At 39.0% G+C, this 57,671-nt stretch carries 54 protein-coding genes, 2 tRNA genes and 3 pseudogenes (1 of these 59 running past the window's edge); 29 read left to right on the top strand and 30 right to left on the bottom strand.

The features are described from left to right. Both H5090_RS11680 and H5090_RS20885 read right to left on the bottom strand, forming a co-directional pair. On the bottom strand, nucleotides 1–1,036 hold the 5' portion of the coding sequence (locus H5090_RS11680) for a SulP family inorganic anion transporter (RefSeq protein WP_182695775.1). The gene continues 455 nt to the left of window position 1, outside the view; only the first 1,036 of its 1,491 coding nucleotides appear in the window; its start codon is at nucleotides 1,034–1,036; its stop codon lies off the left edge, out of view. A 270-nt stretch (nucleotides 1,037–1,306) separates the two neighbouring features. Next, a complete protein-coding gene (locus H5090_RS20885; protein ID WP_310735799.1) occupies nucleotides 1,307–1,675 on the bottom strand; it encodes an NrtR DNA-binding winged helix domain-containing protein in 369 nt (122 codons plus the stop codon). Nucleotides 1,676–1,891: 216 nt separating this feature from the next. On the opposite strand from H5090_RS20885, the gene H5090_RS11670 reads away from it, so the two are divergent. After that, nucleotides 1,892–2,197, top strand: a complete 306-nt coding sequence (locus H5090_RS11670; protein WP_259395098.1) for a carbohydrate binding domain-containing protein — start codon at nucleotides 1,892–1,894, stop codon at nucleotides 2,195–2,197. 183 nt (nucleotides 2,198–2,380) lie between these two features. Here H5090_RS11670 and H5090_RS11665 read toward each other — a convergent pair whose 3' ends face one another. After that, a complete protein-coding gene (locus tag H5090_RS11665; protein ID WP_182695774.1) occupies nucleotides 2,381–3,334 on the bottom strand; it encodes an MBL fold metallo-hydrolase in 954 nt (317 codons plus the stop codon). Between the two features lie 266 nt (nucleotides 3,335–3,600). Further along, nucleotides 3,601–3,945: a DoxX family protein gene (locus H5090_RS11660; RefSeq protein WP_259395097.1), complete on the bottom strand. Its 345-nt coding sequence runs from the start codon at nucleotides 3,943–3,945 to the stop codon at nucleotides 3,601–3,603. 164 nt (nucleotides 3,946–4,109) lie between these two features. Here H5090_RS11660 and H5090_RS11655 point away from each other — a divergent pair, with 164 nt between their 5' ends. Beyond that, the gene (locus tag H5090_RS11655; protein WP_182695772.1) at nucleotides 4,110–4,997 is read left to right on the top strand and encodes a LysR family transcriptional regulator; all 888 of its coding nucleotides are present in this window, start codon (nucleotides 4,110–4,112) and stop codon (nucleotides 4,995–4,997) included. A gap of 27 nt (nucleotides 4,998–5,024) precedes the next feature. On the opposite strand, the pseudogene H5090_RS11650 reads toward H5090_RS11655, so the two are convergent. The 4 genes and pseudogenes from H5090_RS11650 to H5090_RS11635 form a co-directional block, all read right to left on the bottom strand. After that, a pseudogene (locus H5090_RS11650) lies at nucleotides 5,025–5,176 on the bottom strand (transaldolase family protein); the annotation flags it as partial. Nucleotides 5,177–5,212: 36 nt separating this feature from the next. Further along, nucleotides 5,213–6,230, bottom strand: a pseudogene (locus H5090_RS11645) (xylose isomerase); the annotation flags it as partial. Nucleotides 6,231–6,512: 282 nt separating this feature from the next. Further along, nucleotides 6,513–7,880, bottom strand: coding sequence for a TrkH family potassium uptake protein (locus H5090_RS11640; RefSeq protein WP_101163049.1), 1,368 nt, complete (start codon nucleotides 7,878–7,880; stop codon nucleotides 6,513–6,515). After that, the gene (locus H5090_RS11635; protein WP_154903776.1) at nucleotides 7,877–8,536 is read right to left on the bottom strand and encodes a TrkA family potassium uptake protein; all 660 of its coding nucleotides are present in this window, start codon (nucleotides 8,534–8,536) and stop codon (nucleotides 7,877–7,879) included. Before H5090_RS11635 ends, H5090_RS11640 begins: the two co-directional genes overlap by 4 nt. 182 nt (nucleotides 8,537–8,718) lie before the next feature. Between H5090_RS11635 and H5090_RS11630 the strand changes: the two genes are divergently transcribed. Next, nucleotides 8,719–10,023, top strand: coding sequence for a DUF4118 domain-containing protein (locus H5090_RS11630; RefSeq protein WP_182695771.1), 1,305 nt, complete (start codon nucleotides 8,719–8,721; stop codon nucleotides 10,021–10,023). Then, entirely contained in the window at nucleotides 10,016–10,684 is a 669-nt protein-coding gene (locus tag H5090_RS11625; protein ID WP_154903778.1) for a response regulator, read from the top strand. The genes H5090_RS11630 and H5090_RS11625 overlap by 8 nt, the downstream gene beginning before the upstream one ends. 47 nt (nucleotides 10,685–10,731) lie before the next feature. On the opposite strand, the pseudogene H5090_RS11620 reads toward H5090_RS11625, so the two are convergent. Continuing rightward, nucleotides 10,732–11,022: pseudogene (locus tag H5090_RS11620) on the bottom strand (MFS transporter); the annotation flags it as partial. 263 nt (nucleotides 11,023–11,285) lie between these two features. Between H5090_RS11620 and H5090_RS11615 the strand changes: the two are divergent. Then, a complete protein-coding gene (locus H5090_RS11615) occupies nucleotides 11,286–11,546 on the top strand; it encodes a carboxylesterase family protein (protein WP_182695770.1) in 261 nt (86 codons plus the stop codon). Beyond that, nucleotides 11,488–12,843: a carboxylesterase/lipase family protein gene (locus H5090_RS11610; RefSeq protein WP_182695769.1), complete on the top strand. Its 1,356-nt coding sequence runs from the start codon at nucleotides 11,488–11,490 to the stop codon at nucleotides 12,841–12,843. Before H5090_RS11615 ends, H5090_RS11610 begins: the two co-directional genes overlap by 59 nt. 762 nt (nucleotides 12,844–13,605) lie before the next feature. On the opposite strand, the gene pobA is transcribed toward H5090_RS11610, so the two are convergent. Next, a complete protein-coding gene (pobA, locus tag H5090_RS11605) occupies nucleotides 13,606–14,814 on the bottom strand; it encodes a 4-hydroxybenzoate 3-monooxygenase (protein WP_182695768.1) in 1,209 nt (402 codons plus the stop codon). Nucleotides 14,815–14,935: 121 nt separating this feature from the next. Between pobA and H5090_RS11600 the strand changes: the two genes are divergently transcribed. Next, nucleotides 14,936–15,808 carry a helix-turn-helix domain-containing protein gene (locus tag H5090_RS11600; protein ID WP_182695767.1) on the top strand — a complete coding sequence of 291 codons (873 nt, stop codon included), beginning with the start codon at nucleotides 14,936–14,938 and terminating at the stop codon, nucleotides 15,806–15,808. 5 nt (nucleotides 15,809–15,813) lie between these two features. Here H5090_RS11600 and H5090_RS11595 read toward each other — a convergent pair whose 3' ends face one another. Beyond that, nucleotides 15,814–16,953 (bottom strand): LysR family transcriptional regulator, encoded by a 1,140-nt coding sequence (locus H5090_RS11595; RefSeq protein WP_259395096.1) that lies wholly within the window; start codon nucleotides 16,951–16,953, stop codon nucleotides 15,814–15,816. 197 nt (nucleotides 16,954–17,150) lie between these two features. On the opposite strand from H5090_RS11595, the gene H5090_RS11590 reads away from it, so the two are divergent. The 9 genes from H5090_RS11590 to H5090_RS11550 are packed head-to-tail and all read left to right on the top strand — an operon-like array spanning nucleotide 17,151 to nucleotide 24,863. Next, nucleotides 17,151–17,840 (top strand): 4-carboxy-4-hydroxy-2-oxoadipate aldolase/oxaloacetate decarboxylase, encoded by a 690-nt coding sequence (locus H5090_RS11590; protein ID WP_182695766.1) that lies wholly within the window; start codon nucleotides 17,151–17,153, stop codon nucleotides 17,838–17,840. After that, nucleotides 17,841–18,914, top strand: coding sequence for a 4-oxalomesaconate tautomerase (locus H5090_RS11585; RefSeq protein WP_182681161.1), 1,074 nt, complete (start codon nucleotides 17,841–17,843; stop codon nucleotides 18,912–18,914). A 49-nt stretch (nucleotides 18,915–18,963) separates the two neighbouring features. Continuing rightward, the gene (locus H5090_RS11580; protein ID WP_182695765.1) at nucleotides 18,964–19,983 is read left to right on the top strand and encodes an amidohydrolase family protein; all 1,020 of its coding nucleotides are present in this window, start codon (nucleotides 18,964–18,966) and stop codon (nucleotides 19,981–19,983) included. Next, nucleotides 19,980–20,873, top strand: coding sequence for an amidohydrolase family protein (locus H5090_RS11575; protein WP_182695764.1), 894 nt, complete (start codon nucleotides 19,980–19,982; stop codon nucleotides 20,871–20,873). Before H5090_RS11580 ends, H5090_RS11575 begins: the two co-directional genes overlap by 4 nt. A gap of 9 nt (nucleotides 20,874–20,882) precedes the next feature. After that, nucleotides 20,883–21,272: a protocatechuate 4,5-dioxygenase subunit alpha gene (gene ligA, locus H5090_RS11570; RefSeq protein WP_154903787.1), complete on the top strand. Its 390-nt coding sequence runs from the start codon at nucleotides 20,883–20,885 to the stop codon at nucleotides 21,270–21,272. A 2-nt stretch (nucleotides 21,273–21,274) separates the two neighbouring features. Beyond that, complete coding sequence (locus H5090_RS11565) at nucleotides 21,275–22,114, top strand: class III extradiol dioxygenase subunit beta (RefSeq protein ID WP_154903788.1); 840 nt, start codon at nucleotides 21,275–21,277, stop codon at nucleotides 22,112–22,114. Between the two features lie 14 nt (nucleotides 22,115–22,128). Next, entirely contained in the window at nucleotides 22,129–23,073 is a 945-nt protein-coding gene (locus H5090_RS11560) for a Gfo/Idh/MocA family oxidoreductase (RefSeq protein ID WP_182695763.1), read from the top strand. 20 nt (nucleotides 23,074–23,093) lie between these two features. Further along, complete coding sequence (locus tag H5090_RS11555) at nucleotides 23,094–24,080, top strand: aldo/keto reductase (RefSeq protein ID WP_182695762.1); 987 nt, start codon at nucleotides 23,094–23,096, stop codon at nucleotides 24,078–24,080. Nucleotides 24,081–24,104: 24 nt separating this feature from the next. Beyond that, nucleotides 24,105–24,863, top strand: coding sequence for a sulfite exporter TauE/SafE family protein (locus tag H5090_RS11550; protein WP_182695761.1), 759 nt, complete (start codon nucleotides 24,105–24,107; stop codon nucleotides 24,861–24,863). A gap of 87 nt (nucleotides 24,864–24,950) precedes the next feature. On the opposite strand, the gene H5090_RS11545 is transcribed toward H5090_RS11550, so the two are convergent. The 6 genes from H5090_RS11545 to H5090_RS11520 are packed head-to-tail and all read right to left on the bottom strand — an operon-like array spanning nucleotide 24,951 to nucleotide 30,354. Beyond that, nucleotides 24,951–26,081, bottom strand: a complete 1,131-nt coding sequence (locus H5090_RS11545) for an FAD-dependent oxidoreductase (protein WP_182695760.1) — start codon at nucleotides 26,079–26,081, stop codon at nucleotides 24,951–24,953. 1 nt (nucleotide 26,082) lies between these two features. Further along, a complete protein-coding gene (locus H5090_RS11540; protein ID WP_182695759.1) occupies nucleotides 26,083–26,439 on the bottom strand; it encodes a Rieske (2Fe-2S) protein in 357 nt (118 codons plus the stop codon). A gap of 2 nt (nucleotides 26,440–26,441) precedes the next feature. Further along, entirely contained in the window at nucleotides 26,442–27,377 is a 936-nt protein-coding gene (locus tag H5090_RS11535; RefSeq protein ID WP_154902988.1) for a VOC family protein, read from the bottom strand. A 10-nt stretch (nucleotides 27,378–27,387) separates the two neighbouring features. After that, nucleotides 27,388–28,548 (bottom strand): S9 family peptidase, encoded by a 1,161-nt coding sequence (locus H5090_RS11530; RefSeq protein ID WP_182695758.1) that lies wholly within the window; start codon nucleotides 28,546–28,548, stop codon nucleotides 27,388–27,390. Nucleotides 28,549–28,583: 35 nt separating this feature from the next. After that, on the bottom strand, nucleotides 28,584–29,372 hold the full coding sequence (locus H5090_RS11525) for a cyclase family protein (RefSeq protein ID WP_182695757.1): 789 nt from the start codon (nucleotides 29,370–29,372) through the stop codon (nucleotides 28,584–28,586). Then, nucleotides 29,365–30,354: a fumarylacetoacetate hydrolase family protein gene (locus H5090_RS11520; RefSeq protein ID WP_182695756.1), complete on the bottom strand. Its 990-nt coding sequence runs from the start codon at nucleotides 30,352–30,354 to the stop codon at nucleotides 29,365–29,367. Before H5090_RS11520 ends, H5090_RS11525 begins: the two co-directional genes overlap by 8 nt. A 149-nt stretch (nucleotides 30,355–30,503) precedes the next feature. Between H5090_RS11520 and H5090_RS11515 the strand changes: the two genes are divergently transcribed. Then, nucleotides 30,504–31,412 (top strand): LysR family transcriptional regulator, encoded by a 909-nt coding sequence (locus tag H5090_RS11515; RefSeq protein WP_182695755.1) that lies wholly within the window; start codon nucleotides 30,504–30,506, stop codon nucleotides 31,410–31,412. Between the two features lie 43 nt (nucleotides 31,413–31,455). On the opposite strand, the gene H5090_RS11510 is transcribed toward H5090_RS11515, so the two are convergent. Both H5090_RS11510 and H5090_RS11505 read right to left on the bottom strand, forming a co-directional pair. Further along, a complete protein-coding gene (locus tag H5090_RS11510; RefSeq protein ID WP_182695754.1) occupies nucleotides 31,456–32,445 on the bottom strand; it encodes an MBL fold metallo-hydrolase in 990 nt (329 codons plus the stop codon). Nucleotides 32,446–32,458: 13 nt separating this feature from the next. Then, complete coding sequence (locus H5090_RS11505; RefSeq protein ID WP_154902994.1) at nucleotides 32,459–34,975, bottom strand: TonB-dependent receptor; 2,517 nt, start codon at nucleotides 34,973–34,975, stop codon at nucleotides 32,459–32,461. Between the two features lie 361 nt (nucleotides 34,976–35,336). Here H5090_RS11505 and H5090_RS11500 point away from each other — a divergent pair, with 361 nt between their 5' ends. Continuing rightward, nucleotides 35,337–36,539, top strand: coding sequence for an MFS transporter (locus H5090_RS11500; RefSeq protein ID WP_154902995.1), 1,203 nt, complete (start codon nucleotides 35,337–35,339; stop codon nucleotides 36,537–36,539). Nucleotides 36,540–36,558: 19 nt separating this feature from the next. On the opposite strand, the gene H5090_RS11495 is transcribed toward H5090_RS11500, so the two are convergent. Beyond that, nucleotides 36,559–37,452, bottom strand: a complete 894-nt coding sequence (locus tag H5090_RS11495) for a LysR family transcriptional regulator (RefSeq protein ID WP_182695753.1) — start codon at nucleotides 37,450–37,452, stop codon at nucleotides 36,559–36,561. Between the two features lie 98 nt (nucleotides 37,453–37,550). Here H5090_RS11495 and H5090_RS11490 point away from each other — a divergent pair, with 98 nt between their 5' ends. From H5090_RS11490 to H5090_RS11480, 3 genes are read left to right on the top strand one after another with little or no spacing between them, the layout of a single operon-like run. Beyond that, nucleotides 37,551–38,267: a CoA transferase subunit A gene (locus tag H5090_RS11490; protein ID WP_182695752.1), complete on the top strand. Its 717-nt coding sequence runs from the start codon at nucleotides 37,551–37,553 to the stop codon at nucleotides 38,265–38,267. 2 nt (nucleotides 38,268–38,269) lie between these two features. Then, on the top strand, nucleotides 38,270–38,941 hold the full coding sequence (locus H5090_RS11485; protein WP_182681176.1) for a 3-oxoacid CoA-transferase subunit B: 672 nt from the start codon (nucleotides 38,270–38,272) through the stop codon (nucleotides 38,939–38,941). Further along, nucleotides 38,938–40,128: an acetyl-CoA C-acetyltransferase gene (locus H5090_RS11480; protein WP_182695751.1), complete on the top strand. Its 1,191-nt coding sequence runs from the start codon at nucleotides 38,938–38,940 to the stop codon at nucleotides 40,126–40,128. Before H5090_RS11485 ends, H5090_RS11480 begins: the two co-directional genes overlap by 4 nt. Before the next feature lie 99 nt (nucleotides 40,129–40,227). Here the strand turns inward: H5090_RS11480 and H5090_RS11475 are convergent, their stop codons facing one another. Then, nucleotides 40,228–40,944 carry a GntR family transcriptional regulator gene (locus H5090_RS11475; protein ID WP_182695750.1) on the bottom strand — a complete coding sequence of 239 codons (717 nt, stop codon included), beginning with the start codon at nucleotides 40,942–40,944 and terminating at the stop codon, nucleotides 40,228–40,230. Between the two features lie 214 nt (nucleotides 40,945–41,158). Here H5090_RS11475 and H5090_RS11470 point away from each other — a divergent pair, with 214 nt between their 5' ends. Further along, on the top strand, nucleotides 41,159–42,250 hold the full coding sequence (locus H5090_RS11470; protein ID WP_058429818.1) for an aromatic ring-hydroxylating dioxygenase subunit alpha: 1,092 nt from the start codon (nucleotides 41,159–41,161) through the stop codon (nucleotides 42,248–42,250). Between the two features lie 14 nt (nucleotides 42,251–42,264). Continuing rightward, nucleotides 42,265–43,221, top strand: coding sequence for a PDR/VanB family oxidoreductase (locus H5090_RS11465; protein WP_182695749.1), 957 nt, complete (start codon nucleotides 42,265–42,267; stop codon nucleotides 43,219–43,221). Nucleotides 43,222–43,290: 69 nt separating this feature from the next. Here H5090_RS11465 and H5090_RS11460 read toward each other — a convergent pair whose 3' ends face one another. From H5090_RS11460 to H5090_RS11450, 3 genes are all read right to left on the bottom strand, one after another. Then, complete coding sequence (locus H5090_RS11460) at nucleotides 43,291–44,643, bottom strand: MFS transporter (RefSeq protein ID WP_371541811.1); 1,353 nt, start codon at nucleotides 44,641–44,643, stop codon at nucleotides 43,291–43,293. 244 nt (nucleotides 44,644–44,887) lie between these two features. Further along, complete coding sequence (locus H5090_RS11455; RefSeq protein ID WP_058429815.1) at nucleotides 44,888–45,940, bottom strand: aromatic ring-hydroxylating dioxygenase subunit alpha; 1,053 nt, start codon at nucleotides 45,938–45,940, stop codon at nucleotides 44,888–44,890. Nucleotides 45,941–45,976: 36 nt separating this feature from the next. Continuing rightward, nucleotides 45,977–46,924: a PDR/VanB family oxidoreductase gene (locus H5090_RS11450; protein WP_182695747.1), complete on the bottom strand. Its 948-nt coding sequence runs from the start codon at nucleotides 46,922–46,924 to the stop codon at nucleotides 45,977–45,979. A 190-nt stretch (nucleotides 46,925–47,114) separates the two neighbouring features. Here H5090_RS11450 and H5090_RS11445 point away from each other — a divergent pair, with 190 nt between their 5' ends. Further along, nucleotides 47,115–47,618, top strand: coding sequence for a MarR family winged helix-turn-helix transcriptional regulator (locus H5090_RS11445; RefSeq protein ID WP_220486909.1), 504 nt, complete (start codon nucleotides 47,115–47,117; stop codon nucleotides 47,616–47,618). A 512-nt stretch (nucleotides 47,619–48,130) separates the two neighbouring features. Here H5090_RS11445 and H5090_RS11440 read toward each other — a convergent pair. The 4 genes from H5090_RS11440 to H5090_RS11425 form a co-directional block, all read right to left on the bottom strand. Then, nucleotides 48,131–48,207 (bottom strand) — tRNA-Val (locus tag H5090_RS11440). Nucleotides 48,208–48,420: 213 nt separating this feature from the next. After that, nucleotides 48,421–48,497, bottom strand: a tRNA-Val gene (locus H5090_RS11435). A 113-nt stretch (nucleotides 48,498–48,610) separates the two neighbouring features. Then, nucleotides 48,611–49,675 (bottom strand): DUF3080 family protein, encoded by a 1,065-nt coding sequence (locus H5090_RS11430; RefSeq protein WP_182695746.1) that lies wholly within the window; start codon nucleotides 49,673–49,675, stop codon nucleotides 48,611–48,613. After that, nucleotides 49,638–51,008 carry an MATE family efflux transporter gene (locus H5090_RS11425; RefSeq protein WP_182695745.1) on the bottom strand — a complete coding sequence of 457 codons (1,371 nt, stop codon included), beginning with the start codon at nucleotides 51,006–51,008 and terminating at the stop codon, nucleotides 49,638–49,640. The genes H5090_RS11430 and H5090_RS11425 overlap by 38 nt, the downstream gene beginning before the upstream one ends. A gap of 128 nt (nucleotides 51,009–51,136) precedes the next feature. Between H5090_RS11425 and H5090_RS11420 the strand changes: the two genes are divergently transcribed. After that, on the top strand, nucleotides 51,137–51,763 hold the full coding sequence (locus tag H5090_RS11420) for a riboflavin synthase subunit alpha (protein WP_182695744.1): 627 nt from the start codon (nucleotides 51,137–51,139) through the stop codon (nucleotides 51,761–51,763). Nucleotide 51,764: 1 nt separating this feature from the next. Here H5090_RS11420 and H5090_RS11415 read toward each other — a convergent pair whose 3' ends face one another. Together H5090_RS11415 and H5090_RS11410 are read right to left on the bottom strand one after the other, a co-directional pair. Beyond that, on the bottom strand, nucleotides 51,765–51,968 hold the full coding sequence (locus H5090_RS11415) for a CPXCG motif-containing cysteine-rich protein (RefSeq protein ID WP_002962509.1): 204 nt from the start codon (nucleotides 51,966–51,968) through the stop codon (nucleotides 51,765–51,767). 103 nt (nucleotides 51,969–52,071) lie between these two features. Then, a complete protein-coding gene (locus H5090_RS11410; RefSeq protein WP_182695743.1) occupies nucleotides 52,072–52,944 on the bottom strand; it encodes a fructosamine kinase family protein in 873 nt (290 codons plus the stop codon). Nucleotides 52,945–53,068: 124 nt separating this feature from the next. On the opposite strand from H5090_RS11410, the gene H5090_RS11405 reads away from it, so the two are divergent. The 4 genes from H5090_RS11405 (at nucleotide 53,069) to H5090_RS11390 (ending at nucleotide 57,516) form a co-directional block, all read left to right on the top strand. Then, nucleotides 53,069–53,761 (top strand): hypothetical protein, encoded by a 693-nt coding sequence (locus tag H5090_RS11405; RefSeq protein WP_024603971.1) that lies wholly within the window; start codon nucleotides 53,069–53,071, stop codon nucleotides 53,759–53,761. A 226-nt stretch (nucleotides 53,762–53,987) separates the two neighbouring features. Next, the gene (locus tag H5090_RS11400) at nucleotides 53,988–54,773 is read left to right on the top strand and encodes a hypothetical protein (RefSeq protein WP_002962505.1); all 786 of its coding nucleotides are present in this window, start codon (nucleotides 53,988–53,990) and stop codon (nucleotides 54,771–54,773) included. A gap of 100 nt (nucleotides 54,774–54,873) precedes the next feature. Continuing rightward, nucleotides 54,874–56,256, top strand: coding sequence for an amidohydrolase (locus H5090_RS11395; protein ID WP_002962503.1), 1,383 nt, complete (start codon nucleotides 54,874–54,876; stop codon nucleotides 56,254–56,256). Between the two features lie 12 nt (nucleotides 56,257–56,268). Further along, nucleotides 56,269–57,516 (top strand): amidohydrolase family protein, encoded by a 1,248-nt coding sequence (locus H5090_RS11390; RefSeq protein ID WP_138489161.1) that lies wholly within the window; start codon nucleotides 56,269–56,271, stop codon nucleotides 57,514–57,516. Nucleotides 57,517–57,671: the final 155 nt, after the last annotated feature.

The following is a 57,671-nucleotide window of genomic DNA, read 5'->3' as shown; positions in this document are numbered from 1 at the left end:
TCTTTTTTAAATCCTTAACAGATGTCCACGAAAACGTACCAATCGATACCATAATCATTACCGCAACTAAGGCTGCCATAGGAATTAACTGCAGCCATTCATCTAAAAACACCACCATGATGATTAAAAATGAGCCTGCAATAAAGGTAGAAAGCCTGCCGCGACCACCCGATTTAACATTAATAATTGATTGCCCAATCATAGCGCAACCCGCCATACCACCAAATAAGCCTGCGCCAATATTAGCAATACCTTGGCCCTTACATTCTTTATTACGATCGCTCGTTGTATCAGTTAAGTCATCAACAATAGTGGCGGTCATCATTGACTCAAGTAAGCCCACAACAGCAAGACCAATTGAATACGGTAAAACAATTTGCAGTGTTTCGAGTGTTAGCGGTACATCGGGCCATAAGAATATAGGTAGAGTGTCTGGTAGTTCGCCCATGTCGCCAACGGTTCTTATATCAAGACCCAAAAATATTGAAACCAGTGTAATAACAACAATACACACTAAAGGAGAGGGAAGTATTTTGCCAATAGTTGGAATATACGGAAATAAGTAAATAATACCTAAGCCCGCTGCGGTCATCGCATAAACATGCCAAGTAACATTAGTCAGCTCAGGTAACTGCGCCATAAATATTAAAATCGCCAGCGCATTTACAAACCCTGTTACAACAGAGCGCGATACAAAGCGCATTAATTCACCGAGCTTTAAAAAGCCTGCAAATATTTGTAGTACACCAGTGAGTAAGGTAGCAACCAGTAAGTATTCCAAACCATGGTCTTTAACCAGCGTTACCATTAACAGTGCCATTGCACCGGTAGCCGCCGATATCATGCCAGGACGTCCGCCTACAAAGGCAATAATAACCGCAATACAAAATGAGGCGTATAAACCTACTTTTGGATCAACACCGGCAATAATAGAAAAGGCAATCGCTTCAGGTATTAGGGCAAGCGCCACAACAATACCAGCAAGCACATCGCCACGAACATTAGAGAGCCAATCTCTTTTTACGTGATCAAACATGTAATAAACCTAATTAGTTAGTTTCCCAAAGTATAGGGGAGTATTTTATTTAAATAACAGTGATTCTCGCGCAGGCGGCGATTAGGTTGCACGTAACGTGCTGATGAAAAAGGGGAGTGGTTGCCTAGGGCGGCGTAAGTTTCAAGAAAAAAGCTCCTTTTGATTAGTTTATATTAATAATGCGGACGAATTATAAACATCACATATATATTAGCAATATGTTATTTGGCCTTAAAGACCAAACATTAATTTAATTATGCATTTGCTTATTTAAAACTCAAATGTAAAACCAAACTCTCTTAGTTTTTCGTATACGTTTATATCAAAACGGTACAAAGTAGCAGCTCGGTGAGCTACGTTGGTTTGTTTTTCTTTGCAGTTTATTAGTAAGTTCATTTTTTGGAACTTACGTCTAAAGTTAGGCTTATCGAGTGATTTATTTAAAATCGACTCGTAAATTCCTTGTAGCTCAAGCAAGGTAAACTTTTCAGGGAGCAGGCTAAAACCAATCGGCTCGTGCCTTACTTTATAGCGTAAGTAATCTAAGCCACTTTTTAAAATGTCGGCGTGGTCAAACATTAAAGGGAGAACGTTATTTACATCAAACCATTCACATTCTAAAGCATTGTCGCCGCTCACAAGATTGGTTTCTTCAAAGCGTACGAGCGAATAGTAAACAATGGTTATAATACGTCTAGCAGGGTAGCGGTCAACGTTACCAAACGCACCTAACTGATCTAAATAAAGGTTTTCAACACCGGTCGTACTTTTAACAACACGCAGAGCTGCTAACTAATGGTGACTTTGAAGCCGGTCTTGATTCATGGCAATCACGAGGCAGTGCTACTATTTCACTTGAAACAACCCAAGCTCACAGCGGGCAAAACCTATAATGTATCTGCGTGGGTTAAGTTATCTGACGATAACACAGCGGTATCGCCAGGGATTAAACTTACACTGCAAATTGAGCATGCGAGCACTGAATACCTCGAGCTAACCACTGTTACAAACGTAGTTGCAGGCGATTGGGTAAAGCTTTCGGGCACTTATACCCATTCAGTAACAACCGAGGAAAGTGCGGCTTTACTTTATGTGGAGTCAAACGAACTGACTGCTGATTTTCATGCAGACGACGTATCGGTCATTTTGGTAGAACAATAAACCAAACTAAAAGTAATTAACCCCACATTTGATAGTCTGTATTTTTTACAGACTATCAAATGTGGGGTTTCATAAAAAGAAGTGCACTATGCTTTTATATTAGTAATGAGTATCGCTTTAAAGCGACATATACCGTCATTATAAATACATTAGCACGATAACGCCGGTGCGTGAAAAGCTATATTAGTTTGACTCAAATGACGAAAGTTTCTTTTGAACGTTATTTCGCAATACATCGTCTATGTACTCATTAAATGCCTTATTACCGGTTATCACGGGGTTTCGTTGATCAGATTTACGATTTTTTAATGTATTAATTTGATTAATTAGATCATGTGAAAACGGGTGGTTTGAGATACTTCCATCAACATCGTTTTTGTTTGCAATTTTTTGAAAATAATTTAAAGAGTGCAAATAAGTTTGATTTGCTTCTTTAGTATCCGGTAAACCGGTACCTCCCCAAAGTGCAACTGTATGAGGTATGCCATTATCTGTAACAGGTATTATCAAAGACAACCCACCAGGCGTATGCCCTGGTGTAGCAAGTACCGTTAAATTAGTTTTACCTAAACTTATTTTTTCACCATCGATAACTTGGGTGTAAGTGCTAGGTAATGGTATTTCGGTAGAAAAATTACCGAAAGGATCAGTTAATACAGGTGCATTTGGATTATGGATGTAGTTCCACTCATTTTTTCTCATTAAAATTTTAGCGCCATAATGTGATTCAAAGTAGTGAGCGCCACCATAATGGTCGCTGTGGCCGTGAGTAACTATCACGTATTTAATATCTTCAGGATTTAAGCCTAACTCTTTTAGTCCAGGAACAATCACATGTTTGGCATCGTGCGGGGTCCACATGGTATCGATTAAAATAATGCCCTCAGTTGTAGTGATAACAAAAGTACCTACGCTGACATATCCTACAAAATAAAGGTTATCAAATAGCTGAGTGGGTTCAATAACAGTGGTATTGAACAAATCACTAGAGGTTAGCGAGGAAGGTAATTTATTTAATCTAGTACTTATTTTATCTTCACTCAATTTTGTAATATTACCGTTATTTGATGTTGTGCAGCCGCTCAGTAAGTAAGTTATTACTGTAATCGAGAAAATGCCTAAAAATGTTTTTTTCATATTTTACACCTTAGTTAATTAGGCATATTAAAAGCCCAAGTAATAAACTTTAGTACGTCGTATATTTAATTATTAAATACAGGGTATGAACTCAAAATTAAAATTTAATGAATAAAACAACTTTAGCCTTTGTTTGTTTAGAGATCGAGTTTGTTATCTTTAGGCTAAATGAGAGATGCGAAAGCATTAGTCATTTTGTAAAAGAGGGTTTGAATAACGATAGAAGCGAATATATCGTTATTCATTGTATTGAAAATAGCTCTAGGTTACTTACTATCTATGGCGTTTATATCATTGACTCGGTTAATTATGATATTAATTAATAAAGCACATAAAATAACGGCAGGTATTGCATTGGCAACACTGTCGTAAACTACATGAAAAAATGTTGCACCAGCCATAATAACTAACAAACCACTTGCAGCTAAAATGCTTAGTTTTTTGATCCAAATAGCAATAGCACCCGCAAGTTCACTTGCACCAATAAAATAGCCAAACCAAGCAGGTAAACCCATAAGAGCAAAAGATAAGTGCATTTGCTCAACTCCTGCTAGTTTTGCAGAGCCTGCAGCTATAAAGGCAAGTGTTGTTAATCCTAGTGATGTATACATAAAAATTCTTTTTACTTTTGTGCTCATGTTATTCCCAACTTTAATAAGAGTGGTTTAAGCAGATGCTTAGCTTTTGACGTTAGAATAATCACAGTTCTTATTAATTAATATTGAATGTTTTTTTATAAGATATAAACTTTAGCTTTACATGTTTGGCGTAAATTATGAAATTAGAACAGCTTAGTATGTTTGTTACTGTTGCTCAGGTTGGATCATTGAGTGAAGCAAGTGCTCTTTTACACAAAACTCAACCAGCTATAAGCCAAGGCATTAAGCAACTAGAAAATACCCTTAACTTTGCCTTATTTAGTCGTAATGGTTATCGGTTAGAGCTTACCAGTGCAGGAAAAACTATGTTTCATAAGGCTATGAAATTGCTAGATGATGCAGCACAACTTAAACAAGTTGCACACCACATAGCACAGGGGAACGAGGTAAGTATAACGATTGCAATTGAAGCATCATTTAATTTAAAGGGTATTTTACCATTACTAAAAAATATGCAAAATCAGTTCCCTGAAACTCAAATAATAATCAGGCAAGAGTACATAACAGGTGCAATTGAAGCCTTACTTGATGGCTGTGCCGATCTGTGTATAACACCAACAATGGAATTTTCTGCACAAGAAGAGAAAATTGAAAAGCATTTGTTAAATAGCGGCTCATTAATCAATGTAGCTTCCCCTTTGTTGTTAAAGCGAAATCCAAACCTAAGGCAAGCCACTGATTTGTTGAACGAATACCAAATAATTGTGCAGGACTCAGGCACTGGTTCAAAAAACATAGAGTGGGGTGTACAGCAAGGTCAGCGACGATGGTATGTAAATGACTTTCCAACTAAAAAAATGCTTATCGAAAGTGCAATGGGTTGGGGCAAATTACCAGGTTATTTAGCTGATGAAGGTATTGCAAATAATACTCTGAAAATGCTGTCACTTAGTGATGTGCAAAATATAACGCCTCTAAAATATTACATTATTAAGAAAAGGGGAGAAGTGTTGGGACCTGTAGCAGAGGCTGTGTGGGAGCAATTTAAAAACTATCAGATATAACAATTACATATATGTGAAAAACGTATTTAAGTGTTTATATTGAGGTAATTTTGCAGCTTGTAAAATTAACGAAGGATTGGTTGTTGCATCAACCGGTTTTAGGGCTTTGATTGACTCTACATCGCCACTGTCGGCAACGACCGTGGTTACTTTTTGAGTTGTTCTAACAAGTTCATAATGATGTACGCCTCGGCTTTAAAACCGAGGCGATGTCCTTATACGTAGCGGTTAACAATATTCTCAAGCAGCTCTTGTCGGCCAGAAACTTGCTTAGGATAGATGTCGTTTTCGTGTACTAACGCAGCAAGGCTCTCAAGTGATTGTTCACCTTTTAAAATGCTTTGGCCTAGGTCTTCTTTCCAACCTGCGTAACGTTTTTCTACAAAGTCAGAAAGCTCGCCGCCTTCAATCATTGCTGCTGCATTGAGTAATGCTTTTGCCATCGTATCCATACCACCAATGTGACCGATGAATAAATCATCGCGTTCACACGATTGACGACGAAGTTTAGTATCAAAGTTAAAGCCACCGGTTGTAAAACCGCCATTCTTTAAAATTTCGTAAACGACAAGTGTTCACTCAGCTACATCGTTAGGGAATTGATCTGTATCCCATCCGTTTTGCATATCACCACGGTTAGCATCAATACTACCCATAATACCTTTAGCGCAAGCAACGGCAATTTCGTGGTGGAAGCTATGACCTGCAAGTGTTGCGTGGTTTGCTTCAATGTTTACTTTAATTTCGTCTTGTAAGCCGTGCTTGTGTAAAAAGCCTGCAACCGTTGCTGTATCGTAATCGTACTGGTGCTTAGTTGGCTCTTGTGGTTTTGGCTCAATTAATAATGTGCCTTTAAAACCAATTTTTTTCTTGTGTTCTACAACCATTTTCAAAAAGCGTGCGTACTGCTCGCTTTCTTGCGCAAGGTCTTTATTTAGTAGTGTGTCGTAACCTTCACGACCACCCCAAAGTACGTAGTTTTCGCCGCCTAAACGATGCGTAATTTCCATTGCATGTTTAACTTGCGCTGCTGCATATGCATACGTATTAGGATTAGGGGTTTGTTGCACCACCGGCACAAAAACGTTTGTTTGAGAACAAGTTAGCAGTACCCCACAGTGGCTTTACACCAGTGCGTTGCATTTCTTTTTAGATAATGTTAGCTATGTGCGTTACGTAATCGAGGCTTTCTTGTAGTGTTTTGCCTTCAGGGGCAATATCAACATCATGAAAAATATTTGTATTTAAGTTTTTACACGAAACCAAAGGCAAAGAGCTTGAACAAATGAAAGGGTAAATATTACCCCTTTAATAAGCGCCAAAACTATTGTAATAGTTTGGCGCTTATTTTATTTATTTTCATATCTACAATGAAAAAGAGTGCTTATATTCATTTTTATTTTTCTATAAAAGACTCCTAATAGATAAAGTTATATTTAGGAGTCATTAATTTTCTAACTTGCACCGCAATAGTACCTTACATAAATTATGCTGGCTAAGTGGCCTTAATAATAGTTACCCTATTTGTATGGTTGTTTTAGCAAATTTAAGAGGTTGTAATTTAGGTTTTGCAAAACAATAAGCAAATGTCAGTGGACCTACTCTGCCAATCAGCATAAGTAAAATTATTATTAGCTGGCTTGGCATACTTAAATTACTAGTAAAATCACGAGATAGCCCTACAGTGCTCAATGCCGAAATTACTTCAAAAGTAATATCTAAAAGAGACGCTTGCTCGATTTTACTCATAATCATGATGCTTAAAAAAGCCGTAAATAAGTATAAAATTACAACACTCAATGCTTTTATCACAAGTTTGTCGCTTAGCTCTCTGTTAAATATGGTTACCTGTGGTTTTTGGCGTAAATAACTATACATAGCAAGTAGTAAAATAACAAAAGTTCCTATTTTAATGCCGCTTGCTGTACTTACCGAACCGCCACCTATTACCATTAATAACAATGTAAGCAATGTCGAGTCGGAACTGAGCTGGCTAATAGGTAAAGTATTAAAGCCTGCAGTACGTGGTGTAACTGCTTGAAACCAAGCAGCAATTACTTGCTCGTTAATAGGTAGGTTGGCAAGTGTGGCTGGATTTGAATATTCAAATAAAAAAATAAGCAAAAATGCACTGCAATTTATTACAGCACTTGCAATTAATACAATACGTGTATTAGTTGCTAATTTATGCCAGCGACGTTGTTGATATATATCTATTAAAACGGTAAACCCTAAGCCACCGATTATAAATAATGCACTGATAATAAGATTAACAGATACATCACTTTTAAAAGCCATTAAGCTATTACTATCGAGTGCAAACCCGGCATTGTTAAAAGCCGAAATAGTATAAAATAGACTTTGATAGGCGCTACCCGCAATACCATAGTCATCTACCCAGCTAATAAAAAGTAAGCAAAATGCTATAGTCTGAATTATTAGCGAGTAAGTTATTACACATCTAGCTACATGGATCACTCCATTTAAATCGCTTGTATCGAATGCTTGGCTTGCAAGTAAACGTTGTTTTAATCCTAAGTTTTTACCAATACTTAAAAATGAAATAACGGCTACGGTCATAAAGCCGATTCCTCCAATTTGAATAAGTACCATAACAACACATTGGCCAAATGTGGTTAGCGCAGTACCTGTATCAATAACAACTAAGCCTGTAACTGTAACCGCAGAGGATGCAGTAAAAAAAGCTTGAATAAAGCTAAGCGATTCAACACTTGCAAAAGGTAATAGTAATAAGCAAGTGCCTAAAATAATGAGAGCAAAAAAACCAGCAGTTAAAATTAAAGGGGGGTTAACAGGCCTTTTGAAATTTTTTAAACGGCGATTAAATTGCTTTGGAAGTACGTGTGCTTGCCAGTTAATCATAAAGCTTTAAACCGTTTGGTGAGTTTTGTTAGGTAATGTTTAGAGCCCAGTAATACAAGGCTATCACCATGGCGTAACTCGGTGTCGAGTGTTAGGTCTGTATTAAAATTATCATCTCGGCGTAAGGTGAGCGGTTTTATATCTGAGTTACGGTCTTTTAAAAGCCAGCCAATATTGCGCCCTGATAAATGTAAATCTATGGCAAGCTCAACAATAAATGTAGATTGTGTAAGCGCAAAGTACTGGTTAACCATAGGGTAGTTAAGTGCATGTGCTACTCTGATACCCATTTCTTCTTCGGGGTGAATAATACGAGATACGCCAAGTTTACTTAAAATTTGATGGTGACTTTTAGAGCACGCCTTAACCCATATTTGTTTAACACCAAGATTTTTTAAGTGCAGCACGCATAAAATACTGGCTTCTATATTTTCACCAATTGCAACTAATACAGCTTGGCAGCTGGTTAAGTCGAGTCGAGCAAGCTGTGTTTCATCACTAGCATCTAAAATGACAGTGTAATTTAACTGATTAGCAAACGTGTTAATGGTGTTTTCGCTTATATCGGCTGCGCAAACGTGATGCCCCTGATTAGCAAGCTCAAGCGAGGCGGTAACACCAAAACTACCTAATCCAATTACTGCAAACTGTGCCATGTGTGTTCCTATTAAAAAAATACGACATAGCAAAGACTATGGAATTTTAAAAAAGAGTCACCCTATATCAATTAAGCTTTATAAACATTTAACACTACAGCCAAAAATCTTTATAAAAACTTTATACACAACGTATTAAAAAGCAGTAACCTATAAAAAGAGAATTTTATGGGAGTGCACAAATGGGTATTAATAAATGGCTTAAGCCGCTTTTATTAACAACAATTGCGCCTATTTTTATTGTGCTGGCTATTTTTCCAGTTCGAGAGTGGCTAACGACCACCGACATTGTGATGTTGCAATTACTTTGGGTGGCATGGGTTGCGGTGCGTCAAAATGCCGCCTTAGCGGGGATTACAACGTTAGTTAGTGTGGCATGTACCGACTGGTTTTTTGTACTGCCGTACTTTACATTTCATATCGAAAAAATTGAATACTTAGTCACTTTTACTGTCATGCTTATAGTTGGCTTGATGATAAGCAAATTGGCGGGCGAGCTAAGTAAAAACGTTCGTGATACCCAGTTACATGCCAGTAATACACGATGTTTATATGAGTTAGCTAAGGCGCTTAATGGGCTTGATGATATAAACGCTCAGCGCCAAGTATTTACAACCTCGATTAAAAACCATCTAGGTATTACACTTCGTTGGAACAATAATACAATGGATAATGGAGAGTACTTCAATATCGAACAAAACACACAATGGGGCGGCTTTAGTTCAGATGCCGAACTTAGTCCTGAAAACCGTGCATTTATAGATACGGCACTGTCTTTGTTGTTTCAGGTCCACGAAAACTCAAATCTTAGAAACCAGTCGGCATCGATGAAAGTACAAGCAGAGTTAGAACGTGCTAAAAACGCATTGCTGCGTAGTTTATCTCATGATCTACGCACGCCTTTAGCTACTATTATGGGTTCATCAAGCATGTTAGCTGACGAAAATATTGAGCTAAGTAAGGCATCAATTACAGAACAAGCAAAAAATATATATGAGCAAAGTGAAATCTTAAATCAGCATTTTAATAAAGTGATGGAGCTTAGCCGGGTAAATAAAATAGGAGAGCAGCTAGCGTGGCAAGCTATCAACGTACATACACTTGTTACTGAGGCTAAAGCACGCAGGCAGCAGCAATTAAGTGGTTTTAACTTAGCGTTAGTATTTGATAAAGCTACTTGTTGTATAGGTGATATAACACTTTTAGAAATCGCGCTTGCGAATATATTCGAAAACGCGGCACGTTACGGTGATGGAGTGGCGACAGTGGACTTTAATACTGAACGAATTGGTAATATAACACACTATAAAATAGCCGTAAGCAATCTCATAGTTACTCATCCAAGCAGTTCGGATGAAGGAGTTGGGCTTGGTAGCGTAATTTGCGATGTAGTTGCTCAGTTTCATCAAGGCGAATTTGTATTAGCTATTGATGAGCTGACCCAAGTAGCCACAGCAATACTTAGCTGGAGTGCAAAGAATGATTAATGTATTGGTGCTAGAAGACTCACCTGCATTGCAAAGTTTTTTAAAAACATTACTAGGTGCCAGTGGCTATAACGTATCAATTAGTGCGAAAGGGCTTGATGGTTTTTCATTAATGAGTGAGCAAAGCTTTGACTTAGTGTTACTTGATTTGGGATTGCTTGATATGGATGGACAAGCTTGGTTACTTGAAGTACGACAATGGAGCCAAATACCAATATTAGTGCTTTCGGCTCGCGATGGCGAGGTGGAAAAGGTTACAGCCCTTGATAATGGGGCAAACGATTATATAACCAAACCTTTTAGTGCAAACGAACTTCTGGCAAGAATGCGTGTGCTACTAAGAGTAAATACACAGCCGAGTTTGGCACTGCAATGCGGTAGCATCATTATAGATCCGCATAAGCACACAGTTACGCTTAACAGTAGCGATGTAAAGCTCACTAATAAAGAATATAAAATTTTGCTTATGTTATTTCAAAATAAAGATAAAGTGCTTACTCATAATGCTATTTTAAGTCAGGTATGGGGGGAGCAATACATTAATAGACCTGAGTATATTCGTGTACATGTAGCGCAACTAAGACAAAAGCTTGAAGTAAACCCTGCAAGCCCTATTCATATCTTAACTGAGCCAGCGGTAGGTTATAGATTAGTTGGGTAGGCACTAAAAAATTATCGTCCTAAATTTAGCTATTTAGGACGATAAAGTTACACGTTTTCTAGTTTCGTTCCTTTGGTTTCTGTTACTAAGTAAATAACAAAAAGCACCGATATTAATGCGAAAAATGCATAGAGCGAATATGCGAGTACAAGCCCTCCAGCGGCTAGCAATATGGGAAAGGTAATAGTGACTAAAAAATTAGCCAGCCATTGAGCAAGCCCTGCAACTCCTAAGCCTAATCCTCTCATGCTATTTGGAAATATCTCGCCGAGCATTACCCACATTACGGGACTCCATTAAAGGTTAAAAAAGAATACATATAAGTTGGCCTTTACAAGAAAACCAAAGCAGCAAAATCTTGATTCCATACAAAAAATTAGTAATAACCGCTCATGGACATAGCCGAAGTTGATATAAAAGCTGAACATTCAGCTAACCCAATACAAAGCGAATTAAACCTGCTCTACAGAGTAGTGCTCTTTTTATTTCAGTGTGAGATACCCAAGTTAGTAATACTTATATAATGCGGCTTTTTCATGTGGCTGCATTAATCAATAAGCAATTGCTTAATAAGGCAACCTGCTTAATTCAGGAATTTAATATGAATACCTTAAAACGAATTCGCTTTATCATTGCAATGTTTATGAGCATAAGTATTTGTGCGAACGGGCAAGACTCAGCTGAACTTAATGAGCAAGCAAAAGCCACACATAATGTGATTGCAAAAACACAATTAGGGCTTGTTAAAGGGGTGTCTGTACTAGATACAAAAATGCCAGTTAATAAATTTTTGGGGATCCCTTATGCACAAGCACCTATTGCTAATTTACGCTGGCAGGGACCTAAAAGGCTCATTGAGTGAAGACTGCCTTTACTTAAATATATGGGCACCAGCACAAGATATCACTCAAAAGCGCCCAGTTATGGTGTGGATACACGGTGGAGGCTTTGTCAATGGCGGTTCGTCAGCGGCTATTTATAGTGGTCAGTCGTTTGCCGAATCGGGCGTTGTATTTGTTAGTTTTAACTACAGGTTAGGGCGTTTTGGTTTCTTTGCTCATCCTGGGTTGAGTGAACAAAGCAAAAATACACCGCTTGGAAATTACGGCTTAATGGATCAAATCGCGGCCCTAAAATGGGTTAAAAATAACATTACCCATTTTGGTGGAGACGCTGATAATGTAACACTTTTTGGTGAGTCAGCTGGTGGGCGCTCGGTGAATTTTCATATGTTATCGCCCCAATCTAAAGGGCTTTTTCACAAAGCGATTGTGCAATCAGGGGGTGGTAGAAGTGATTCGACAGAGACGGTCGTATACTTAAATAAAAAAGGCACTAAAGGTAACCCTTCAGCTGAGGATGCTGGCATTCAATTTGCTAGAAGTGTGGGAATTAATACCAATGATATAAAAGCACTCGCAAAACTACGTGCTTTACCTGCAGAAAAGGTATTGAGCGGTTTGAATATGATGAACGCAAATACGCCTACTTACAGCGGGCCTATGATTGACTCATCTATTGTATTAACAAGTGACGAGGAGGGGTTTGCTCAAGCTCTACAAACAAAAGTTCCACTTTTTATTGGCAGTACGGATTTTGAGTGGGGATTTTTAAAAGACTACAATCCGAAAGGTGCTATTGCAATAGCCACAGAAACGCTAGAATCAGTGAACAATAAAGCTCAGTTTACTAAAGCGTATGCGCCATTTGTGCTAGCTAAAAATGGGGAGTTAAATTATCCACTGCTAGGCTCTATGATATTCGGTGATAAGCGTTTTGTAGAACCTGCGCGCTATATTGCAAGCAAAGCGAGTATGAGTGAACAGCCTACATGGCTTTATCGTTTTAATTACGTCCCTAGCCACTTAAAAGGCAAAGTTGATGGCGCATACCATGCCACTGAAATACCTTTTGTATTTAATACTCTTGCGCAAAATCCGTTAACATCGCAAAACGATTTTAAAATTGCCAGTGCAATGCACGCTGCATGGGTAAGGTTTGCTAAATACAGCAACCCGTCACCTAAGCAAGGCATTGCTTGGCCTAATTACAATGCTAAAGATAATAGAATAATTGAATTTAACGAGAACGGAAGTGAGGTAAAACAAGACCCACTTGAGAATCGCTTAAATGAGATAACCAATCTAATTAGCCAATAAACATTTATAGAGCCCGTATATATACGGGCTTTTATTGGCATAAATATTAAATTTTCATAACTAAAATTTATATTTTTAGAGCGTGTTGATATGTGTTTATTAAAAAATTAAACAAAGCATGTTTAGTGCATTTTAAGCATGATATTAGATTTTAATGTATTAACCATTTGGTCCGTCTGTTAGGCTGATTCAGTATGCTAAAGCTGCATATGTGCCATTTAAATTAAACTCAAATACCACACAATAGCATTAAATCAAGGCGCAAACCCTGACCAAAGCGTTGCTGTTTACTTTTTAATTATTACGAAAAATTTCATTGATTCAGTAAAATTGTAGCTAGGTAAGCCGTATTTATTGGGTAGCAGACATGGCCTTAACGATTCAAATACATAGCTTATAGCTTAAAAGGAAAAGTTTAGGAGGCATATTATACAATTTGAATTCAATTGTTTTGATTCTGTGAAAGTTAAATTTCAGCAGCAAATCACCTCCAGATAAAATGTTGCCACTTAAATGTATGTTGTTTGGGTTAAATTTGTTACATATGGCAACCCATCACCTTATTTTACTCAAAATTTGCCACTACTTTCAGCGATAAAGAATGAAATTATTGAATTTAATCAGTTTTGGTAAGCTATCAAAAACGATCAGATAGTTAAGCTTTTAAACGATATAACTAAGTTAGTTAACTAATCGTATATATTAATAAATAAAGCCCATGTTACTAATATCATATGAGCTTATTATTTTAAGGGAACTTGTTTAAATTTTCTCGTATGGCATTCCCACATATTGGATTGCTATTACTTTTTTACCTTCTTCATAATTTAGATGAAAATCAAGGTCGGATGCCATGAATCGTTCAAGCGTTTTAGTCTCGTTTTCATTCATGGTGTCATCATCGTATTCATGCAGCATGTTTGACATCCACCATGAGAATCGCTCGGCGTGCCATACTCTTTTTAATGCTATTTCGGAGTATTTGGCTACCGCATCAGGTTCCTCACCATTGTATGTCTTATCTAGCAATTTGCTGAGGGTGGATACATCAGATGCTGCCAGATTAAGACCTTTAGCGCCTGTAGGTGGTACAATGTGAGCGGCATCGCCAACTAAAAATAAGCGTCCATCTTGCATTGGTTCACATACAAAGCTACGCAGAGGGGCAATACTTTTTTCAATGCTGGGGCCGGTAATCAGCATCTCAGCTACGTCTTCAGGTAAGCGTTTTTTAAGCTCAGTCCAAAATTCATCATCAGACCAATCTTCAATTTTATCAGTTAATGGCACCTGTAAATAATAACGTGAACGGGTTGAAGAGCGCATACTAGCTAAAGCAAAGCCTCGTTTAGTTTTACAGTAAATAAGCTCATCAGCAACGGGGGGAGTATCGCTAAGTAACCCAAGCCAGCCAAAAGGATAAATACGTTCAAATTCGTTACGTTTTTCTTTAGGGATAGATTGTCGAGAAACGCCATGAAAGCCATCGCATCCAGCAATATAATCACAGTCTAATTTATATTCAATACCATTTTGTGTAAACGTTACAAATGGGGAGTTTGAACTTTGCTCATGAATGGCAACATCACTAGACTCATAATAAGTCGTTGCCCCTATGTTTTGGCGCGCTTGCATTAAATCACGGGTAACTTCTGTTTGCCCGTAACACATAACGGTGCTGCCATTTGTAAGTGCCTTTATATCGATTCGATGACGTTGACCATAATGTGCTATTTCAAAGCCATCGTGAATGTGGCCTTCCTTTTTCATTCGCTCATCTACACCAGCTTCTGCTAGTAGACTCACTAATCCTTGTTCTAAAATACCTGCACGAATACGACCTAAAATATATTCGCCTGATGCGCGCTCTATAATTATGTTATCGATCCCCTTTTTAGCTAGAAGTTGACCGAGTAACAATCCAGAGGGCCCAGCGCCAATGATTGCTATTTTAGTTTTTAATGATTGCATTTTTATACTCGTTGAAAACATCGTGTTCTTTTATATTGCTCATTAGTTAATGTTTAAACCATTCACAATTGATGTCATCTGTTGTACTTTTGAGTCAAAGTTAATTTGAGTACACGTGCACATGAATAAAAAAATTCCATTTTATGACCTATACGGAGAGCCGTTTATTCGCCAAGAGCCAGGTGCTGTTCATGTTGAAGATATAGCTTATCGAAGCAGTGAGCTTAAATGGGAGATATCACCACATCGTCATAATAAGTTAGTTCAAATTGTAATTGTTTTTAATAACTCTTGGGCTGCGAGGTTAGATGAAAGAGAGTATCAACTGAATGGGGATTGGGGGGTAATTATTCCGGCTGGTGTTGTACATGGCTTTCATTTTAAACCACGCACACAAGGCTTTGTAATTTCAATAGACGACAGTTTTTTAGTAAGCAATTATGGTGAGACTAGCCTGAATCAATTGTTATTAAAGCCATTAACGGTTGAGTTTGAAAATGCAGCACGTTTAGTGCATTTAAAGCACTACATAGAGCTGCTAATGTATGAAATTAATTATAATGAATTAGGTGCGCCTATTGCCGTTGAGCAATTGCTAAAATTGATATTATTAAATATTTTTAGGCAAAAAAACACTACTCTTTTGGCAAGTAACGCCCGCAGTCGAGAAACAGAAATAGTCGTTAATTTTAGAAGCTTAATTGAGCTAAATTATACCTCACATATGACTATTCCTGACTACGCTGAGAAGCTACATATATCTACTTCAAAGTTAAACCGTATTTGTAAAAGTTTATTAAATGATTCTCCCAAAGCAATTGCTCATCAACGTCTGATCACTGAGGCAAAGCGACGTTTAATCTATACTACACAAACAATCGACGAAATAGCGCTTCATTTAGGATTTAAAGGTAGCGCGTATTTTTGCCGTTTTTTTAAGTTAGCCACTAATACAACCCCAACATTATTCAAGCAACAGTCGAATATTAACTAGCTCGATTAAAGCATGCGCGTATTGTTTTTAATTATTGTTAAAAAACGCGATTGCATTTGGGTAGGCTGCCAGTCTTTTCGTATCGTCAGTCCTATACTACGGTCAGTATCGGGCAGTGTCATCGGGCAGATAGCTAATATTCCTGTTTGTACTTCTATTTCAACTTGCTTGGCTGGTAACAAGGCCGCTCGAGAACTGTTTAATAAAATACCGCGCGCAGCAACTTGCGAGCTGCACTCTATTACATGGCTTGGTGGTGGTAAACCTCGGCTAACAAATATGTTACTAAAAACCTGCCACGCGGGTGTGCTTTTGTTAGGTGCTACCCAATCAAGTTGCTGGAGCTCTTTTGTTGATATTGTTTGGCGGCTTGCCAAAGGGTGTTGAGCATTTACTACAACACAAAGTTGATCTTTAAATAATGGAATTTGTTCAATATCATTATGTTGAGCAGGGATGCGTAATGCACCGACAATGATGTCAATTTCACCATGAAGTAAGTTAGCTAGCTGCTCTTGGTATGGACCATCTATAATACTTAGCTGGGCATCAGGAAATTCATTATTTAAAGCAATAATACTCAATGGCACAATAGCTGAGCGTGCCAATGGTAAGCTACCTACTTTTAGAGCACCATCCATTTGTCCATTAAACTCCCTCATTTCATAAATACCTTGGCGTAATTCAGAGAAAAACAGCTTTGCAAAACGATTTAGCAAGTTTGCCGTCCAAGTAGGTTCAATACCCACGGGTGAACGTACCGCGAGGTCCTTTTTACATAGTTGCTCTAAATCTTTGATGCTGCGGTGTAAGGTGGGTTGCGACAAATTAAGTTTATTGGCTGCAGCGGTGTAGTTTTTCATTTGTACTAAGTGTATGAGTGCTACTAATTGCTTTGAAGTGACAGAGCGATTAAAGGCATCTTGCTTATGTTTATTATTAAAAATAACCCTCGAAAATTCATCCAAATACTCAAATGCACGTTCAACCCGATTTAGAAAAAATATACCGCTTGGCGTCGGTGTCATCCCCGAGTGGGTCCGAATAAATAGGACTTGATTAAGTTCGTTTTCAAGTTTTTTAATGCCTTGGGTGAGTGCCGACTGGGTTAAGTGAACAGTATTAGCTGCCTTGCTTAACGACATTAAGTTCCTTATATACAAGGCGCTTAACAAATGTCTATTGTTAAAATTCATTTTTATTTAACTCACACATTAATATTTGATTACTACCACTATAGAAAAAACTAATGTCCTTTGACAGCTTTTTAAAGTTCTTTATATAGCTGACTTCAATATACTCATTGCATCAATAGCGTTTAATTATAAATAAGGTAAATAGTATGCCTGTGTGTATTACAGATATAGCGCGCCCTAATAAAGAGATATTAGAAAAATACCAAAATACTGAAGTTGCAACGGTACATGAGGCACAAGGTCGCGTTGGCTTATTAGCCAGCTATATGAAGCCTATTTATCGCTCTGCTCGTATTGCTGGCAGTGCAGTAACATGTGAAGTGGCTCCTGGCGACAACTGGATGATTCATGTAGCTGTAGAGCAATGTCAGCCAGGTGATGTACTTGTTGTTACACCTACGAGCGGGTGTATTGACGGTTTTTTTGGTGACTTGTTGGCAACTTCATTACAAGCGCGAGGCGTTAAAGGTTTAATTATTGATGGTGGCGTACGCGATATCGCAACACTGACTGAAATGGGCTTCCCGGTTTGGTCTAAAGATGTTTATGCGCAAGGTACAGTTAAAGAAACCATTGCAAATGTCAATGTGCCAGTTGTGTGCGCAGGGGCTTATATAAAACCTGGAGACATCATTGTTGCTGATGATGATGGCGTTGTTGTTGTTGAACAAAGTCGTGGTGAAGAGGTTCATGAAAAAGTCCTGAAACGTGTTGCTAACGAAGAAGACAAGCGAAAGCGTTTAGCTTCGGGTGAGTTAGGTTTGGATATATATGCTATGCGCGAGCGTTTAGCAGCTAAAGGCTTAACTTATATAAAGCAAAGTGAGGATAAGTAAATGCACGCGGCTATTCCTTGCTCAATTATGCGCGGTGGTACCTCTAAAGGGCTTTATTTTTTAGCCAGTGATCTTCCGAGTGATTCCTCAAAGCGCGATGAATTACTGTTACACATAATGGGGTCGCCTGACACAAGGCAAATTGATGGTTTAGGTGGTGCGCATCCTCTCACCAGTAAAGTGGCTATTGTTGAAAAATCAATGCGAGCAAATACTGATGTGGATTACCTTTTTTTACAAGTTGTAGTTGATAAAGCGGTGGTGAGTGATACACAAAATTGTGGCAATTTACTCGCCGGTGTTGCGCCATTTGCAATTGAGCAGGGCTTAGTGAATGCAAAAGAAAAAACAACCGATGTACGAATTCATATGCTAAATACTGCAGCCTCAGCTGTTGCACGCGTTCAAACTCCTAATGGCAAAGTAAGCTATAAAGGGGATGCCGTAATCGACGGTGTACCAGGTTCAGCAGCGCCTATCACGCTCGACTTTCTAGATATAGCGGGTGCCAATTGTGGTGCACTTTTTCCTACGGGTAATGCCATAGATGAAATTAATGGGTATTCAATAACCTGTATTGATAACGGCATGCCGGTGGTTATTTTAGATGCTAGCGAGTTTGGTTTAGTGGGTGATGAGTCGCCTAATACACTCGAAGATAATACCGATTTAAAGCAAAAGATTGAAGCTATTCGTTTAATCGCGGCTAAGATGATGAATTTAGGGGATGTAACTAATAAAACGATTCCAAAAATGTCTTTAGTAAGCCCTGCAAAAAATGGTGGGGTAATTAACACTCGAACATTTATACCCCACCGTGTTCATGAGGCTATTGGGGTGTTAGGCAGTGTGAGCGTAGCAAGTGCATGTGTTTTAAAAGGTACAGTAGCCTATAGGCATGCTAACCAAAACTTTATTGATGGGGAGTTTGATATCGTTGTTGAGCATCCAACGGGTCAGTTTACTGTTGAAATGCAGGTATCAGGTATCGCTCAACTGAGCACTTATAAAATACATCGTTCTGCGCTGTTAAGAACCGCGCGCTTATTAATGGTCGGCTCAGCAATGGCTTGATCGACTACTAAAAGATAGTTTCAATAATACTCTCAGCAGGAGACACACAATGATAATAGACTGCCACGGACATTACACAACAGCGCCAGAGTCATTACAGCTTTTTAGAGCAGCGCAAATTAAAGCATTTGAAGAGGGAAGAGCCCTTCCAGGCGTTCCCTATATTTCGGACGATGAAATTCGCGAAAGTATTGAAAAAAATCAGTTAAAATTACTTGATGAACGCGGCTTAGATATGACTATTTTTTCACCTCGTGCATCGGCTATGGCTCATCACGTAGGTAATGAGGAGGTATCAAAACAATGGACCTCAGCCTGTAACGATTTAATAGCGCGAGTTGTTGACTTATACCCTACGCGTTTTATAGGAGTGTGCCAATTACCACAATCGCCGGGAGTACCAATTGAAAATTCAGTTGCTGAGCTAGAGCGCTGTGTTAATGAATTAGGATTTGTTGGTTGTAATTTAAACCCTGACCCTTCTGGTGGTCATTGGACTTCAGCTCCGTTAACCGATCCGAGTTGGTTTCCACTTTATGAAAAAATGGTTGAGCTCGATGTTCCTGCAATGATCCATGTATCGGGCTCATGTAATCCAAATTTTCATGCGACGGGCGCGCATTATATGAATGCTGATACCACCGCATTCATGCAATTTTTACAAGGTGACTTGTTTAAAGAGTTTCCTGATTTACGGTTTATTATACCCCATGGTGGTGGAGCGGTGCCTTATCATTGGGGGCGTTATCGTGGATTGGCTGATATGATGAAGCAGCCACCTTTAAATGAGCACGTAATGAAAAATGTGTATTTTGATACCTGCGTTTATCACCAACCGGGGATTGATTTATTAGTAGACGTTATTGATACTAAAAACATTTTATTTGGCTCTGAAATGATTGGTGCCGTGCGCGGTATTGATCCGCAAACAGGACACTATTTTGATGATACTAAACGTTACATTGACACATTAGAAATATCGGCAGCGGACAAAAAAGCGATATTTGAAGAAAATGCGCGTCGCGTATACCCACGTTTAGACGCCAAACTAAAAGGGTTGGGTTTATGAGTCAATTTGTAATGGATGCCGATTGGCTTCATTGGCATCAATCGCCATCACAACCTAGCTTTGAGTTACCGAAAGGGGCTGTTGATACGCATTGTCATGTGTTTGGTCCTGGCAATGAGTTTGGTTTTGCACCCGAACGTAAATACACACCATGCGATGCATCAAAACAGCAGCTCTGGGATTTACGCGACTACTTAGGGTTTAGTCGAAATGTGATAGTGCAAGCAACCTGTCATGGAGCTGACAACAATGCGATGGTAGATGCGCTTTTAGCATCAAATGGTTTAGCACGTGGTGTTGCAACTATTAAAGAGGATATTAGCGAAGCTGAGCTTGATAAATTGCATGCTGCAGGTGTTAGAGGTGTACGCTTTAATTTTGTTAAGCGGTTAGTTGATGCTTTGCCATTTGACTCGTTAAAACGCATTGCAGAACGAATAGTTAAACGTGATTGGCACATTGTTATTTATTTTGAAAGCCAAGATTTACCCGAGCTTTATGATTTTTTCACTAGTTTACCAACGACATTAGTCGTTGACCATATGGGGCGCCCAGATGTTACTAAATCTGTTGAAGGCGAAGACTTTGCGTTGTTTTTACAGTTTATGCGTGAGAATGAAAATGTGTGGTCTAAAGTAAGTTGCCCTGAACGGATCTCTGCTGATGGTCCTGATAAAGGCTACCAAGACGTTGTTCCTTTTGCGCGTAAAGTCGTGGAAAGTTTTCCTGATCGTGTTTTATGGGGCACTGATTGGCCGCACCCAAATATGAAAAGCCACATGCCCGACGATGGTAAATTAGTGGACATGATTCCACTTTTTGCACCTACTGCTGAATTACAGAAAAAGTTATTAATTGATAATCCAATGCGTTTGTATTGGTCGAAATAAGGAATACATATGGCTATTAATAAACCTTACAAAGAGGTGCCAGGTACCATTATATTTGACGCCGATATGGCGCGTTTAGGTTTTCACTTAAATCAATTTTGCATGTCGTTGATGAAAGCGCCAAATCGGAAGAAATTTAAAGCAGGTGAGAAAGTCTACCTTGATGAGTGGCCAATGAGCGAAGCACAAAAAGAAGCGGTTATAGCACGTGATTACAACAGAATGATGAGCCTAGGCGGCAATATTTATTTTCTTGCAAAAATATTTTCTAGCGACGGTATTAGTTTTCAAGCCGCAGCATCAACGATGACGGGGATGACACAAGATGAATACGCGCAAATGATGCTATCAGGGGGTCGTGCACCCGACAGCAGTAATACATTAAAGAAAGGAAGTTAATCATGGCCAAAATAAATGCAGGTGTTGCTACATCACATGTTCCGGCTATTGGGGCTGCTATTGATAATGGCATAACAGATAATGAGTATTGGAAACCATTATTTGAGGGTTATGATTACGCTAAAGAGTGGATAAAAAAGCAAAAACCAGACGTTGTATTATTAGTATATAACGATCATGCAACCGCGTTTGACTCTAATTTAGTTCCTACCTTTGCGATTGCAACGGGTGAAGAGTTTAAGCCAGCCGATGAAGGATGGGGGCCACGTCCTGTGCCAAATGTAAAAGGCTATCCTGAATTTGCTTCACATATTGCTCAATCTGTTATTCAAGACGATTTTGACTTAACTGTCGTCAATACTTTAGATGTTGATCATGGCTTAACGGTCCCGTTATCACTGATGTTTGGTCAGCCTGAAAATTGGCCGTGTAAAGTTATTCCTATTGCAGTAAATGTAGTGCTTTATCCAACCCCATCTGGGCAGCGTTGTTACAATTTAGGTAAATCGTTACGTAAAGCTGTAGAAAGTTTTGATGAAGACCTGAATGTACAAATTTGGGGGACGGGCGGCATGAGCCATCAATTACAGGGACCGCGCGCAGGTTTAATTAATAAAGAATTTGATAATGCTTTTTTAGATGACATTGTTGATGATGCTGAAAACTTAGCCCTAAAACCACATCTTGAATACATTAACCTAGCTGGCTCTGAAGGCATTGAGCTTATTATGTGGCTCGTAATGCGTGGTGCGCTCAATGATGAGGTTGAATTAAAGAAGCGTCATTATCATGTACCCGCATCTAATACTGCTGTTGGTCATCTTGTTTTAGAAAATAAATAACCTGGAGAAATTTTATGAAAGTAATTGTTGTTGGACCAGGCGCATTTGGAATTAAGCACCTTGACGGTATTAAAAATATCGACGGTGTTGAAGTGGTAGCACTTGTTGGTCGTACGCTAGAAAAAACTCAAAAAGTGGCTGATGAGTATGGCATTCCACAGGTTTTTACAAGCTTAAATGATGCGCTTAAAATTGACGCAGATGCAGTTATTTTATGTACACCTACTCAGCAACACGCTGCGCAATCTATCCAATGTATGGAAGCGGGTAAGCATGTGCAAGTTGAAATCCCATTAGCAGATAGCTGGGAAGATTCATTAAAAGTAGTTGAGGTACAAAAGCGCACGGGGCTGACCTGTATGGTTGGGCATACTCGGCGCTTTAATCCATCACATCAATGGGTTAATAATAAAATTTCGGCTAAAGAGTTTAATATTCAGCAAATGGATGTACAAACGTACTTTTTCCGTCGTAAAAATATCAATGCTAAAGGCGAGGCCCGGTCGTGGACTGATCACCTTTTATGGCACCACGCTGCGCACACTGTTGATTTATTTGCTTATCAAGCAGGCGCTAAAGTGGTTAAAGCGAATGCTATTCAGGGACCAATTCACCCAGAGCTTGGTATTGCTTTAGATATGTCTATTCAATTACTAGCTGAAAATGGTGCAATTTGTACCTTATCATTATCGTTTAACAATGATGGGCCTTTAGGAACATTTTTCCGCTATATTGGTGACACAGGAACATACATAGCACGCTATGATGATTTAGTGGATGGCAAAGAAAATGCGATTGATGTCTCCGCTGTTGATGTATCAATGAATGGTATTGAGCTGCAAGATAGAGAGTTTTTTACTGCTATAAAAGAAGGTCGCGAGCCTAATTCAAGTGTGGAGCAGGTACTTGATTGTTATCGGGTGCTTCACGACTTAGAGCAGCAATTAAATAATCAATAATTAATCGGAAAGGAGGGCGTATGAATAAGCGTAAAATTAATGGTCATAGCGTTAATCCAATTGGGTTGGGCTGTATGAACTTGAGCCATGCCTATGGAAGTCCTCCCTCAGATGAAGCTGCAATTAATTTATTACACGCAGCGATTGATTTAGGTGTTGAGCATTTTGATACTGCCGCTTTGTATGGATTTGGTAAAAATGAAGCCCTACTAGGTAAAGCTTTAGCTCCACACCGAGATAAAATTTTTTTGGCGAGCAAATGTGGTATGGCGGGCGTTAATGGCAAGCGTGTTATTGATGGGCGTCCACAAACGCTTCGATCAACAATAGAGGCGTCTTTAACTAGTCTAAATACAGAAGTTCTAGATTTATATTACTTACATCGTATGGATAAATCTGTGCCGATTGAGGAGAGTGTTGGCGAGCTCTCGCGCTTAGTTGGTGAAGGAAAAATTAAAGCAATTGGCTTATCTGAGGTATCAGCTGAGTCTATAATGCGAGCAAATAATGTTCATTCTATTGCAGCAGTGCAAACAGAGTATTCGTTATGGACGCGTAATCCTGAAATTGCAGTCCTCGAAACATGTAAGCATATAGGGGCTGCTTTTATTGCATTTTCACCATTAGCGAGAGGCTTCTTAACTGAGCAGGTTACCAGTCTAGAGGTACTAGTTGAAGGTGATATTAGACGTGGTATGCCACGCTTTAATGAACCTCATTTTAGCAAAAACAAGCAATTGTTAAGTGCATTAAAATCTATCGCACAAAGCACAAATTTAACACTGGCTCAATTGTGTTTAGCCTGGGTGCTTCATCAAGGTGAGCATGTTCATGTTATCCCTGGCACACAGAATAATACACATTTAGCCGATAATGTAAGTGCTGAAAAAATTGTACTGTCAGCAGAGCAGTTAACGCAACTATCAGCTTTATTCTCACCGTTCTCAGTTAGTGGTCCGCGTTATCCTGAAGCAACTCAAGCGGAAATAGACACCGAAGAGTTTTAAATGTAGCAATTAAGGTTTTTCGTTTTGAGCTTATTACTAAATGATTTACTCACCCCGCTTTATGCGGGGATTTTAATTGCATCCGCTTTTTTTGGATCATTTATTACCGCCGCATTTGGTGCAGGAGGCGGGTTATTACTACTTCTTACAATGGCCTCAATGCTGCCTATGTCCATTGTTATTCCTGTTCATGGCCTTGTTCAGTTAGGCTCTAATGCGACTCGTGCAATAGCAACGTATAGATACATTGACCTAGATATGTTGGCTTATTTTTCAGTAGGGGGGCTGTTTGGTGCTGTGCTATCGACTACTGTAGCAACACAAATAGCACTTGAGCCGATGAAAATTGTGTTGGCAATATTTATTTTTTATTTGTTGTGGGGCCCAAAGCCCAAATTTAGTGGCACATCACCAAGCGTGCGCCTTATTGCAGGGTTGAGTACTGCCTTTCTCTCTGTATTTGTTGGCGCTAGCGGCCCAATTGTAAGCAGTTATTTGTATACAAAAGAGTATGAAAAATTAAAATTTACGGCAACATTTTCAAGCTGTATGGCACTTCAGCATGTATTAAAAGCGGCGGTTTTTAGCGTTGTTGGATTTGCATTTTTTAATTGGCTGCCTTTAATTTTTTGTATGGTTATTAGTGGTGTGTTCGGAACGTTTATAGGTTTACATGTATTAAATAAGATTCCCACATCTAATTTTAAAAAGGTATTACGACTTATCTTGAGCTTTTTATCCCTGCATTTGATATGGCAAGGCGTCCGTTATTTTTATAATTAGTTGGGATAATATAAATAATACCCCCTCGCTGTCACTCATTTTCAGCGAAGGGGTATTAACAACCTAGTTAACCTAAAATCGGGTCAGTTATATTGCTTTAGCTAAAGCAATATGGGAGTCGCGCATAATTGCAGAGTGCTCAGCTTTGTCGCCTCCTTCTATTTCAATTTGAGCAAGTCGACCTGAGTTTTCAACAACAAGCTTACAACGCTCCCAACGGCGCTCTTTAAAAGCGGTTAGTGCGTGTTCTAACTGAGCATGCTTAGTTAGTTCATCAGCCAGTACAATAGCGTCTTCAATACCTATACATGCACCCGACGCTAAATGAGGTGTCGTTGCATGTACTGCATCGCCAATAAGTACGATTCGGTTTTTATGCCATGCTTCTTTAACTAATAGCCCCTCAAGTGGTCGGTAATCAATTTTAGAGTTTTCATTTAGATGAGCATGTATCTCTTGTACTACAGGAGCCGGAAATTTGGCTACAAGTGCTTTTAATAAAGGTAAAAAGTCTTTTGGTTCAATATAATTATTTTCAATTTTATCTTCAGTAACAAACATATACATTTCGTTTTTCGACATAGGGTTAACCCCTACTTTAATATGTTCGCCTACCCACATTACCGTGTTATCAATGCCTTCAAGGCGAGGCAGTACGGCTCGCCATACACCTTGGCCTACAAATTTAGGCTTTTCAGCTTCAGGGAATATGATTTGTCGTACTTTTGAGTACAAGCCATCAGCACCAATGATTAGGTCATATGTTTTTGTCGTGCCATCGGTAAAGGTGACTGTTGCCCCATTTTCGTCTTGTTCTATAGATGAAAATGTACAGCCAAGCCTAACATTGGCATTGGTTTGTTTCGTTTTATTTGCCAAAATTTGTGCAAGTGCTGGTCGCATTATAGCGCCCGCTTTTGGAATATTAGCATCAGCCATTAATGGCGTTGGTATATGGGCAAGGTGCAAACCATGCGGGGCATATATATCTAGCCCTTCATGGGCACTGCCTTTTGCTAAAAACTCTTCTAAAATTCCAAGTTGTTGAAAAGCTCGAATGGTGGCTCCGCCTAAACTGATCCCAGCCCCTTCTGCTCGCCAGTTAGGGTCAATTTCGACCAAATCGACAGCAATATTTTTTTTCTCAAGTTCGATGGCTGCCGACATACCAGAGAAGCCACCACCAATTATTAATACATTAGAAATACACGGGTTCATTTTAGAACTCCTTTATTGTTGTTATATCCACCCAAATTTCATTGTGTTGGTGAATATCTAATTCAATGTTTGTTAAGGCCTGATTTTTACATGGCCCTTGTGTGCAAATACCAGTGCTAATTTCGAATAAAGCGCCGTGAGCAGCACAGACTATTTGATCACTTTTTGAATCTAAGTATTTATCTTTTTTCCAAGGTAATGTGGTATCACCGTAGTGAGGACAGATATCTTTATAGCCATAATACTCCCCATTTTTATGAACTATAAAGAGGCTGTCGCGCCCTTGATTAAGAGGGTCAAAGCCTTTAGCTTGACCCTCTGTAATATCGCTTTTATAGGCGATAAATACTTTACTCATGATTACTCTGGTTTACCGGGAGGTGGGCCCATTGGTGCCCACTTTTCGCGGTACTGCAGCAAGAAAGCTTGCGAATTATCAGCACCCGGCATTGCTTCTCGTGCAGTCCATTCATCATCGTGTAAATCCATATCAGCATCATATTCAATGTTGCAGCCAAACGGACTTTTGAAGTACCAAAACCAGTTTGATCCGAATATATGACGACCTGGCCCCCAAAAGCTTTGATAGCCTTTATTAACTAAGGCAGTACCTGCCTGAGAAACTTCTGTTGGTCCGCTCATATGAAAAGTGAAATGCTCAATACCTTGCATGTGTGGCGGGGTATTTATAAAAAATAATGTGTGGTGATCGTTGGTACCGGCAGGGCGCATAAAAGGACCTACATGGGTAAAACGATCCGTTGTAATGAAGCCTAAACGCTGTGCGTAAAAAGCTTCAGCTTTAACGGCATCCGGTACAAAATACACAACATGAGAAAGGCTACGAGGCTTTGCCTTGAAGTCTGTATTAATACCAATATTGTTTACAGCACGGTTGTTTTCACACCCTGGCGCGTTGACTTTTTCTGCTGGTAGATTCTCGAGCGATTGCCGTATGGTCACTTGAAAACCAATAACAAACCCTAAATCGTCAACAGATTCGATACTGCCATCGTCTAAAGTTGTTACTGTTCGGTCTTTTTCAAGCTCTGTTTTTAAAGCATCTATTGTATGCTGATCTTTTACACCGTAAATTGTTTTACGCAGCATTGAACCAGTAGCAAGAGGATTCGGTAATGAGCTGTCATCTGCTTTTTTAATCTCAATACCTGTGCCATCAAGAGCAACAAATCGTGTTTCAGTTTTTTGTGTTAAGCCATAATCTAGTGCGAACTGCTTACAACTCTCGGTGTCTTCAACACCAAAAACAAGCGTATCGGGGCCAATAATATTCATGGTGTGATCCTTATTGTTTTTTTAATTCGTTAAATGTTTCAGCTACCCAATCAGCTATGTACTGACCCGCGTTTGAACTGTTGTCGAAGCTAGAGTGCTGTACACCACCTTCTCGTTCTGTAAAGATTTTTAGCTCACGCTTAGGGCTATTGACTAGTTGCTCAAAGGTGCGCTCGGCCCATTTAAGTGGAATTTGCGAATCTTTAGCGCCGTGAGTGACTAAAAATGGCACTTTAATTTTTTCAATTTGACCATCAAGGTGGACGTTTTCAGCAATTTCCATGAAATCATCCATATTTTTTGCACCCCAAACCCATTGCACATGTGCCCAGTAATGAGGTACGGGGAAGTCACCTTCTTTTTCTAAGCGACGTTTTTGAACGTCACGCCAATCGTGGTTTGCACCCCATACACAGCCTAGGGCAAGTCTCGGTTCATTCGCTACCGCACGAGGGCAGTAATAGCCACCTAAAGAGACACCTTCCATGCCAATTAGCTTGCTATCTACTTCATCATGTTGTTCTAACCAATCAACAACAACACTTGCCCAATGCTCAGTGTCAAAACGAGCATGGAAGTCTTGTAGCTTTAACGCTTCACCTGTACCTGGTTGATCTAAAACAAGTGATGAAACGCCACGTTCTGCTAACCATTGTGGTAAACCAACGCGATATTTCATTTCCTTTGATGAATCTAGGCCGTTTATTTGTATAAGAATAGGGGCAGGGCCTTTAACGCCTTGGGCTTTGACATAAAGAGCACTAAGGTGTTTGCCTTCATAAGGAATTTCCACGCGTTCACAGTTTTCGTGACCCAGTTCGATTGATTTTTGAAAAAGCGAAAGTGAACGTTTATACAGCTCTGTTCTTCCCGAGGCGCCATGTGCTTGAATGCGTTCACAGGTTATAAGGTAGGTTGCAGCGCGATTAAATTTGTACCCTGCAGAAAGTAGTCTGCCACGTTCTAGATCTTCTTCAGCAAGACCACATAGTTTATCGGCCATTTTAGCCCACGTGTCTCTAAATGCTTGAACGCCTTCTTTATCTGGTGATTTTGCAGCCTCTTGTAAAGGGCCACACATTTCTTCGATTTCGCCAATGCGAGCGCCCATTTCGATAGCTAAATTTACTGATAAATTCCATACATAATTCGTCGGGAAATACTTAAACATAATAACCTCTTAATAAATTAATGTGTTGTGCTCAACTACTTTTCTAGAAATGCGACAGCTCTGACAAAACCTGCTGAGGCATGTTTAATTTTGTAAGGAAAACATGAAACTAAAAAACCACTACTTGGTAGTGATGCTAAGTTTGCTAGCTTTTCCATTTGCCCATAACCAATGTCGCGACCCGCTTTATGGCCTTCCCAAATGATTGATGGGTCGCCGCTTTCTTCGAAACGTTGTTTAGTGAATTTAAAAGGAGCATCCCAGCTCCAAGCGTCGGTACCCACAACTTTTATACCGCGCTCTAAAAGATACAAGGTGGCTTCGCGGCCCATACCAACACCAGCATCAAGGTAACCAGGCTCACCGTAAACAGAGCCTGCACGGGTATTGACTAAAACGATGTCTAACGGCGATAAGGTGTGATTAATTCGGGCTAGCTCTTTTTCAACGTCTAGGGCAGTAATTACATAACCATCAGGGAAATCTCTAAAATCTAATTTAACACCGCGTTGAAAACACCACTCCAAGGGCAACTCATCAATACCAAAGGCTGGTTTTCCACCATCTGTGGTAGAGGCATAGTGCCATGGTGCGTCCATGTGAGTGCCACTATGAGTGGTGATCTCTAAACGTTCAGCCGCCCACGATTCATTCCCTGGGAGTTGATCTTTTTTTAAACCAGGGAACATTGATGACATTTCTGGCCAACCTTGTTGGTGGTCGGTATACTCGATTTTTGGTAATAATGGCGGTGGATCGGTATAGGGGTTATTCTCAAGCGTTACCGATAAATCGATTAATGTGTATTGTGATGGATTAAACATGTGTATTCTCCATTATGGCTTCTTGTTTTATATCTCCAAATATTGACTTGCCCTGCGAATCTAGTACTCGCATATGAACTGTTTCGCCAGATTGTAAAAAGTCTGTTTGTGGTTTGCCTGTGGCAATCATTTCCTTAGCACGTAGCTCTGAGATACAGGCTTGTCCTTTACTAATATCTGCGTTAGAAACAGTACCTGAGCCAAACACGGTGCCCGCTTTAATAGGGCGAGTTTTAGCGACATGGGCAATTAATTCATGAAAACCAAAAAACATCTCTGTGCCATCAGGCGCACCAAACCATTTGTCGTTACGGTAAACTTCTAGTGGCAGTGAAATACGACCATTACGCCAGTTTTCACCAAGCTCATCAGGGGTAATAGCAAATGGTGCGAAGCTGGTAGCGCCTTTAGCTTGTACAAAGCCAAAACCTGTTTTCATTTCTCTTGGCCCGAGTGCGCGATAGCTGATGTCGTTAAGCATGACTATTAGACGTATTTTCTCAAGTGCAAACTCTGGACTACTCCCCATTGGGATGTCACCGACCATCACGCCAAATTCGCCCTCAAAATCAAGACCAACTTCGTTACTTGGAGCTGCAATTTTATCATTAGCGCTAAGAAAGCTATCGCCAGCACCTTGATAAACAAGTGGATAAATATCAGCATCTTCGATTGGGTCCAGATGAAATGCTTGCTGCATCAACACGCCATGATTTAAAAAAAGTGAACCGTCTAACCATTGCCAACTACGTGGTAAAGGGGCCATTAATTGAGTGTTACACACTTTATTAATGCCTGTTAGCTCAAGTGCGTTAAGTGCCTCGTAGCGAAGTAAAAGCTTATCTTGTATAGCAGGCCATAAATCTAGTGCCTCTTGGAGCGTGCCGGCTAGGTCGCTAATGTCTACGTAGTCAGTTAGATCCTTTGAGACTAATACAAGCTGACCATCTGGTTTTGAATTATTAATTGTTGCAAATTTCATTGTGTGTCCGCAGATGTTGTTAAACTTTGGTTTAAGTCATATTAATACTTCATTTGCAATTGATGAAATTGAATGTTTAGATAGGTTGTATCAATAATTTTAATACTTAAAAATAATCAAAATTTAAAAATCAGCAGTGGGCCAATGTTATGAGATTTGAGCATTTAGATTTAAATTTACTGGTTGCATTAGATGTTTTACTAGAAGAAAAAAACATAACCAAAAGCGCTAAGAGACTGCATTTATCGCAGTCTGCTATGAGCAGTATTTTGGGTAGAGCACGTGCCTTTTTCGAGGATGACTTGTTGGTGCAAGTTGGTAAAACTATGCAACCGACCCCTTTTGCGCTTGAAGTTCAAGTACCAATTACTGAAGTACTGACAACCATTAGAGGCGGGATTATTGGTAAGCGATTTAATGATCCATTAAAAAGTGAACGTCATTTCAAAATTGTTGCATCGGATTATGTTATTCAAGTTCTGTTTTCTAGTATTTTAACCGAGCTTGCTACGTTAGCTCCATTATTGACGTTTGAGTTTTTATCGCCGTTTTCGCATGAAGTTAATATACTTACCAAAGGAGGAGCCGATTTATTTATAGCACCGGAATCGGTAATGCTTGATGGTTACCCTAGTTCATTACTTATGGTTGATGAACTTGCATGTGTAGTCGATATGGATAACAAGTTAGTTGCTGGTGAAGTAATTTCAGCTGAACAAGTTGGCAGTATGGGGCATGTGTCGGTAGGTTTTGCACGAACAAGTCATTTAAGTATTGAAACATGGTTAACGGAGACGATGGGAGGAAGTCGAAAAGTTGATATTATTACAAATGACTTTTCTACTATGATTTATACTTTGAAGGGGACTCAACGCGTAGCTATTTTACCCAAAAAGTTTGCCAATATACACGCACAAAAGCATGGTTTAAAGGTCGTTTCATTTCCCTTTGATACACCCCTTTTAGTTGAATCAATGATGTGGCACCCTACACTTAATAACGACCCTATACACCGGTGGTTAAGAGAAAAAGTAATTTCTACTGCACAAAACTTATAAAAAAGTCGCCTTAATAGGCGACTTATAGTTTTATATAATTAGGTCAGTGCTTTAATTCATACCGATTCAAATCTTGAGCTATTGATATCGTCCCTTTGTATTCACCTTGCACTTGCTTGGTATAAAAGTCGATTTCCTCTGAAGTATCTAACCCTGGCGCCATATGAGTAATGACGAGTTTTTTTACGTCTGCTGCTTTAGCCAGCTCACCGACCTGCTGAGGAGATAAGTGATGCTTTGAAAGGTGCCTATGAATACCTTTAAATTTTTTCTCTGGCATACGAGGATTCGTTTTCTTAATTTGATTAACGGTATGATCAATATCCATCATCTCACTAACTAATAAATCAACGCCGTTTGCGAGTTTTTCTACGGCCTTACTAGGGCCCGTGTCACCAGTGTAAACAGCAGTATAACCATCATCCAGTGTAAACTTAAACGATAAAGCTTGAAACTTGTTCCATTCGTCACTGCCTTTTGGCCAGCTATAATGAGTGTTTCTAATTACATTTAGGGTAAAGTCATCAAATTTAATATCTGAGCCATCTTGAACCTCAATTACTTTAATATTGTTATTTGCAGGAGCTGGAACTTGACCAGGAACACCATAATGACCTAATGCACCGTAAGTCATGTATTTAAAAATACCATCAACGGTTTGCTGAGTACCTGGCGGGCCATATATAACAAGCTCATTATTAGCACTTGTTTGCCACCTTAAGCTAATAATTGCAGGCAAACCACCTGTGTGATCAAAGTGAAGGTGACTTAAAAATATAGCATCCACATCCTTTATATTAAGTCCTGCTTTTGCTAATTGCCCTGCAGTTCCATCACCCGCATCTACTAAATAGGTATTACCATTAACAAGCATCGCATTAGCTGGTTGAGAGTGTTTTGCATTAGGAATAGGGCCTGCCATCGTACCTAGAGTTATCCACTCATTTTTTGTTTCGCTTGCGTTACCGTTAAACGTAAATGCTAAACAGCCTATAGATAGAAATAAATTAAATAAAATACTACTTTTTTTCATTGTGTGTGCTCTCTTAATAGAAGTCATATTTAAATGTAATGCCGTATGTTCTTGGTTTTTCATAGGTTGATACCATGGTGTTGCCACCATTAGCAAATAACTGTGATGTTGCTTTTATCTCTTCGTCAGTTATGTTTCTCACATATGCGAGAATTGACCACTTATCATTTGCTGAAAATAATTGCATAGAAGTGTCTAAGGTAATAACATCTTCAGCACGCTGTGATGGTAAGAAGTCAAAGCCAACCCAACGTTCGTCGCGGTAACGAGCATCAAAAGACACCGATGCCGAATAACCATTATTAAACTCTAAGTAATGGTTAATACTTGCAGTTAAAGAAAGTGATGGCGAGTTTCTGCCTTCCTTACCTGAACAGTTGACATTATATGTGGGCTCCCCATCAGTCATGCTTATTACCGTTGTGTCACAACCAGTCACAACATTTACAGCTTCGTCTGGCGTTTTTTGAAGGTAACTAAACTCTTCAATCTCATTTTTTAGGTATTGAATATTACCTTTGATTCGTGTTGCTTCAGTCAGTTGATAAAGAATATCAACTTCAACGCCTTTAATACTTGATTGACCTATATTTTCAGTAAAGAATGCAGAATTACCATTACCATCAATACCAAAGTGACTTGCCTGTTGATCTTCATAATCCCAAATAAATGCCTCAGCATTGATTTGTAAATAATTATCTAAAAATCTATTTTTAGAACCAAATGTCCATGCATTTATATACTCAGGTAAAAACTCTTCACGACCTGCTGTTGGACTAAACCCTCCTGAACGATAGCCTGTTTCGTAACTAGTGTAGAGTAAATTACTATCAGCAATATCGTATTCTATTGCTGCTCGATACGTTATTTCGTCATTTTCTTGAACACGGTCAATTTGTGTTTGGTTAATGAAAAGCAAGTTTGCACGCAGGTTATCTGGCGCACCAGGAAACAACGGAATTTGGCCATACGGAACAGGACCTCGATTAGCTATAGGAGCTCCTTCTGGCAAATCCGCTGGATCAATAGATGCAATTGTTTCTGCAACAGTTGCACCAACAGGAATAACTGGCGCACCGTCACAATTAGGGATTTCTGGTCCGCCAGGGTAGGCTGGTAAATCTCTAATACATAAATTTAGAAATACATCCGCTTGTCCCTTAAATTCTTTTTTATCTTTGGTCCAACGCACAGCACCAACGAGTCTAAGATCATCAGAGATGTGATATTTACCATGAACAAAAAACGCGGTTGACTTTGTACTGGAGTTTTCAATATCTTGCGTTGATTGCAAGCTGTATTGGTTAAATGAGGCTAGACCATCAACTTTTTCATCAAAGTAAAAGCCACCCATAATTAAATCAAGCGCCCCTACGGTTGTAGAGAAACGAGCTTCTAAACTAGATTGCTGGTGATTTTCTTGATTAATAGCTGCTTGGAAAGCGGGATTATTAAATAAAACGTCAACCGTATTCTCTCTATAAGCCGGAATAATTGTTAGATCACCCAATGATGTTGCAACGTTTAACTCTGCCGACACCCCCATATACTCGTTGTCTATATAAGGGTCATATAGGGGAGTGATAGAAGTAAATGCTGGCGAGGTTATTTGGCCTGTGTAGTATTCAACTGCAGCTGGTGTACCTGGGCCTGTATGAGGAGCTGATACGTTATCTGGAGCAGGATTGAAGTTGTAACCTGGAATATTTTTTGGGTGGTTATTACTTCCTTGGAGTGGGAATCCGTAACTACCTTCAAATGAAGGTGAATTACCATTGCCTTTTGTTGTTGAGTAATCTGCAGTGACGGTAAGGTTTACATCTTCTGAAAACTCACCAAATAAACGTGCGCGGAATGCGGTATCATCTGTTGCCGCTGTACCATCATCGTTGTAGCCGTCATTTTTAGTTTTGCCAATCGCAAAACGAGCTGCCCAGTCATCGCTTATTGGTAAATTGACAGCACCAGAAGCTGTTATTGTTCCATAGTTAGCAGCACCAATAGAAATATTGCCAAATGTCTCACCAAGTTCAGGTTTTGTTGAAATAACATTGATCGCACCCGCTGTTGCATTTCGGCCATAAAGAGTGCCCTGAGGTCCCTTTAAAACCTCTATACGTTCTACATCTAAAAATGATGCCGTTGTGGCTGTTGGGCGCCCTAAAAATACACCGTCTACGTTAAATGCTAAAGCAGCATCTGTGTATGCATTTACAGCAAAGTTACCAACGCCTCTGACAAAAAATACAGTATTAGAGCCGCCACCAGAGACAACATTGAGTGCAGGTGATATTTTATTAAGCCCTGTTGCATCGGTAACACCGATGCGTGATAGTTCTTTACCTGTTGCGGCATCAATAGGTACAGCCACATCTTGTAAACTTTCTGTTTTTCTAAGTGCTGTAACCGTTATTAACTCAATACCACTATCTGCTTTAGGTTCTGTAGTTTTTTCGGCAGTTTGAGCCGAAATAGCTAAAGGTGCTAAACATGCAGTCAGAATACATGAACGTAAATACGATTTGTTCATAGTTCTATCCTTATAATTGTGTGTGTAAAAGCGTTTTACTAATCACTTGTTAATACAAGTGACGAGATTGCGATGTGTGTGCAACGCAAAAGTAAAGATAAAGTAAAAACTGCATATCAAGTTAATTGATTTTTATGATTGAAGTTACCTATTTCATAGATACATGAGAGAACTAGGCACTCTAGCGAGGAAAGGTGATAAAAAAGGTAATTGCAATTAACTATTTATTTACGTGATACATTCTATCTAAATATTAAATTCTACAATTGGAAACTTTCAACACATAGTGGAGCCTTCGGGTTTGTATTTAATGACCCGACAACACACTAAGCAAAACACACAATAATTAAAGGAAGTTTTTATGAATACTATCTCGCCCACTGTGGCTTCTACTAAACACGGTATTATTTTAATTTTAGCGGCTATTATGCCTGTTATGGCAGTCATCTCCCTTGTTCCTGTGCTGCCTATGTTACTTGAAGAGTTTAAGCATATTAGTGGTTATGAGGTTTTAGTGCCTATTGCTATGACTATTCCTGCACTCTGTGTTGCTGTATTCTCTCCAATTGCGGGTTCTCTTTCTGATAAGTTTGGCAGGAAGTCGCTCCTTATTTTTGCTCTGTTAATATACAGCGCTGTTGGGGTATTACCTTATTTCTTGGAAAGTTTATCTCATATAATAGTATCTCGTATTTTTTTAGGTATTACAGAAGCGGTTATTATGACAATTGCTACCGCATTAATTGCTGACTACTTCATAGGAAAAGAAAGACAAAAATGGATTTCTATACAAATAGCGTCAGTGAGCTTAAGTGCTATTTTTCTCATTGCACTTGGCGGTATGTTGGGTGAAGTATTGGGTTCAAGAGGCCCATTTGTTTTATACTTACTTGCCTTGCCTGTTGCTTTGCTGGTTGCTTTAAACTTATTTGAACCTAAAGTAAGAGCAAATGAGGACAAACAACTCACGGGATTCCCTGTAAAAAAAGTACTGCCTCTATTATTTATAACACTATTTGTTGGTATTATTTTTTATTCTATGATTGTAAAACTAGGTGAAGTACTGTCGATTAGTCAGGCAGTGACGCCTGCTATTATTGGCGGAATAGGAGCTTTAGCAAATATAGGTGTTGCATTAGGTGCATTTTGTTACGGAAAAATTAAGCATATCTCAGGGCCACTTTTATTATGTGTTGGTTTTGGTTTAAGTGCCTTTGGTTACTTTGCAACAGCAGTGTCTTCTTCAATTGTAATTTCATCAATAGCTATTTTTATTGGTTGCTTGGGTTTTGGCTCTTTATTACCAACGACTTTAACATGGGTATTAAAGCTACTCCCTGAAAATGTACGTGGTAAAGGAACTGGGATGTGGACGGGTATGTTCTTTTTAGGTCAGTTTACAGCACCTATTGTTGTAACTTTACTTCAAAAAACATTGGACTCTTTGAGTGCTGTGCTTGTGCTAATTGCTATTTGTTGTGCAATTGCATCGCTGGTCGCTGCACTAAAAAGTAAAGGTGCAAGAGATTTAAAGTGTGATGATACAAATAAGGCACCTGTTTGAACATTCAATGGGCCTAAATTCAATCTCTTAACTCCAATGAATAGAGCTTAATTGTTTCAAGCATTGATTTAGCCGCGATAGATAAAGACGTGATAGGTTTAGAAATAACGCCTACACGTCTTGCAATAATAGGGGAATTTATTTCTCTGCATATTACGCCTGCTTCTAATGCTTGCTCTTTGCAAAGTGCAGGTACAACAGCCACTCCTAAATTATTACTCACCATCCTTATAACAGTCGCTAACTGGTGCGCATCAAATGCAGGGTTGAGTGCAATGTTATGCTGCGAGAGAGTGTCTTCAATTAGCCCTCTGACAGAAGAGGGACTTTGCAGAGTAATTAACTCAAACTTTAGTAGCTCCGACCAACTAATACTATGGCACTTAGCAAGCGGATGAAATTTAGGTAAAACCACAATAAATTGATCGTTATACAGCGGATGAAATACTAAGTCACCATTATGTTTAGGCTCAAATGAAATACCGAGTTCCACCAAGTCAGCATTTACCAAGTCAATAACCGTATCAGATAACACATCGTCCACTGAGAGTTTTATGTTTGGGTACTTTGTATGAAAACGCTTAATTATTTTTGGCAAAATTGAACTGGCAAAAGAGGGCATGGCTGCGATAGATGTATGCCCAAGATCCAGTGCAAATCGCTTTTTCATCTCTCGTTCTGCTGCGTCTATTTGGTTTAATAAGTTTTTAGCGACAGGTAAAAATGCTTTACCTTCTTGGGTGAGTACTAATGTACGTGTTGTGCGAGTTAATAATTTACCGCCCAAGCTCTCTTCTAAATTTTTGATACTTAAACTAAGCGCGGGTTGCGATAAGTGTAATTTAGCTGCGGCTTCTACAAAACTTAGGCTGGAAGCCACCTGCGTAAATGCCTTCAATTGTTTTATATTCATTTATAAGAAAAACTAATTAATAAAACATAATTATAAAATTAACTATATCTTGCTTTGTTGTCAAACTAATAAACACATTCTTAATTTGGACTTAAACAATGGCTGGATTTAATAAAGTAGTAATTACGTATTCTCAAGCGCTTGAAGGACTTGAAGACGGTATGACCGTTTTAGCTGGTGGCTTTGGCTTATGCGGTATACCAGAGAATTTAATTAAGGAAATACAAAAAAAAGGTACTAAGGGGTTAACGCTTGTGTCGAATAACTGTGGTGTTGATGACTTTGGTTTAGGGTTGCTGCTAGCAAAACGACAAATCAAAAAGATCATTGCGTCTTATGTTGGTGAAAATGCAGAGTTTGAGCGACAAATGATGTCTGGTGAACTGGATGTTGAATTGACACCTCAAGGTACATTAGCCGAAAAAATGCGTGCCGGTGGTGCCGGTATTCCTGCCTTTTTCACCGCAACGGGTTATGGAACTCCAGTTGCACAAGGAAAAGAAGAACGTAACTTTAATGGTAAAACTTACATCTTAGAAGAGTCGATTAAAGGTGATTTTGCCATTGTTAAAGCTTGGAAAGCTGATACATATGGTAATTTAGTTTATCGAAAAACAGCACGTAATTTTAATCCTTTAGTTGCAACAGCTGGCACAGTTACGGTTGTTGAAGTTGAAGAAATTGTTGAAGCAGGGCAATTAGATCCCGATGAAATTCATACCCCTGGGATATATGTGGATCGGGTTATTAAAGGTTCATTTGAAAAACGTATAGAACAACGCACAACTCGTGCTTCACAAGTTTTAGGAGTGTAAAAATGGCTTTATCCCGAGAGCAATTAGCAATGCGTGTTGCGCAAGAACTACAAGATGGATATTACGTTAACTTAGGCATTGGTATTCCGACGCTTGTTGCTAACTATGTCCCTGAAGGTATTGAAGTAATGCTTCAATCTGAAAATGGCTTATTAGGCATGGGTCAATTTCCAACAGAGCAAGAAATTGATGCTGATTTAATTAATGCCGGCAAACAAACGGTGACTATGGCAACCGGCGCCTCTGTTTTTGATAGTGCAGAGTCGTTTGCCATGATCCGTGGCGGGCATGTTGATTTAACCGTATTAGGTGCCTTTGAAGTAGATGTGAATGGTAATATTGCGTCTTACATGATCCCTGGTAAGTTAATTAAAGGGATGGGAGGCGCTATGGATTTAGTGGCGGGTGCCGATAACATTATTGTCACAATGACTCATGCATCAAAGCATGGTGAATCAAAGTTATTAGCAAATTGTACATTGCCATTAACAGGTAAAGGTTGTATTAAAAAAGTATTAACTGATTTAGCTTTTATAGAAATTAAAGACGGTAAATTTCATTTGTTAGAAAGGGCGCCGAATGTCTCGGTAGAAGATATTCAACGGTTAACAGCAGGTGAGCTTGTTATTCCTGAGTATGTACCAGAAATGGACTTGCCCGAGGTGGTAGCATGAAGGCTGTTATTGTGGCAGCCAAAAGAACTGCAATTGGCGGTTTTAGACAAAGTTTGGCAAGTCTGTCAGCCATTGAAATAGGCAGTCAGTTACTTAAAACCGTTCTTGATGAAACACCTCAAGTAAAACCACACATTGAGGAGGTAATTTTAGGGCAGGTGCTAACAGCAGGTTGTGGTCAAAATCCAGCAAGGCAAACAGCACTTAATGCTGGACTACCTATTAATGTGTCTGCTTTTACTATTAATCACGTATGTGGCTCAGGACTAAAAGCGGTGCAATTGGCTGCGCAATCAGTTCTTTGCGGTGATGCTAAAATGGTGGTTGCTGGTGGGCAAGAAAGTATGTCTCAGGCGGCGCACGTATTACCCAATAATAGAGTACCTAAAAAATTAGGTGATTTATCACTGGTTGATAGCTTAATAAAAGATGGGCTGTGGGATAGTCGTGAAAATATTCATATGGGAGTAACCGCCGAAAATATTGCCGAAAAATTTTCGGTTTCACGAGAAGCACAAGATGAATTTGCAGTTCATTCACAGCAAAAAGCAGCAAATGCTATTAGCAGTGGTTTATTCAAAGATGAAATTGCCCCTATTTATATTGCAAAACGTGGAGGCGATATCAAGAGTTTTGATGTTGATGAATCAGTAAAAGCTGATACACAAATTATAAACCTTAGTAAGCTTAGGCCTGCGTTCAAAAAAGACGGTTCAGTTACTGCTGGAAATAGTTCGACTATTAACGACGGCGCAGCGATGGTGGTGGTTACTACAGACGAGTATGCAAAAAAGTTAAACTTACCTATTTTAGCTGTGATTGAAGCTACCGCTTGCGAAGGTGTTGAGCCGCTTTACATGGGCACTGGCCCAATAGCGGCCACGCAGGCTGTGTGTAAAAAAGCGGGCTGGCAAGTGCATGAGATTGATTTAATTGAAGCTAATGAGGCATTTTCGGCTCAAGCTTTGTATGTAAATACTGCGCTGGGGCTAGATAGCAATAAAGTAAATGTTAACGGAGGGGCGGTTGCACTTGGTCATCCAATTGGAGCTTCAGGTTGTCGTATTTTAGTCTCGCTGATATATCAAATGCAGCGAGCTAATAAAACAAAAGGGTTAGCAACACTTTGTATTGGTGGTGGTATGGGCATTGCTATGTTGGTCTCGCGTGAGCGCACAAAGGCTTAATAAGTTTTAATATTTAAAGGCCTCCTTCATTAGCAAGCTTTATATCTTATAGAATATGGCTCCCTCAATATGTAAGAGTGAGTAACACTTCTGTGCATGTTATTTATTTGCGTGCGAAATAACTGTGAGTTTGTTTTTAAGCTCTGTTCGGTGATAGTTTCGATCGTAACCGAGTGTTGCTTGTGCATGCTCACGCATAATTCCTTCAGCACGAGCACCTTGGCGAGAAAGCATTGCATGAAATACGTGGTGATGTTGCTGATGTGCAAATGCAAAGCGTTTAAACTCTTTTTGCATATTATTTTTGTCGATGGCAAGCGCGCTTACCGAGGCAAATGGTAGGTGCTCATTTTTAGATAGTGCAGCCTGGATAGCCAAGTTACCCGACGCTTCAATAATTAGTAGATGAAAACGGCGGTTCATATCATGGTAGGTTGCTAAGTCATCTTCAGTTAGTTCGGCCCCTTCAAATAATAAATCACCACAAGCAAGAAGGGATTGTATTTCATGTTTTTGTTCTTCGTTAAGGCCGTTTTCAGCAGCTTGTCGAGCAGCTAGGCCCTCTAATACTCCTCTTACTTCAATAGCGCCTTCAATTTCAATTGGTGAAACTGAGCGGACTTCGTAGCCACGCCTAGGAAGTTTGGTCAATAAACCTTCTTGTTCAAGTGTTCTAAATGCAATTCTTACAGGCGTTCTTGAAACACCTAGACGTTCAGAAGTAGCAATTTCAACGAGCCTTTCTCCGGTTTTTAGTGCTCCAGTTAAAATCATTTGTCGCAATGTGGTTACTGCATTTTGGCCTGACTTAGTCATAAAAAATTACCTTAATTACTTTTTAAACTGGATCCAATTAAGAATCTACACTGCATATAGTCATTGAAATAGTTTGAATTTACAACTAAAGCGTGACTAAAAGTGCAAAAAATAAAATTATATGGATCCAATTTACGCATGTTTGTTTTATTTATCTGGATTATTAGTTTATATTGGATCCAATGACAACAAAAACACAACAGGAGATCAAGGTATGGCTAAGCAGACCTTTATTAAAAATACATGGTATGTGGCGGCAATGAGTGATGAAATCAATCACAATAAACCACTCGGCCGAAAAGTGTGTGATCAAAGTATTGCTTTTTATCGTCAGGCGGATGGAAAAGTAGCTGCGGTGCTAGATTTTTGTCCACACCGTGGCGCAGCTTTATCTTTAGGATATGTTGAGGACGGCTTGCTTGTATGCGGCTATCATGGTCTAAAAATGGGTGAGGACGGTAAAACAAAAGAAATGCCGCTGCAACGTGTGCAGAGATTTCCGTGTATGAAGTCATTTGCAGTTGAGGAGCGCTTTGGCTTTATCTGGGTTTGGCCTGGTGATAAAGAGGCTGCAAATACAGATCTTATCCCACACTTACCTTGGGCTGAAGATGATACTTGGGCCTATGGGGGGGGGTTGTATCATATAAAATGCGACTATCGTTTAATGATCGATAATCTAATGGACTTAACACATGAAACCTACGTTCATGCTAGTAGTATAGGCCAAAAAGAAATTGATGAGTCTCCGGTGCAAACTGAAGTAGAAGGCGATAAAGTTTTTTGTCGCCGTTATATGGAAAATATTATGGCACCGCCATTTTGGCGAACTGCTCTGGAGGGTAATGGGCTTGCATCGGATACACCAGTAGACCGTTGGCAAATTTGTCGCTTTATGCCGCCATCACATGTAATGATTGATGTGGGTGTAGCACATGCTGGTTATGGTGGTTTTGATGCACCAAAGAATAAAAAAGCGAGCAGTACAGTGGTTGATTTTATTACTCCTGAGACTGAAAATACGATGTGGTACTTTTGGGGGATGGCACGTAACTTTAATGCTCAAGACGTTACATTAACTGATAAAATTAGAGAAGGGCAAGGCAGTATTTTCCAAGAAGATTTAGAGGTATTAGAACGTCAGCAGCAAAATCTGAAGAGTTTCCCGCAATTTGATCTTTTAAAGCTTGATATAGATGCCGGTGGTGTTCAGTCGCGACGTATCATTGAGCGTTTAATCGATAAAGAAATAAATGCGAAAAATATATCTACAGACGAGCTACCGCTCCAATCAGTAACATTTTAACAAAGGGAATTAGGATGATTTCAGTTATTGTTAAAAATGTGGTCGTTGAAGCAAAGGCGGTTGTTAGGCTCGTACTTGGATGCGCTGACAATGAGGATTTGCCCCCATTTGAGGCAGGTGCACATATTGATATAAAGCTACCAAATGGTTTGCTTCGTCAATATTCTCTATGTCGGTTACAGTGCGACCCACGTTACTACGAAATTGCAGTATTAAAAGATCCTCAATCTCGTGGTGGATCAGCAGAGGTACATAGCCTACAAATAGGCGATAGAGTCGAAGTAAGTGAACCTAAAAATCACTTTTCATTGCTGAATCCAAAGAAAAATACATTACTGATTGCAGGTGGAATAGGGGTTACGCCATTATTAACGATGGCTCAAACATTACATAGTTTAGGGACACCTTTCGCATTTCACTATTGCGCTAAATCTTCTGAAACTGCAGCATTTGTTGAAGCATTAAAATTAGGGTCGTTTAGCGATAAAATAGCGTTTCACTTTAGCCAAGAATTGCAATCGGGTCGTATGGATGTAGAACAGGTGCTAAGTGAGCATATTCATGATACTGACTTGTATATATGTGGCCCTGCTGAGTTTATAACATATGTATTAAATCATGCTCGTTTGCTGGGTTGGTCTGAGGAGAGATTGCATCGAGAGTACTTCGCCGCACCAGTGGTTGCTGAAAATATTTCAGAAGACACGTCATTCACTATAAAAATTGCTAGCTCAGGTAAACAGTTTACTGTAGGCGAAGGGCAGTCTATCTCTCAAGTGCTAGAGGTTAATGGGATATTTATACCAGTTGCATGTGAATCAGGAGTTTGTGGCACTTGCCAAACTGGTGTAGTGGAAGGCAATCCGGAACATCGCGATGTTTTTTTAACAGACAAAGAAAAAGCACAAGGCAAGTTGATTATGCCGTGTTGTTCAAGAGCAAAAACAGGGTCCATAACACTCGATTTATAAATACACTTACACGTATAAAACGATTTATAATTACTTTTATACGTGTAACCCGTATCAGCAACGCATAATTTAGGCTTTCCCACGAAATGCCGAGATACAGCTTGCTAGAATTACAAAGCCTAAAGACACGTTAAACGCGAGTGAAATTGTACTCATTAAAGCATGACTATGTTGCGCTGAAAACGTGCTGTCCCCTAAGTAATAATGCACAATTAAATTTACCAAGCTCATTCCAAATAAATTACCAATTGTTCGTGATAAATTCATGGAAGAAGAGGCTACGCCTAACTCATTCTTATCTACAGCACCCATAATTGCATTATTGTTAGGCGTTGAGAATAAGCCAAAGCCAATACCTAACAATAACAGTGAGCCACTAATGTATGTGATACTTGAGTCCATAGATAACAGTGATAGTAAAAAAAAGCTGACCATAACAATTATACAGCCAAATGTAGCTATTATGCGTGGCTGTAATTTATCTGAAAGTTTACCGGACAATGGTGCCATAATGGCCATAGAAACCGCTTGCAGTAACACGATTTGGCCAGCATGAGAAGGACTTAACCCTTTAATATACTGCAGATATAAGCTTAACAAAAAAGCCAATGAAAAATTACTGGCGTACATTAAAAACGATGTAGACAGCGATAAGCTAAATACTCTGCTTTCTAAGAACATTTGTACTCTGATTAGTGGTCGCCTGCTTTTACTTTGGTGAATAATAAATAATCCTAAGCTTATTACCGAAAGTAATGTTAAACCCCATCCAGTCATAGTGGGTAAATCACTGAGTCCTAATACTAAACATATTGCAAAGAGTGAGAAAAGCGCAGTACCCCACCAGTCAAACGAGGATTTTTTATCGTTTTTCCACTCACCATGTAAAAAAAGTTTAATAGCAAGTAGTAGCAGAAGGACAAGCGGAATTTGAGAGTAAAATACAGCCCGCCATCCCCATATTTCGGTGAGCCAACCGCCTATTGCAGGGGCTGCACTTAAGCCTATATACACACACGCTGCAGAGGTGCCCAGTGCCATGCCTCTTTTATTATTTGGCGTAATAGAAGTAATAATTGCAACACCAATACCAAAAATCATGGCACCTGCAGCGCCTTGTACAAAACGCCAAAAAAGTACCCATTCAATTGATGACGCAATAGCACACATCAGTGATGCTAGTGCATTTAGGCCTAAACCAAATGCATATACTCGTTTTCGACCATAGTTATCGGCTATTTTCCCGCAAGGCAGCATAAATATCACGCTACTAAGTAAGTAAAGGGTCGGCATCCAACCAATCATTTTAGCGCTTGCTTGTAAATCCTCGGCAAGATTTGGAATAGCTATGTTGACGCCGGCCATGCCGAGAGGTCCGATAATAGATCCGCTGCATACAATTATAAGCGCGATGGTAGTAATAGGGAGTTTAAACAAATATGATCCTTAAACGCATAGACTATAAAAATAATAAAAGGTGGTGTTTGAGAACATGGGTTTTTTAATGTGTTTATTATTGCCAATAGCAACAGAGGTAGCAAGCTGGTCTACTAAGTATCTACGTAATTTTTAATTAGCGTATTTTTGGTCCAATATGATGAGGTATTACTTTGTAGGCCATTGAAAAAGTAATACCGTATTTTTTTAATATAAATAAAACAAGCCTTTAAGCTTCACATAAGCGCTTAATTATTCGCCTAGCGTGATTTGCACCGGTATCAACATGGATATCAATCATAGGTTGCCCTTTAAAGTGCTTCATTGATTTGTGTTGCGCTTCAATAACCACTTTGTCTTCATTGAACGTGTAACGAGTTTGCTCTACTACTTTTTGTTTTACGTTTTCAATATCAGTTGTTGGGTTTGTTGATATAGTCCAAAAATAATGACATGTTTCTTCTGTCTCTGGAGTTATGCAATGTAAGCCACGCATATGAAAGCCGCCACGGTTAGGGTTAGTTACCGATTCACTGTTTGCGTCAATACCGCCAGTCCATATCCTTAAATGTGATGGATAGAATTCAATTTCTTGCCAGCGATCTATTTTATCTTTAAATGGATAAGCAGCTGTATATGTTGGTGGCGGGGTTGAATTTGGCATGTAACGTTTTACGGTCACTTTATCACCTATAGCTTCTACATCCATTTGTGCATGCATATGCGTTTTAGCGTCACCACCAATCGTTTTAAGGTGTACGTAACCTAAGTGGCTAAGATCGAGTAAGTTGTCATGTATGAGTTGAAATGGTGCTTGGTAGTGATATACATCACCATCGTAAACATATTTTTCGTCAGAATGATAAAGATAGCGAGGTGGGTCTTGATCAGGGGTTGAGCCTTGCTCTGAACCAAACCAAATCCAAATTAAATCATCTTGCTCTTTAAGTGTAAAAGGCGTTACTTTTGCTTTTCTTGGAACTTTTTTTTGCCCTGGTACTTCAAGACATTGGCCTTGGCCATTAAATAATAGACCATGATAACCGCATCTTAATCCTTCTTTTTCAAGTGTTCCCATCGATAAAGGTAGTTGGCGATGGCAACAACGATCTTCAAGTGCGCTAGCATGGCCTTGTGCATCTCTAAATAAAACTATAGGGGTGTTTAATAAAGTGCGAGCTAGTGGCTTGTCGGTTAACTCTTTGCTTAGTGCTGCTAAGTACCACATGTTAAGAGGAAAGGGGGTTTTAGTGTCCGAATTAGTTTGTGTATGTGTGGTCATAAGTGTCTCGTGTAAAGTCTAGTGTTAAAATTTTCTCTATAAATCTAGCGTTAGAGAGTCGCTTAACGCTCTTGAACAACAGGGTGTGAACCTATCGTTTTTTGCCTTTTCATCAGCAGTAAAGAATTCATCTCTGTGGTCGGGTATACCGCATGTCACAGAGGTAACGCATGTCCCGCAAATTCCCATTTCGCATGATACGTCTAACTCAATACCCGCATCTTCCATTGCTTCTAATGCGGTTTGCTCTGCAGAAACATCAATTTCTAAGCCTGAACGGCTCAAAATGAGCTTAAACGGAATATCTTCAGTACCTTCTGCTTTAGGTTCAGCTTTAAAATTTTCTTTGTGTAAGTACTCGTCTTTCCAGTTATTTGATTTTGCACTGTCAAAAATATATTCCATATAAGCTGCTGGGCCACAAGTGTATAAATGCGTATTCGTTTTAAATTCACCAATAAGTTCTTTGGCATCTTTTTTTGGCTGGGTTGAAAAGTGAAAAAATACCTTTTCAGAAAATGAACACTCTAGCAATTCTTGATAAAAAGCAGCCTCTACGGGGGATTTAGCATTATAATGAAGCTCAAAATCAACGCCGTTAATATCAAGCTCTCTTGCCATTGAGATTATCGGAGTAATGCCTATACCGCCTGCGAATAATAGTGCTTTATTATGAGTTGAATTGAGTGCAAAGAGGTTGCGAGGATCAGAAATTGATAATGTATCACCGACTTGCACATCAGAGTGAAGTGCAATTGAGCCTCCTCGTGAATTGGCATCTTTTAATACAGCTATTTTATAAAACTCATCGGATTGAGGATGGCTGATAAGTGAGTACTGACGAGTTATTTTATCATTAAGCACCACATCAATGTGGCTACCCGCATCAAATTTAGGTAAAGCTTGCCCATTTATAGGTATTAGCTCAAAACTGACAATATTAGGTGTTTCAACCTTTTTACTGCGTACGTTTACTGAAAACATAAAATTCCTAATGTTTGTTACTTTATGTTTATAATGTTGAATTATAGTTGAGGTGTCAACTATAATTTGGGTGTAGAGATTAACTTAGTGTTAACGTTATGAATGTAAAACTCTTTGCTCGTAATAAGCAATGATCATAAATAGTTTTAATCTCAAGATTTACCTAGTAAAATTTATTTATACCTAAAAATTGGAAAAACCAATGCCTTCTAAACCCAAAGAACCTAGTGCTAAACAGCTAGATCTTGAACGATATATACCTGCGCTTGTAAATTTTCTTTCTAATAAACTCTCAAGTGGTGCATCTGTATGCTATCGAAAAAACTTTAATGTAGGCGTTATTGAGTGGCGTGTATTAGCAATGCTCAAGGTGGAATCAAATATTTCTGCAAATCGCATCTGTCAGGTCATTGGTTTAGATAAAGCCGCTGTGAGTCGAGCTTTAAAACAATTACAAACGTTAGGCCATATTAGCTTTATAAAAAATGCTAAAGATGGTCGTTCATCATTAGCAAAGCTGACGGAAAAAGGTGAAAAGTTACATGATAAAATTCTCTATGTAGCTTTAGAGCGAGAAAGATTGTTATTACAAGGGGTTTCACAAAAAGAGCTTGATACACTTATTGAGGTATTGTTAAAACTAAATAAAAACATTAAGCAAGTAAATGAGTTTAAGGTAAGTAATACCACATAGGGACTCTTCCTCAAACTGTTGAAAGGTAATTGTTTAAATTTTTTGTTGCTCAATCTAAACTACTGTAAAGTTATACACTTGCTAAGAAGTGGTCTATTTTAACTGAAAATAGCTTTAGGCGTTCAGATATTGTTTTAGGAACAACTCGATGAAAAGCATAATATTTAGGACGGTTTTTTGGATTTGGCTTTAGTCAGTTCTAAATTTTGAATACAAAATAATAAAAACTTAGAATTTAAATTCAGCGTAAAAATTATATAGATAGATTATTTAGGTTTTTAACCGTTTGAAATGTATAGTTTAATTGGTAGGACTAAGTGGATTCGAACCACCGGCCTTTGGATCGGTTGGTCAAGAGTAGGTAGTGCTTTTTCCTTCAGATGTACTTTTATTTATTTTACTTAAATGTTGGTACGACTGAGTGGATTCGAACTGCTGACCTTTGGACCGGGTGATCAAGAGTAGGTAGTGCTTATTCTTCGGTATTTTTAGTTTTTTTTATTACTTTGAAGTGGTACGACTGAGTGGATTCGAACCACCGACCCCTACCATGTCAAGGTAGTGCTCTAACCAACTGAGCTACAGTCGTACAATTTTTGAGGTTTTACTTAAATGTTGGTACGACTGAGTGGATTAGAACTACTGACCTTTGGACCGGGTGATCAAGAGTAGGTAGTGCTTTTTCCTTCAATTATACTTTTTTAAATGTTGGTACGACTGAGTGGATTCGAACTACTGACCTTTGGACCGGGTGATCAAGAGTAGGTAGTGCTTTTTCCTTCAATTATACTTTTTTAAACGTTGGTACGACTGAGTGGATTCGAACCACCGACCCCTACCATGTCAAGGTAGTGCTCTAACCAACTGAGCTACAGTCGTATTACTTTATTTAAGTAAGTGTTAATTGCTTAACAACGGCGGCTAATATATAGCGTGGCGGTTGGTGAATCAAGCAAGTTTGTTGTTTTTGAGTTTATTTGCCGTTTTTTTATTCATATTGGGCTTATTTCACACGTTTTATAAAAACCTTGCCACCAAACCACATGTTTTTTAGCTGAGCTTTTAAGTAAGTTCAGTAAGTTACTTGTTGAGCCCGTTTTTACTAAGTTATTAATTTGAGGGCTTGAGATACTTTCGTTAAACCAAAGCTCTTTATAAAGCGGTTGTAGTACCTCTAGATAACCAGTTAATTGCGCTTGATAGGGCTGAATTTCTTTTAGGTAAAACTTTTGAAATATGTTGCTTATGATTTTTGCGTTTTTATTATTTTTATCTTCTGGGCACAGCGTATTAAAGTTTAGTGTTTGTACAAACTGTGTAGCGTTGTTATTTAACACGACCTGCCTACGGGCTGATTGAATGAGTGCTTGGTTAAATTGAAATTTATTAAGCTGCTCGAGTGCGCTAAAAATAGAGTCGCTATTAATTGTACTAAATTCTTTAGCCTTAATTTGCTGCTTAATGAGTGCAAGTTGCTTTAGCGCAAATATGGTATCGCGAAAACCAGCGGGTTCAGTAGTTAGCTCGTTTGAGGTGAGTTGCCAGGTACGATTTAACTCAGGTTCTTTAAATAACATGGTATTAAAAAAGTACATTAGGTGTGTTTCTTTATAGTTTTTGGCTGCGAGTATTTTTGTGTAACTAGGGCTATTTTTATCAAGCGTATTTAAGCAAACCTGCGCACTTTTAATAAAGTTTATTTGATATTTTAATTGCCCAGCAGCGCTGGCTGTTTTTCCTAATTGGTTATTGTGCTCACTTATAAGCACGTTAAGCTTACATTGGCTAATGCCTGCAAGCTCCACAATACTCAGTGTTAAGTCACTTTGTGCTATTGGGGGAGGCTGCAGTAAAGGGAGTTGCTTGAGCGGCTTAGGCTGTGTTGGGCTTGCATTAACTGTGCTACTTAAGCGTTCAATATAAGTAGCGTTTACAGTACTTTGTGGTTTGTTGCAGCCTGTAAGCATTAAAAAACACATTACCAGCAAAGCAGCTGGTAATGTTTTAAGGCTGAGTTTATTAGTTTTGATTGAGTGAATCACTGTTAACAAATTCATATTTTAGACGCTTTCTTACTGTTAGCATTAATAAAATAGCAGCGACACTAAGGCCTACTATTATTCCAACCCAAAAGCCATGCGGCCCCATAGCTGGCACAATTATGTCTGTTCTTGCCAATACGTAACCTAAACAAAAGCCGATTAACCAATACGATATAAACGTAATATACGATATAGGCGTGGTGTATTTTAACCCACGAAGGATGCCATTTGCAGCAACCTGTAATGCATCGGGTAACTGGTAGACACACGCTAATATCATAATTGATGAAGCCAGTGCCATTACAGCGGGGCTGTCGGTATAAAGTTGGCTAATTAAATCACGACCTGTAAAAGTCATAAGTGCCAAAAATAGTGCAATTACAATAGCTAATATGTAACTAGTCGATACGGCAACTTTTAACTGCTGTAAATTATTTTGACCATATAGATTACCAATACGAATACTTATAGCGATAGAGAGGCTCAGTGGCATCATAAACAGCAATGTAGTTACACTCGCTGCTATTTGGTGCCCCGATACTGCCACTGCTCCTAAATGCGCAATAAATAGCGGTATACACGCAAATAAAGTGACTTCAAAAAAGGTTGCAAGTGAAATTGGTATACCTAGCTTAGTAATAATACCAATGGTAGTGAAATTAGGTTTTTCGAATGATGAAAGCAGGCCTTTAGCATCTACCTTTTTACTCATTTGGCAGTAAGTAACTTGTGCTATTGCCATAACAGTTAAAACAATTGCTGTGGCAATGCCACAGCCTGCGCCGCCATAAGCAGGAAAACCAAATAAGCCATTTATGAAAATATAATTTACTGGAATATTAACGGCTAAACCTAATAGGCTTATATAAAAGGCGGGTTTGGTCATCCCCATGCCCTCGGTAACGTTTCTGTATACTGTAAAAATTAAAAATCCAAACACACCCCATTTCACAAAATGGATGTAGTCAATGGCAAGGTTTGCAATAGCAGGCGTTGTATCGAGCTTTAAAATAATGGCATCTGCTAAATGGGCAATACCAAAACCTGTAAAGCTTAAAATAGCGGTTAAATAAAGCGCTTGTTGGAAATAGTGGCTAATGCCTTTGCGGTCATCACTGCCCGAAAACTGCGCAATAATACCAGTAAGCGCTAATAAAATACCTTGCAGAGCAAGTAATAATGGGTTCCATATTCCTGTTGCAATAGAAAGTGCAGCTAAGTCAGTAGGGCTAACTTGGCCGGCCATAATTGTGTCGACTACCGACATTAAAATAAGTGTAACTTGTGCTAAAAAAACAGGTAAGGCTAGGGAAAGTAAACGCTTGGCTTCCCAATTGCAAAAGGTCATAAAAAAAGCTATTAAATAAAACAGGCGGCAATTGTAATCTATTGCGTTTCAAATAAAAATCACAGTAGTGAATGATTTTATGAGTTGATACGTTAAACTAGCACTTTGTAATAATTTTAAGTGATTTTATGTTTACAGGAATAGTGCAAACACAAGCAACAGCGGTCTCTAAAACTCAAGCTGATGGTGTGTTACGCTTAGTTGTATCGGTGAGCGATGAGTACGTTAAGCATTTAGATTTAGGCGCAAGTATTGCTATTAATGGCTGTTGTTTAACGGTTGTGCAAGTTGAGCTAAGTAATCATGATGTGGTGGCGCAAGTGCATTTTGATGTGATTGACGAAACTCTAAAGTTAACTAATTTAGGCTTGCTTGAGCTAGGTAGTTTAGTAAATTACGAACGCTCTGTTACGTTTGGTACTGAGCTAGGTGGGCATATAGTGTCTGGGCATATTCATTGTACGTCACAAATCTCTCAAATAGTGAAACTTGAGAATAACTGTAAAATACAATTAAGCTTGCCAAAAGAGTGGAAAAAGTATGTGTTATATAAAGGCTTTGTTGCTATAAATGGCGCAAGCTTAACCGTAGGCGAAGTTGATGAACAAGGTTTTTGGATACACCTAATTCCGGAAACGCTCGCCATTACAAACATTGGTGCAGCGCAAGTGGGTGACAAGTTTAATATTGAAGTTGATCAGCAAACTTACACTATTGTAAATACGGTAGAGAACTACTTACGCCATCCGGCTTAAGTTAAAATATTTGTTCGTCGTCACTGTCTACGTGTAGCTCCAATTTATTATTAGCATGGTCTATATGCATATTTAAATGAATTGGGTTACAGCAGGCAGTGCAATCTTCTATATAGTCTTGATCGCCGCTGCTTGCGTCTAAGTCTAGATGTATGTGGTGTCCGCAGTGTGGGCACGTTATTCGTTGTGATAAAAAATCTTTCATAATCACTCCAGTTATAAATAATTAAGTTAGGTTCAACTTAATCGCTTACAGATGAACGTCTACTTACTCATTAAATATAGTGTTGAAATGCAGCTTATGACATTTATTTTATACCTTCAAATACCAGCTTTTCTATATGTTGTTTAGCTTCAGTAAGATAGTGACCGGCAAAGATGTTGGCATGATTTAAAATGGGGTATAGCTGGTATATTAACTTACGTTTTTCGTAATTTTGAGAAAGCGGGTAGTGCGCGTTATAGGCGCTATAAAAGTCTTTAGGCAGTGGGGCAAATAGTTCGCTCATTGCAATATCCACTTCCCGATCACCATAATAACAAGCCGGGTTAAATATTGTTGGTTCTGCTTTTAAAAATCCCATATTGCCACGCCAAAAATCGCCATGCAGTAATGAAGGTTGTACTTGATGGCTATGTAGTTGCTCTTTTACGGTATTAATTAAGCGTTCGGGCTCAATAAAGTTAATGCCTTTTTCAGCGAGTAGTTGTAATTGCCACCCTATACGCTCTTCGGCGTAAAATACATCCCACTTTTTGTGCCAGCGGTTTGGCTGTATGGTTGTGGCTAGATAATTATCTACATCAAAACCAAACATAGCTTGGTCATGTTTTTGATGCATTTTAGCGAGGTTACGCCCCATATTAGCCCACGTGTCGTGGGGTTGTTTATCTAAAACGAGCCACTGTAAAACAATAAATGAAAACTCTATATTTGCACCAGTTGTAATACATTCAGGTACTTTAAAATTACTATTTTGCGCCAAAAGCTTTAAGCCAATAAATTCACTTTCTAAACGCTCGAGCTCGCTTTTTAATGCTATTTTAACGAAGTAGTTATGCGTACCATTGGTAATATGAAATAGTTTGTCGGTGTTTGTACTTTGTAATTGGCGTTTGTAGGTGTGCTTAAAGTCAAAATTAATGGCTCGGCTGATGTGCTCATTTACTGTTTTCCACATAACAATTGCTCGCCTTTTAAACAGATACTTAAACTATGGCAAAAAGGTATTAATTTAACAATCTAAACGTTGTAAAATTAACGGCTATATTGAATAAAATTACACTTACTGTAGTGGAGTTAAAATGAACAAAAGTTTAATAACCAATTTGCTAGCGGGTTTATGTGTTGTTGTAGGTTTTATGTTTAACCAAGCAATTGTGTTGTCTGTTGGTTTATTTGCACTTTCTGGCGCGGTAACTAATTTATTAGCTATTCATATGTTATTCGAAAAAGTCCCGTTTTTATATGGTTCTGGTGTTATAGCGCTTAAGTTTGAAAGCTTTAAAGTAGCTATACGAAACCTGATATTAACGGAGTTTTTCTCAGAGCAAAAAATTAATAATTTACTCAATAAAGCGCAGCCCAATATCGACTTTGAGCCAATAATTAGCAATGTTGATCTAAACCCTGCATTCGACAATTTGTTAGAGGTAATAGAGCAGTCTCAGTTTGGTAGTATGCTAGGAATGTTTGGCGGTACAGCGGCAATAGAGCCGATGCGTGAAAAGTTTATTGAAAAAATGCAATTGTCGCTTAGTGAGATTTCTCAAACTGACGACTTTAAAGCATTAGTAAGCCAAACACTTTCACAAGGTAATAGCGCAGAAAGCCTACATAAAACGGTGCTTAAACTAGTTGATGAGCGCTTAGATGAGCTTACTCCTAAAATGGTTAAAGAGATTATTCAGACCATGATCCGCGAGCACCTAGGCTGGCTTGTAGTATGGGGCGGTGTGTTTGGTGGTTTGTTTGGTTTAATAGCGGCCGTTATTTAAATCTAGCGACTAATAAAAAACATAATCATTCTATTGCATTAAATAGTGTACTTACTGCGTTAAAAATTATTTGTATAGAATAACTACACGTTGTTATTTGTGCCTGTTATTGCACTACTTTTTAGCGAAATAATAGAGCACTAATTTAATGCAATTGGTATAACTTATTTTTTCAGGCTGTTATTATCGCCTCCATAATTTAGTCGTGTTTTTTCAAGGAGCAACGGTGAGCAAAACGTTAGCCAGTTATTATCAGCAAGCATATGCGTGCGATCAGCAGCATTTTAATCAGTGTTTTTATTGTGGCTGCGAAGCGACAGAGCGCGATCATTGTCCGCCACTGCATATGCTACAAAGTATCGTTGATTTAGGTGAAGAGGCTGACTTTATCTCAATCCCTGCGTGTTATGAGTGCCACGCACTTTTACATAACGAAAGACTGATGACGATTGATGAGCGCTTTACCAAGCTTAAAAAAAAGCTCTCAAATAAATATGCTAAACCACTGCGCGTTTATAACATGTGGGAAGAAAGCGAACTTGGCGACATGAGCGACGAGTTTGCCCATAGTATTCAAGCGGGTATGAAATTAGGCAAAGAAGCCGCTGAGCGTTTAGCCTTTACGGGTTTTAGCTATGCCACAGAAGATGCCAAAGTAGCAGTGCGCGAAAAAACAAAAGAGTTTGATGTAGAAGGCATGATATTTACCGACTTTAAAGAGGCGTTAAATTACTGCATTAACGATTTAAATGTTCAAAAAAGCGACTTTTATAAAATTTTGGTTGAAGACTACCAAGGCGATTTTAATAAAGCATTGAGCCAGTATCGTCATCGTCATGACAAAGTTACTGCGGCTAAAGACGGTAATACACTTATTAAAGATTTTTCAAAGCTACATAAGCAAAACTCTGATTTTGTAACGCGTACGGTTAAGCACTTTATTAGTAAAGATCCCTCGCTTACCACCGAAGGTGCGCTTGAAAAGCTATATAACAATTATATAAAGAAATAATTACAGAAATTCATCTTAATTAACTGCGTTTTCACCTGTTTTTTTGGCTTTATCCTTTAGGTTTCGCTAAAGTAGCAAAAAAACAGGAGATCCAAACAACATGCAAAAATTTGCACCTTCTTTATTAGCGGTTGGCTTAGCTGCTGCACTTGTAGGCTGCCAAGAAAACGGCCCACAAGACGATAAAATAACAATTAACAAAAATCCTTACCCAAGTACTTATCAGCCACTTTCTACATCAAGCACACTTATCACAAATGCAACAGTACTGACAGGTACTGGTGAGCGTTTAGATGAGGCTGATGTATTACTTGTTGATGGTAAAGTACAACAAGTAGGTAAAGACTTAACAGCCACTGCTGATATAACAATTGATGCACAAGGAAAATGGGTAACACCGGGTATTATTGACGTACATTCACATTTAGGCGCATACCCAAGTCCTTCGGTCGAGTCGCATCAAGATGGTAACGAAATGACCAGCCCTAACACTGCAGAAGTGTGGGTTGAGCATTCTGTTTGGCCACAAGATCCAGGCTTTAATCGTGCACGCGAAGGCGGCATTACTTCTCTACAAATTTTACCAGGCTCAGCTAACTTATTTGGTGGACGCGGCGTTACGCTTAAAAACGTACCAGCGCACACTATGCAAGGGATGAAATTTCCAGAGGCGCCGTATGGTTTAAAAATGGCGTGTGGTGAAAACCCTAAACGTGTTTATGGTCGTCAAGGTGTATTGCCTTCAACCCGTATGGGTAATATGGCTGGTTACCGTATGGCATGGGCTGAAGCCGCTGAGTACAAACGTGCGTGGGATAAATACGATGCTGATTACGAAGCCGGTTTAAACCCAGAAGCGCCAGTACGTGATATTAAACACGACACGCTACGCGGTGTGCTTGAAGGCGAAGTACGTATTCATAATCATTGTTATAAAGCTGAAGAAATGGCAATGATGATTGACCTGTCAAAAGAGTTTGGTTACCACGCGGGTACTTTTCATCACGGTGTAGAAGCATATAAAATTGCTGACTTACTTGCGCAAAATGGTTCGTGTGCTGCACTTTGGCCAGACTGGTGGGGCTTTAAAATGGAAGCCTACGACATGGTTCAAGAAAACGTAGCTATTGTTGATGCGGTTAAAAACTCGTGTGCAGTTGTTCACTCAGATTCAGATACTACTATTCAGCGTTTAAACCAAGAAGCGGGCAAGGTGATGTACCGAGCTAACGAAAATGGTTTTGATATTTCTGAGCAACACGCTATTAAATGGATCACGTCTAACGCTGCTAAATCGCTAGGTATTGATGACAAAACAGGTTCACTAGAAGCGGGTAAGCAGGGCGATGTTGTTATTTGGAATCAAAGCCCATTTAGTGTCTATGCTAAAGCTGAACAAGTGTTTGTTGATGGTGCAAAGGTTTACGATAGAAACGACAGCGCGTACCAAGCAACAAGTGATTTTATGTTAGGTCAACAATAAGGAGCACCCAGAATGAAAAATTTATCACGTTCGTTTTCGCTTTCTCTGGTTGCTGCAGGATTATTAGCATCTGGTGCTGTAAGCGCACAATCGCTAGCAATTATTAATGCAACATTGCATACGTCTTCTGATCAAGGTGTATTAGAAGCGGCAAGCATAGTAATGACAGATGGTAAAATCACAGCGATTAATCCAACTGAAATTAAAGTAGATCAAATTATTGATGCAAAGGGGCAAATTGTAACCCCTGGCTTTATAGCAAGTATTAATCAACTTGGTTTAGTTGAAGTAAGTGCAGTTGCAGGCTCTCGCGATGCAGGTGAGGAAAAAGCTGGTATTGATTTTGATGTAAGCCTTGCTTACAACGCACATTCAAGCTTAATTCCTTACGCTCGTAAAGGCGGCGTAACACGCGATGTAATTACTCCTCATGGCGGCGATAGCATTTTTTCAGGCCTTGCGAGTGTTGTTGATTTAAGTGGTAGTTTTGACAGCGACATGCAAAAACAAGCGGCTTTAATTGTTTACTTAGGTGAGCGTAGTAAAGGCTCACGTGCTTTTACTTTGCAAACACTGATTAATAAGCTTGATGAGCACAAAACTAAAGCCGGTAAAAAAGCGAAAAAAGATGACGACAAGCCAAGTACTGAAGATAAAGTAATGGCTAAAGTACTCAGTGGTGAAATGCCATTAGTGGTTGGCGTTTCGCGTGCGGCGGATATTATTGAGCTAATTAAAGTAAAAGAGCAATTTGGCATTAATTTAGTACTTAACGGCGCACAAGACGCTGTTGTAGTGAAAGAGCGCGTTGCTAAAGCAAATATTCCAGTGATTATTAGTGCAATGGATAGTTTACCAGGAAGCTTTGATTCGCTTCATGCAAGTTTAGATAATGCAAGTGTGCTTGAAAAAGCAGGCGTTAAAGTATTATTAACGGTAGGTGGTGATGCAAGTCACAATATTTATCAGCTGCGTTTTGATGCTGGTAATGCTGTGTCGTATGGTATGAGCCAAGAAGGTGCGTTAAAAGCGCTTACATCAAACGTTGCTGATGTATTTGGCATTAATGCAGGTAGCCTTGAAGTAGGCAAAGCTGCTGATGTAGTAATATGGAGTAATGACCCGTTTGAGTTAAGCAGCCATGTGAGCAAAATGTTTATTAATGGCGTTGAGGTTTCTACACAATCTCGTCAAGATAAACTGCGTGACCGTTATACGACAGATTCAAAAATGCCACGTGCTTATACCAACCCGCAATAATACTTAATCAATTTGAGGGATTAAATCTGACGGTAACTGCGTTAAAAATTTCTGATATAGAGCAACTAAATAACGAAATTTTTGCCTTGTTATCGACAAGATTTTCTTGCCTCAAAGTTGATCACTTAATTAAGCGAATTGGTATGATACTAAAT

It is taken from the genome of Pseudoalteromonas sp. SR43-5, from assembly GCF_014163835.1.
Taxonomy (GTDB): Bacteria; Pseudomonadota; Gammaproteobacteria; order Enterobacterales; family Alteromonadaceae; genus Pseudoalteromonas; species Pseudoalteromonas distincta.
The sequence above is the reverse complement of the archived record's forward strand: the minus strand, read 5'-3'. Positions and strand labels throughout refer to the sequence as shown.

Bases quoted from the DNA above. Each gene is read 5' to 3' on its own strand.
- H5090_RS11630 (WP_182695771.1), top strand. From the start codon at position 8,719: ATGGGTATTAATAAATGGCTTAAGCCGCTTTTATTAACAACAATTGCG.
- H5090_RS11495 (WP_182695753.1), bottom strand. From the start codon at position 37,452: ATGAATATAAAACAATTGAAGGCATTTACGCAGGTGGCTTCCAGCCTA.
- H5090_RS11500 (WP_154902995.1), top strand. From the start codon at position 35,337: ATGAATACTATCTCGCCCACTGTGGCTTCTACTAAACACGGTATTATT.
- H5090_RS11420 (WP_182695744.1), top strand. From the start codon at position 51,137: ATGTTTACAGGAATAGTGCAAACACAAGCAACAGCGGTCTCTAAAACT.
- H5090_RS11615 (WP_182695770.1), top strand. From the start codon at position 11,286: ATGAATACCTTAAAACGAATTCGCTTTATCATTGCAATGTTTATGAGC.
- H5090_RS11585 (WP_182681161.1), top strand. From the start codon at position 17,841: ATGCACGCGGCTATTCCTTGCTCAATTATGCGCGGTGGTACCTCTAAA.
- H5090_RS11490 (WP_182695752.1), top strand. From the start codon at position 37,551: ATGGCTGGATTTAATAAAGTAGTAATTACGTATTCTCAAGCGCTTGAA.
- H5090_RS11635 (WP_154903776.1), bottom strand. From the start codon at position 8,536: ATGGCACAGTTTGCAGTAATTGGATTAGGTAGTTTTGGTGTTACCGCC.
- H5090_RS11540 (WP_182695759.1), bottom strand. From the start codon at position 26,439: ATGAGTAAAGTATTTATCGCCTATAAAAGCGATATTACAGAGGGTCAA.
- H5090_RS11575 (WP_182695764.1), top strand. From the start codon at position 19,980: ATGAGTCAATTTGTAATGGATGCCGATTGGCTTCATTGGCATCAATCG.
- ligA (WP_154903787.1), top strand. From the start codon at position 20,883: ATGGCTATTAATAAACCTTACAAAGAGGTGCCAGGTACCATTATATTT.
- H5090_RS11425 (WP_182695745.1), bottom strand. From the start codon at position 51,008: ATGACCTTTTGCAATTGGGAAGCCAAGCGTTTACTTTCCCTAGCCTTA.
- H5090_RS11415 (WP_002962509.1), bottom strand. From the start codon at position 51,968: ATGAAAGATTTTTTATCACAACGAATAACGTGCCCACACTGCGGACAC.
- H5090_RS11595 (WP_259395096.1), bottom strand. From the start codon at position 16,953: ATGTCGTTAAGCAAGGCAGCTAATACTGTTCACTTAACCCAGTCGGCA.
- H5090_RS11470 (WP_058429818.1), top strand. From the start codon at position 41,159: ATGGCTAAGCAGACCTTTATTAAAAATACATGGTATGTGGCGGCAATG.
- H5090_RS11485 (WP_182681176.1), top strand. From the start codon at position 38,270: ATGGCTTTATCCCGAGAGCAATTAGCAATGCGTGTTGCGCAAGAACTA.
- H5090_RS11665 (WP_182695774.1), bottom strand. From the start codon at position 3,334: ATGAAAAAAACATTTTTAGGCATTTTCTCGATTACAGTAATAACTTAC.
- H5090_RS11640 (WP_101163049.1), bottom strand. From the start codon at position 7,880: ATGATTAACTGGCAAGCACACGTACTTCCAAAGCAATTTAATCGCCGT.
- H5090_RS11660 (WP_259395097.1), bottom strand. From the start codon at position 3,945: ATGTATACATCACTAGGATTAACAACACTTGCCTTTATAGCTGCAGGC.
- H5090_RS11520 (WP_182695756.1), bottom strand. From the start codon at position 30,354: ATGAAATTTGCAACAATTAATAATTCAAAACCAGATGGTCAGCTTGTA.
- H5090_RS11525 (WP_182695757.1), bottom strand. From the start codon at position 29,372: ATGTTTAATCCATCACAATACACATTAATCGATTTATCGGTAACGCTT.
- H5090_RS11535 (WP_154902988.1), bottom strand. From the start codon at position 27,377: ATGAATATTATTGGCCCCGATACGCTTGTTTTTGGTGTTGAAGACACC.
- H5090_RS11410 (WP_182695743.1), bottom strand. From the start codon at position 52,944: ATGTGGAAAACAGTAAATGAGCACATCAGCCGAGCCATTAATTTTGAC.
- H5090_RS11405 (WP_024603971.1), top strand. From the start codon at position 53,069: ATGAACAAAAGTTTAATAACCAATTTGCTAGCGGGTTTATGTGTTGTT.
- H5090_RS11590 (WP_182695766.1), top strand. From the start codon at position 17,151: ATGCCTGTGTGTATTACAGATATAGCGCGCCCTAATAAAGAGATATTA.
- H5090_RS11480 (WP_182695751.1), top strand. From the start codon at position 38,938: ATGAAGGCTGTTATTGTGGCAGCCAAAAGAACTGCAATTGGCGGTTTT.
- H5090_RS11555 (WP_182695762.1), top strand. From the start codon at position 23,094: ATGAATAAGCGTAAAATTAATGGTCATAGCGTTAATCCAATTGGGTTG.
- H5090_RS11475 (WP_182695750.1), bottom strand. From the start codon at position 40,944: ATGACTAAGTCAGGCCAAAATGCAGTAACCACATTGCGACAAATGATT.
- H5090_RS11530 (WP_182695758.1), bottom strand. From the start codon at position 28,548: ATGTTTAAGTATTTCCCGACGAATTATGTATGGAATTTATCAGTAAAT.
- H5090_RS11560 (WP_182695763.1), top strand. From the start codon at position 22,129: ATGAAAGTAATTGTTGTTGGACCAGGCGCATTTGGAATTAAGCACCTT.
- H5090_RS11390 (WP_138489161.1), top strand. From the start codon at position 56,269: ATGAAAAATTTATCACGTTCGTTTTCGCTTTCTCTGGTTGCTGCAGGA.
- H5090_RS11395 (WP_002962503.1), top strand. From the start codon at position 54,874: ATGCAAAAATTTGCACCTTCTTTATTAGCGGTTGGCTTAGCTGCTGCA.
- H5090_RS11545 (WP_182695760.1), bottom strand. From the start codon at position 26,081: ATGAACCCGTGTATTTCTAATGTATTAATAATTGGTGGTGGCTTCTCT.
- H5090_RS11455 (WP_058429815.1), bottom strand. From the start codon at position 45,940: ATGACCACACATACACAAACTAATTCGGACACTAAAACCCCCTTTCCT.
- H5090_RS11565 (WP_154903788.1), top strand. From the start codon at position 21,275: ATGGCCAAAATAAATGCAGGTGTTGCTACATCACATGTTCCGGCTATT.
- H5090_RS11505 (WP_154902994.1), bottom strand. From the start codon at position 34,975: ATGAACAAATCGTATTTACGTTCATGTATTCTGACTGCATGTTTAGCA.
- H5090_RS11625 (WP_154903778.1), top strand. From the start codon at position 10,016: ATGATTAATGTATTGGTGCTAGAAGACTCACCTGCATTGCAAAGTTTT.
- H5090_RS11610 (WP_182695769.1), top strand. From the start codon at position 11,488: ATGCACAAGCACCTATTGCTAATTTACGCTGGCAGGGACCTAAAAGGC.
- H5090_RS11515 (WP_182695755.1), top strand. From the start codon at position 30,504: ATGAGATTTGAGCATTTAGATTTAAATTTACTGGTTGCATTAGATGTT.
- H5090_RS11600 (WP_182695767.1), top strand. From the start codon at position 14,936: ATGAATAAAAAAATTCCATTTTATGACCTATACGGAGAGCCGTTTATT.
- H5090_RS11580 (WP_182695765.1), top strand. From the start codon at position 18,964: ATGATAATAGACTGCCACGGACATTACACAACAGCGCCAGAGTCATTA.
- H5090_RS11510 (WP_182695754.1), bottom strand. From the start codon at position 32,445: ATGAAAAAAAGTAGTATTTTATTTAATTTATTTCTATCTATAGGCTGT.
- pobA (WP_182695768.1), bottom strand. From the start codon at position 14,814: ATGCAATCATTAAAAACTAAAATAGCAATCATTGGCGCTGGGCCCTCT.
- H5090_RS11465 (WP_182695749.1), top strand. From the start codon at position 42,265: ATGATTTCAGTTATTGTTAAAAATGTGGTCGTTGAAGCAAAGGCGGTT.
- H5090_RS11655 (WP_182695772.1), top strand. From the start codon at position 4,110: ATGAAATTAGAACAGCTTAGTATGTTTGTTACTGTTGCTCAGGTTGGA.
- H5090_RS11450 (WP_182695747.1), bottom strand. From the start codon at position 46,924: ATGTTTTCAGTAAACGTACGCAGTAAAAAGGTTGAAACACCTAATATT.
- H5090_RS11430 (WP_182695746.1), bottom strand. From the start codon at position 49,675: ATGAATTTGTTAACAGTGATTCACTCAATCAAAACTAATAAACTCAGC.